Below are 54,969 nucleotides of genomic sequence, written 5' to 3' on the forward strand. Positions count from 1 at the left end.
TGCTCGGCGGTCGTCGCGCGTTCCTCCGCACGGCCTCCCGCATGCGCGCGCGCTGGGTCGAGTTCGTCCTGACCGGAGCGGTCGCCGACTGGCCGACCTACGAGCCCGAGCGCCGCCGCACGCTCGTCATCGACGACGTCGACCGGGTCGAGGAGGACCCGCGGGGCGACCGGCGTCGTGCCTGGCAGGAGTTCGTGCCGCACGTCTGAGCGGAGCGGGACGGAGCCGCATGCAGCGAGCGCGGCGTGCTCGTGCCGGTCGCCGCGTGCGTCGTCCTCGGACACCTGCCGTCCACCTCCTCGTTGCGTGCCGTGCACCTCCGAGTTGACCGCCGTTCACCGGGGTGCGAGTGTTGCCCGGTGGATCTCACGCTCATCGTCGTCCTGGTCATCGTCCTGGCCCTCTTCTTCGACTTCACCAACGGGTTCCACGACACGGCCAACGCCATGGCGACCCCGATCGCGACGGGGGCGATGAAGCCCAAGGTCGCGGTGACGGTGGCCGCCGTGCTCAACCTCGTCGGCGCCTTCCTCAGCACCGAGGTGGCCAAGACGGTCTCGGGCGGCATCATCCGCGAGGGTGACGGCGGGGTGCAGATCTCGCCCGAGATGATCTTCGCCGGGCTGATCGGCGCCGTCGTCTGGAACATGTTCACCTGGCTGCGCGGCCTGCCGTCGAGCTCGTCGCACGCGCTCTTCGGCGGCCTGATCGGCGCCGCCGTCGTCGGCGCCGGCCTCAGCTCGGTCGACTTCTCGGTCGTGCTCTCGAAGGTCGTGCTGCCCGCGCTGCTGGCTCCGCTCATCGCCGGGCTCGTCGGCTACACGGCCACCCGGCTCGCCTACCGGATCACGCGTCGCCGCGACGACAAGAGCGAGCGGGGCGGCTTCCGCTACGGCCAGATCTTCACGTCGTCGCTGGTCGCGCTCGCGCACGGCACGAACGACGCCCAGAAGACGATGGGCGTCATCACCCTGACCCTGATCGCGTCGGGCGCCCTCGGAGCAGGCTCGGGCCCGCCCCTCTGGGTCGTCGTGGTGTGCGCCCTCGCGATCGCGCTCGGCACCTACACGGGCGGCTGGCGCATCATCCAGACCATGGGAGGCGGCCTCACCGAGGTCAAGCCGACCCAGGGCTTCTCCGCCGAGGCGTCGACCACGGCCACCGTGCTGGCGTCGAGCCACCTCGGCTTCGCGCTGTCGACGACGCAGGTCGCGAGCGGCTCGATCATCGGCGCCGGGCTCGGCCGCCGCGGCGCCAAGATCCAGTGGAGCACCGCCGGCAAGATCGTCGCCGCCTGGTTCATCACGCTGCCGGCGAGCGCTGCGGTCGGCGCCGTCGCGGCGTTCATCGCCTCGGCGGGCATCGTCGGGCTCGTCGTCGACGCCGTCGTCGGGGTCGCGGTCGTCGCGGGGATCTTCCTGCTCTCGCGTCGTCGCCCGCACGACCAGTCGGCCGCGATGGAGGTCGACGTGGCCGCGACGAGCGTCCTGTCCCGCCGCCGCGCCCGCCGTGCCGAGAAGAAGGGCCGCGTCGACACGCCCGCCGGGGGAGTGGAGGCGCCGTTCGTCCGGCTGGACGACCCGCCCGTCGCGACGACGATCGCCGACCGCGGCGACCGAGCTGACCGCACCGACCGCACCGACCGCACCGACGACGGGACGACCCGATGAGCATCGACTGGACCGCCTTCGTCACCGTCGCCCTGGTGTCGCTGTTCTCCGCCGCCGCGTTGGTGACGGTCTACTCGCTGGGCCTCCGCCTCCTCACGGTCGACGACCGCAGTGCCGTGCGCACGGCTGCGGGCTACGCGTGCTTCGTGCTCTGCGGCCTCGGGGTCCTCTACGGCATCTACCTGATCGTCCCGGCGCTGCACCGCTGACGATCGGCGCCGGTCAGCGCGTGCGCACCGGCCCGGTGGGCAGCGCCGCGTCCGCGTACACGGGCTCACGCCGCGGGATCGCGACGGCGAGCAGCACGCTGAGCAGCGCCACCGCTCCGCCGAGCACGAACGTCAGCCGGAAGCCGGCCTCGGTCGGCACCGATCCGCCGGCGAACGGCATCGAGTTCGCCGTGAGCAGCAGCCCGACCACGGCCGACGCGCTCGTCGTGCCGAGCGAGCGCATCAGGGTGTTGAGGCCGTTGGCCGCGGCGGTCTCGGTCGCGGGCACGGCGTGCATGATCAGCGTCGGCATGGCCGCGTACGCGAGCCCGATCCCGAAGCCGATCAGCACCGACACGAGCACGATCTGCCAGACCTGGTCGAACGCGACCGCGGCGACCGCGTAGCTGACGACGATGATCGACCCGCCGACGACGAGGCAGATGCGCGCGCCGAAGCGGGCGGTGGCCCGTGCGGCGACGGGAGCCATCAGCATCATCACGACGCCCGAGGGCGCCAGGCAGAGCGACGCGACCATGATGCTCTGGCCGAGGCCCACGCCGGTCTCGGCCGGCAGCTCGAGCAGTTGGGGCAGCGACACGTTGCTGCCGAAGAGCGCGAAGCCGAGCGCGACCGACGCGAGGTTCGTCAGCAGCACGGCAGGGCGGACGGCGACCCGCAGGTCCACCAGCGGGCTGCTGACCCGCAGCTGGTAGAAGCCCCACAGCACGAGCACGGCCAGGCCGGTCAGGCCGGAGGCGAGTGTCGAGCCGCTGAGCCAGCCCCAGTCGTTGCCCTTCGAGACCGCGAGCAGCACGCCCGTGAGCCCGATGGCGAGGCCGATCGCCCCGGGCAGGTCGAAGCGACCCTCGGTCCGGAGGGTGCTGGCGGGCACGAGCCAGGCCACGAGGGCGAAGACGACGACGCCGAGCAGGGCGGCGGTCCAGAAGAGCACGTGCCAGTCGAAGGTGACCGAGATCCAGGCGCTGAGCGGCAGGCCGACCGCGCCGCCGAAGCCGAGGGTGGCGCTGACGAGGGCGACGGCTCCGCCGAGGCGCTCGGCGGGCAGCGTGTCGCGGAGGATGCTGATCGCGAGCGGGATGATGCCGAGCGCGGTGCCCTGCAGCGCGCGTCCGACGATCAGGGGCACGAGCTCCGACGTGGAGGCGGCGACGATCGACCCGACGATCATCACGACGACGAGGGCGAGCACGATCCGGCGCTTGCCCATCAGGTCGCCGAGGCGCCCGGCGATCGGGGTGACGACGGCACCGGCGAGCAGGGTCGCGGTGATGATCCAGGTCGTGTCGGCGGGGTCGGCGTCGAGCAGCTCGGGGAACGACGGCACGATGGGGATCACGAGCATCTGCATCAGCGCCGCGACGAGGCCCGAGAAGGCCAGCACGGCGGTGACGACGCGCGGGTCGGGCGTCCGGGTCAGGCGCCGCCGCTCGGCCGGGGTGAGCGACGAGGCGCCTCCGGGAGCAGGGTCGCCCTCGGGGGCGTCGGGGCGGGCGTCGTCATGCGTCGTGGTGGTCATGCGTCTTCTCGGCTGGCGGCCCGGGGGCGGCGGTCGGGTGGGGCGGCACGCGGCGCTGCGGTCCTGCGCGGCGAGGGTGCGTCGCTGCGGTGGTGCCCTGTCGCCGCCGTGCTCGACGAGCGGGCGGCGGCGCATCGGTGCAGAGGCTGCAACTCCGGCGGCGTCGAGAAGCTTCCCACGGTTCGCGACGCTGGTCGACACCTGTCGACGATGTGGGCTCGGCCCGGCCCGCGCCTCCTCGGCTCGGTAGGCTCGGCAGCGGCCGACCGTCACGGCTCACGAGGTCGTGGCGGCGAACGACGACGACGACGGAGGCACGACACCGTGACGACCGACAGCACCCGCACCGACGACCAGCACGGTGCCGGCACCGACGACCTCGACGGGCGTCCCGGCGAGCGACCCGCCGACCAGACCGGCGAGCTGCCGGCCGCACGCGGGCGACGTGCGGCCGGCCCGAGCACGCGCACCGAGACCGACTCCCTCGGCAGCCGCGAGGTCCCCGCCGACGCCTACTGGGGCATCCACACGGCGCGGGCGCTCGAGAACTTCCCGATCAGCCAGCGGCCGATCTCGGTCTACCCCGACCTCGTCATCGCGCTCGCGCTCGTCAAGCAGGCCGCCGCCCGCGCGAACGTCGAGATCGGCGTGCTCGAGAGGCACAAGGCCGACGCCATCGAGCAGGCCTGCGTCGAGATCCGCGGGGGAGCGCTGCACGACGAGTTCGCCGTCGGGGTGATCCAGGGAGGCGCGGGCACGAGCACGAACATGAACAGCAACGAGGTCATCGCGAACCGGGCCCTCGAGCTGATGGGCCACCCCAAGGGCGACTACGCGCACCTGCACCCGATCGACGACGTCAACCGCAGCCAGAGCACGAACGACACGTACCCGACCTCGGTGAAGATCGCGATGGTCCTGACGCTCCGCCGCCTCCTCGACGAGCTCGACCTGCTCGCCACGGCCTTCGCGACCAAGGGGGCCGAGTTCCACGACGTGCTCAAGGTCGGCCGCACCCAGCTGCAGGACGCCGTGCCGATGACGCTGGGCCAGGAGTTCGTCGGCTTCGCCCACACCCTGGGCGAGGACGTGCAGCGCCTCCGCGACGTCATCCCGCTGCTCGGCGAGATCAACCTCGGCGCCACGGCCATCGGCACGGGCATCACGGCCGACCCGCAGTACGCGGACGCCGTGCGCCGCCACCTCAGCGAGCTGTCGGGCATGGAGCTCGTCACGGCCCCCGACCTGATCGAGGCGACGAGCGACACCGGCGTCTTCATGACACTCAGCGGCGCGCTCAAGCGCAGCGCCATCAAGCTCTCGAAGATCTGCAACGACCTGCGCCTGCTGTCGTCGGGCCCGCAGGCCGGCATCGGCGAGATCACGCTGCCGCCGCGCCAGGCCGGCTCGTCGATCATGCCGGGCAAGGTCAACCCGGTGATCCCCGAGGTCGTCAACCAGGTCGCGTTCTCGGTCGCCGGTGCCGACGTGACCGTGACGATGGCGGCGGAGGCGGGCCAGCTGCAGCTGAACGCGTTCGAGCCCGTCATCACGCACTCGGTGATGCAGAGCCTCCAGTGGATGACGTACGCCTGCCGCACGCTGCGGGTCAACTGCGTCGACGGCATCGAGGCGAACCGCGCCCGGCTCACGCAGCAGGTCGAGACGAACGTCGGCAGCGTCACGGCGCTGACGCCGTACATCGGCTACTCGGCCGCCGCCGCCATCGCGCACACCGCCCTGACGACGAACGCGCCCATCGCGCGCCTCGTCGTCGCGGCCGGCCTGATGAGCGAGGAGCAGGTGCAGAAGGTGCTGTCGCCCGCGCGCCTGTCCGGCCTCGAGGCCGTCACGAGCGCCATCCCGATCATCGACGTCGACGATCCGGCGGCGGCCGTGGCCCGCGCCGCGAACGCGACCGGGGTGCGCAACCCGGGCGACGAGACCGCGGGCTGACGAGCGGTCCGCAGGAGGCGCGGTGCCGGTCCGGCCTGCACCGCGCCTCCCCGGCACCGGACGGGGAACCCCTGGGCGCTGTCCGGCGGGCACGATACGGTCTCGGGATGACCGAGCGTTCACGAGACGGCCGCCTGATCGTGCGGATGTTCCCCGACCACGCCGGCACGGTGCTCTGGTCCGGCGGGGCAGTCGATCTGGACGATGCCCGTCTGTCGCCGCGACTCCGGGACGATCTCCGAGCATGGGACGCGTTCCACCGGTCGCGCCTCGATCCGGACGTCCCGTCGCACGCGCCGGAGGACGAGCACGAGTTCGCCGTCACCGGCGGCGCCCTGGCCGGGCGGGTCGCCGACGAGCTCGGGCGCGGCGTCGAGGTGCACCTGATGGTCGAGGGGCGCCGCGTCTTCGGGTCAAAGGAGCCGCCGACCAACCCCAGGGCGGCGAAGGCCCTGCACGTGCGGGCAGAGCGGCAGGCCGAGGAGGCTCGAGGCTTGACGGAGAGACTGGGTGGTGAGCGCTGGTACGCCTACAGCCCTGCCTCGGGCAACCGCTCCACCCCGGACGGCCCCCGTGCGGGCGGGACGTCCGACAGCGTCCGTCCTGAGCGATCGTGACGTGGTCGGCCGAGCACGGCGGATGCTGATGGCGCGGCGGACCGCCTCGACGAGCGCGGGGGCCGGAGGTCACCCCTCGGCAGGCGGCAGCCGGAGCGCCGCGGTGCGGTCGATCCCGTCCTTCCGGGGGGAGGCGAAGAGCCGCAGGTCGGAGTGGTCACCACGGCAGATGGCAGCGGCCATCCGGTGGGCGCGTGCGGCGTTCCGCACCGGGGACCAGGGGTCGGCGTCCGGCTGCACTGCGGTGATGTCGGACGCCAGCCGATCGTGGTGCGAGGCCGCGTCCTCGAGGTCGCCGTCGCAGTCACGGGTGATGATCGCCGCCAGTCTCAGCTGGGCCTCGAGCGTCTCGACCCCCACGTCGGTCGGCTCGTTCGTCCGGAGGATCCGGACGAGCTCGCTCAGCGCGGTGGTCCGAGCCCAGGCTGTGTGGCGAGAGGACTCGTCGAACGGGTACCTCGTCATGAGGTGCTCGATGCGTCGTCCGAGGTGATCCGTCATGCGGTCATCCTCTCAGCGCACGACGGTCACGACCTCCTCGTGCCGACGTCGGCGATCGCGGTCAGGGGGCCGACGGGCCCCCGTGTTCCTGGGCCTCCGTCAGCGGCGTGCGAGGATCGGCCCATGACCGACGTGCTCCTCGATCGCATCACCAGCCTGATCGGGCGCTACCCCGTCGACGAGTCGTCGGTGCTCACGGCGTGGGCTCGCATCCGCGCTCTCAGTCTGCTGGTCGGTGATGTCTACGCAGAGAGCCGCGACGATGAGGCGATCGAGGTGCTGCAGTCGCAGCTCGGCCTCGCTGCGAGCCTCACCTTGTCGTCCGGCGGGAGCCTCGAGGTCGCCGCAGGACATCACGACCGCTTGGCAGCGGACCTCGCGGCGGTCCGCACGGAGAAGGGCCGTCGGTCACCGCTCGTGAGCGCTGCGCGCGCCCACAGGATGGCCGCCGCCGTCTGTCGAGGCGACCATGCTGACCTGCGGCTCTTCGCGTCAGGTCGACCTGACGGACGCGACTACACCGATGCGCTCCGTCTGCCGACCTGAGGAGCAGCCGCTCCGTCTGCCGACCTGACGAGCAGCCGCTCCGTCAGGTGCCTGCGTCCGCTCCCCGCCGGGGATCAGGGGCCGGTCGGTCGGGCTGCCGACAGAGCGCCTGCGCGCCGTGCTCATCCGCCAGCACCCCGAAGACCAGGGTGTCCGTCCACTCGCCCTTGCTCCAGAAGTCCTGCCGGTGGTGCGCCTCCTGCCGCATGCCCACACGGGCGGCGAGGCGCTCGGACGCCGTGTTGCGGGCGTCCAGCTGCGCCGTGACGCGGTGGACGTCGTCCTGTCCGAACGCGATCCGCAGACCGGCTGCGACCGCCTCGGTCGCGTAGCCGCCGCCTCCGTGCGCAGGGTCGAGGGTCCAGCCGATCTCGACGGTGCGCCGCTCCTGCTCCGTGCGCCACAGCGACACCGTGCCGATGAGGAGGCCCTCCCGCTCGACCACGAGGGCGAGCGCCCCGACGGGCTCGGCCAGGTCGGTCCGGGGCAGGCGTCGCCCGAGCTGTGCCTCGCCGTCCTCGACGGTCCAGGGCTCCTGCAGGAGGTACCTCGCGACGTCCGGCCGGGAGTGGATCGCGACGAGCCGGTCCAGATCGCTCGAGCGATGGAGGCGCAGCGTCAGTCGAGGCGTCGTCGCCACCGTGTCCGAGTCCATGGCCTCGATCCTCCTGCATCCGTCGCCGGGACACCTCGGAGTGGACGATGCACCCCGCAACGACGGGGTGCATCGTCCACTGCGGGGTGCGGCGCCGGCCGGGCTCAGGGCGTGGGGGGCTCGGGGGCGCGGGCTGCGTCGACCTCGGGGGCGCGGGCGGCCTCCGGCTCGGGCGAGCGGGCCGCGTCGACCTCGGGCGTCCGCTCCGGCTCGCGGCTGCCGTCGCCGTCCAGGTCGAGCTCGAGCGCGGCCGCGTGGGCGTGGTCGCGGTCGGTGATGTGCAGCCGCTCGCCCCGCACGTGCAGGTGGCGCAGCTCGTCGGCGTCGAGCACGCCGCCGTTCTCGCGCAGGGCCCGCTCGCGGAGCGCCCGGCCGACCCGGACGTCCCACGCTCCGTTGCGGGCGAGGATGTGGTTGCGGGCCGTGTCGCGCATCGGCAGGGGGATGACCTCCTCTGCCTTCACCCCGCGGCGCAGCTGGCGCATCCGCAGCACCTCGCTGTCGAGCTCGCCGCCGATGACGAGCACGAAGTTGCTGATGTACGAGTAGAGCAGCACGACCACGACGCCGCCGAGCCAACCGTAGAAGCGGTCGTAGTTCGAGACGGTCGACACGTAGAGGGCGAAGCCGAGGGTGCAGACCGCCCAGATGACGAGCGCGAACATGGCGCCGTACGACACCCAGCGCAGCCGGGGCGGCCGCACGTTCGGCGTGAAGTAGTAGAGCATCGCGACGGCGAACACGGCGAGGGCGGCGATGACGGGCCACTTGAGCACGTTGTAGAGGGTGAACCACGGCTCGCGGAAGCCCGCGGCCTCGCCGATGCCGACGAAGAGCGTCGGGGTGACCAGCAGCAGGGCCGCGATCACGGCGAACGACACCATCAGCACGAAGGTGACGATCATCATGTGCCCGCGGAACTTCCAGATGCGCCGCCCCTCCTCGACCTCGTAGGCGGTGTTCATCGCCCGGCCGAAGGCGGTCGTGTACGACGACAGCGACCACAGCGTCAGCCACAGGCCGATGCCGAACGCGACGCCCGGGTTCGAGAGGCTGAGCATCTGCTCGAGCGGTCGCCGCAGGGTGTCGATCGCGTCGGCGCTCAGCACGAAGCGGGCGACCTCGAGGATGTCGTTCACGGCCGCCTCGCCGTCCTGGAAGAGCGCGACGCCCGACACGAGGGCCAGCGCGGTCGGCAGGATCGCCAGGGTCGAGAAGAACGTCAGGGAGGCGGCGGCGTCGATCGTGCGGTGCCTCAGGAAGTCGTGCCACACCCGCATGACGACGTACCGGGTCGGCGACGGGTTCTCCGGGAGGGACCGCGTCGCAGACATCCCCCGAGGGTACAGCGGGGGAGGGGCCGGAGCGCGTGCCGTGCGCGCCGCGGCCAGCGCCCGGCCAGTGCCCGGCCGTCGTCGCGGCCGGCGCCTCCTCGGCACCCGGCCACCGCCTCCTGCGGGCCCGTAGGGTCGGGGGCATGACGTGGGACGACTCCGGACAGCAGCACCAGATCGCCGGCCAGCCCGCGCGGGCGCCCGAGCCCGTCTGGTGGCCGGCGCAGCCGGTCTTCGCGCAGCCCGCGCCCCGGCGTCGACCGGTCGCGAGCGGTGTCGCCCTCGCGGTCGGCTTCACGGTGATCGGGGTCTTCGTCCTCGCCCTGGTCGTCTACTTCCTCATCTTCCTGTCGCCGGGCGTGATCCTCGCCGCGAGCCTGCTCGCGTTCGTGCCGCTCGCCATCGTCATGGTCGGCATCTGGCTCGTCGACCGCTGGGAGCCGGAACCCCGCGTCGCCCTGCTGTTCGCGTTCCTCTGGGGCGCGGCCGTCTCGGTCGGCACCGCCCTGATCGTCGACCTCGTCGTCGGCTCGGTCCAGGGCCTCGTCGGCATCGGGGCGCGAGGAGGCGCAGAGGTCTTCGGCGCCGTCGTCCAGGCCCCGATCGTCGAGGAGGTCGCCAAGGGGTTCGGCGTGCTGCTGGTGCTGTGGATCTTCCGGCGGCACTTCGACGGCCCCGTCGACGGCGTGGTCTACGCCGCGACCGTGGCCGCGGGGTTCGCCTTCGTCGAGAACATCCAGTACTTCGCGCTGCAGGTCGTCGACGACCTGACGCTCGGCAGCGACGGCCTGGTGTTCGTCTTCGTCGTCCGGGCGCTGATGTCGCCCTTCGCCCACGTCATGTACACGGCGTGCACCGGCATCGCGCTCGGCTGGGCGGCCCGTCGAACCGGCCGGCTCGGCGCGATCGGCTGGTTCGCCCTCGGCGTCGTGCCCGCCGCCGCCCTGCACGCCCTCTGGAACGGCGCGCTCGTCGTCGTCGGCGACGGCTTCTTCGTCTACTACCTGCTCGTGCAGGTGCCGATCTTCGTCGCGATGGTGCTGCTGGTCGTCTTCCTGCGCCGCAACGAGCGCCGCGTCACGCACGCACGGCTCGCCGAGTACGCCGCGGTGGGCTGGTTCAGCGCCGACGAGGTCGCGATGCTGTCGACGGGCGCCGGCCGCCGTCGAGCACGCCGCTGGGCGGCCGCCAACGGGACGGGGCCCGCCATGCGGCGCTTCGTCTCGGACGCCACGCGCCTCGCCTTCACCCGGCAGCGGCTGGTCAAGGGCAAGAGAGGGCACGACGAGGGCGCCCGCCGCGACGAGGCCGACCTGCTGGCGGCGCTCGCCGCGAGCCGGTCGGCGCTGCAGGCGCCGCCCGCGGCGTTCGTCGGGTGGCCGCAGCAGCCGGCGCTGGCCTGGCCGCATCAGCCGCAGCCGCCGCAGCAGCACGAGCAGGTCTGGCAGCCGCAGCAGCCTGCGCCGCTGCAGGTGCCGCAGCAGCCCGCACAGCAGCAGCAGTACTGGCAGGACGGCCCGCCCACGCACGATCCGTGGGGTCGCCCCCTCCCGCCTCCCGGCTGGTGAGGCCGGCGGCCGTCGCCGCCTCCGTCGCTACGGCGTCGGGTGGAGCGCGTCGTACGTCCTGAACGACGGCGTGAGCCGTGCCACGACGGCGATGAGCACGACGATCAGCGCCCCGCCGAGCAACGGCGGCCACGCCACGCCGGCCGCGGCGACCAGCCCGACGAACAGGTCGCCGACCCGCGGCCCGCCGGTGACGACCACGATGAACACGCCCTGGAGACGCCCTCGCATGTGGTCGGGAGCCGCGGTCTGCAGGATGGTCGAGCGGAAGATCGAGCTGACGTTGTCGGCGGCCCCGGCCCCCGCGAGGGCGAGCGCGGCAGCCCCGAGCGCGACCAGGTCGGCCTGCCCCAGCCCCTCCGTCAGCCCGCCGTCGCCGCGCGGCGCGGTGACCGCCAGCACGAGCCCGAACGCGGCGATGCAGGTCCCGTAGACGGTGATCGCGCGGTCGACCGCGCGGCCCTGGAGGCGCACGTGTCCGAGCCGCCCCGAGAAGACGCTGCTCAGGAGGGCGCCCACCGCGTAGGAGGCGGTGAGGACGCCGACCGTCACCGCGCCTCCTCCGATCACGACGGCCCCGACGACGGGGTAGAGCACCCGCGGCTGCCCGAAGGTCATCGCGATGATGTCGACGACGAAGGTCGTGCGCACCGTCGGCGCCCGCCGCAGGAACCGCATCCCCTCGACCAGCGACGCCAGCCCCGGGCGCTGGGCGTTCCCCTCGGGGCGGATCGGCGGCAGCGTCACGATCCCGAGGAACGCGAACGAGAAGAGCACCACGTCGACCGTGTAGGTGGGCGCGAAGCCGATGCCCGCGACGAGCACCCCCGCGAGCGCCGGCCCGACCGTGAGCATCAGCCCCGTGCCGATGCCGCCGAGCGCGGCCGCGGCGGGCAGCAGCGAGGCCGGCAGGAGGCGCGGCACGATCGAGGCGCGCGACGTCGCGATCATCGTCCCGGCCACCGCGTTGACGCAGGTCAGCACGTACAGCAGCCCCACCTCGTGCAGGCCGAGCCAGGCGTGCAGGGCGATGGCGGCGGTCGACAGCCAGGCGAAGACGGCGGCGACGAGGGCGACCTTGCGCCGGTCGAACGCGTCGGCGAGCATGCCGCCCCAGAGCCCCGCGACGATCATCGGCACGAGCGAGACGACGCCGACCAGCGCGACGGCGAAGGTCGAGCGGGTGATGTCGTAGACCTCGAGCCCGACGGCGACGAGGGTGAGCTGCGTCCCGATGCCGCTCACGGTGTTGCCGACGAAGAGGCGCGCGAAGGCCGGGCTCTGCCGCAGCGGCGTGACGTCGACGAGCACGGGGCGGCGGGACGGAGCAGGGGCGGGAGTCGGAGTGGTCAAGGCTCCATCATGCGCGATGCGCACGGTTCGGGGTCGACGTCCCGCCTCCTCCCGACGACACGAGGAGGCGGTGGTTGGATGGAGCCATGACTCACGACCCCAGCACCAAGCCCGAGATCGACGCCCCCACCGCTCCTGCTCCCGCCGAGCTCGAGATCACCGACATCACGGTCGGCGACGGCGACGAGGCCCAGTCCGGCTCGACCGTCAACGTCCACTACCTCGGTGTCGAGTTCGACAGCGGCGAGGAGTTCGACGCGTCGTGGAGCCGCGGCGAGCCCATCAACTTCCCCCTCGCGGCCCTCGTCCGCGGCTGGCAGGAGGGCATCCCCGGCATGAAGGTCGGCGGCCGCCGCCAGCTCGTCGTCCCGCCGCACCTCGCCTACGGTCCCGTCGGCGGCGGGCACCCGCTCTCCGGCAAGACCCTGATCTTCGTCATCGACCTCCTCGGCGTCAGCTGATGACGGCCCCCTCGATCGGCCTCGCCGACGGCCGGACCATCCCGGCCCTCGGCCTCGGCACGTACGGGATGGACGGCGACGAGGGCGCGGGCCAGGTCGCCACGGCGATCGAGTCCGGCTACCGCCTCCTCGACACGGCCCTCAACTACGGCAACGAGGCGGCGGTCGGCGAGGCCGTCCGCCGTGTCGACGTGCCGCGCGACGAGCTCGTCGTCACGTCGAAGCTGCCGGGCCGGCACCACGGCTACGAGGAGACGCTGGCGAGCTTCGAGGAGACCCGCGCCAACCTGGGCCTCGACTTCGTCGACCTCTACCTGATCCACTGGCCGCTGCCCCGGGTCGACAAGTACGTCGACTCGTTCCGCGCGTTCGTGAAGCTGCAGGAGGACGGCCTCGTCGGCAGCGTCGGCGTCTCGAACTTCACCGAGGAGCACCTGCAGCGCGTCGCCGACGAGACCGGCGTCGTGCCCGTGGTGAACCAGATCGAGCTGCACCCGTACTTCCCCCAGGCGGGGATGCGCGCGGTGCACGAGCGCATGGGCATCGTCACGGAGAGCTGGAGCCCGCTCGCCAAGCAGAGCGAGCTGCTGCAGGAGGCGGTGGTCACCGAGATCGCGCGTGCCCACGGCAAGACGCCCACCCAGGTCGTCCTGCGCTGGCACGTCCAGCTCGGCGCCGTGCCCGTGCCCAAGTCGGCCGACCCCGGTCGCCAGCGCGAGAACCTCGACGTCTTCGACTTCGAGCTGTCCGACGACGAGGTGGCGCGCATCAGCGGCCTCGAGCGCGGCCGGCTCTGGGACGGCGACCCCGAGACGCACGAGGAGTTCTAGCTCCGCCTGCGGTCTCGACCCGCTCGGCTCGACACGCCCGCGTCCTCCCCGGAGGGCGCGGGCGTCGTCGCGGGTGGGGGCGGAGGCGCGCCCGGGCACAGGTAGACTGGCGTGCCGTCTTTTCCCGAGGGGTGGAGCAAACCTGGTGTCATCTGAGCTCGAGCGCGAACGCGCCTACGTGGCCACGCTGTACGCGCGTCTGGACGAGTTGAAGGCCGACGCCCGCGTGCGGCTGGAGAGCACCCGGCGAGAAGCCGTGGGCGGCAACCACCAGAGCCGCAGCGAGCGGGACGCGTTCGCGAAGCTCTACGAGGACACGATCACCCAGCTCGGCGCCGTCGACGAGCGGCTGGCCTTCGGCCGCCTCGAGCTCGAGCGGCCGGACGAGACCGGCAGCGCCCTCCGCTACATCGGCCGGGTCGGCCTGCGCGACCGGCAGCACCACCCGATCCTGCTCGACTGGCGGGTGCCCGGCGCGAGCGCCTTCTACCAGGCGACCGCGGCGACGCCCATGGGCGTCCGAGCCCGCCGCCACCTCACGCTCGCCGGGCGCGCCGTCACCCGCCTCGAGGACGAGGTCTTCGACCCCGACCTGCTCGACCGCGACGACGTGCAGCTGCAGGGCGAGGGCGCGCTGATGGCGGCCCTCACCGCCCAGCGGACCGGCCGGATGACCGACATCGTCGCCACGATCCAGGCCGAGCAGGACAGGATCATCCGCTCCGAGCTCGACGGCGTCCTCGTCGTCCAGGGCGGGCCCGGCACGGGCAAGACCGCCGTCGCCCTGCACCGCGCGGCCTACCTGCTCTACTCGCACCGCGACCGCCTGCGCGGCTCGGGCGTGCTCATCGTCGGTCCGTCGCGGTCGTTCCTGCGGTACATCGAGCAGGTGCTCCCGTCGCTCGGCGAGAGCGGCGTCGTGCTGTCGAGCCTCGGCGGGCTCTACCCCGACCTCGAGACCCAGGTCGACGACGCGCCCGACGTCGCGGCGCTCAAGGGCTCGGCCGAGATGGCCGAGCTGATCAAGCGAGCCGTGCGCTCGCGTCAGGTCCGGCCGACGCAGGCGACGACGATCGACATCAACGGCGAGCGGCTCGTCGTGCAGCCCGAGCTGATCGGCGACGCCATGCGGCGTGCGCAAGAGAGGGGCAAGCAGCACAACCTCGGCCGGGTCACCTTCAACAAGGCGGCGCTCTCGGCGCTGACCCGCCTGCTCGTGTCGCAGATGCGCGAGCACGGCACGACGGTCGACGAGTCGGACGAGGCGGTGCTCCGCGAGGACATCCGCCAGTCGCACGACGTGCGGGTGCTGCTCAACACCGCGTGGATGCCGCTGACGGCCGAGAAGCTCGTCGAGGACCTGTTCGCGCGCCCGAACTGGCTCGCGACCATCACCCAGCGTTGGACGCCGGCGCAGCGGGCCCTGCTCCAGCGTCCCCGCGGCTCGCAGTTCACGATCTCCGACGTGCCGCTGCTCGACGAGGCGGCCGAGCTGCTCGGCGAGTTCCAGGCCGGGGTCGACCCCGACAAGCTGGCGCGCAAGCAGCAGCGCAAGCGCGACATCGAGAACGCCGAGCGCGCCATCGAGAACATGGGCGTCGAGGGCATGGTGTCGGCCGAGCAGATCGCCGGCGGCTTCGCCGAGCGCGCCGCGTCGATGACCACGTCCGAGCGCGCTGCGGGCGACCGCACCTGGGCCTTCGGGCACGTCGTGGTCGACGAGGCGCAGGAACTGTCGCCCATGCAGTGGCGGCTGCTGTCCCGCCGCTGCCCGCTGCGCTCGTTCACCGTCGTCGGCGACATCGCCCAGGCGTCCAGCCCGGCCGCCGCCTCCTCGTGGGACAGGGCGCTCCAGGCCCTGCTCGGCCGTCGTCGCGGCTCGAGCGTCGCCGGCACATCGGCGCCCTGGCGCCTCGAAGAACTCACGGTCAACTACCGCACGCCGAGCCAGATCGTCGAGCACGCCGAACGCCTGGCCGTCGAGAACGGGCTGACCATCACGGCGAGCCGGTCGGTGCGGTCGAGCGAGTGGCCGGTCCGCGAGATCGCGGTGCCTGCCCTCGCCGCCGCGGGCGACAGCCGAGGAGGCGCGGCGCACGACGCCCTCGTCGCCGCGGCCGTCGAGGCGGTCGCCGCCGACCGCGGCATCGACTCCGAGGGGACGCTCGCAGTCATCGCGCCGCAGCACCTCGTGGCGGACCTCGTCTCGGGACTCGACCCGCTGTTCCCCGGGCAGGTGGCGCCGGGCACGGCGTCGCTGACCCGGCCGATCTCGGTGCTCAGCCCCGCCACCTCGAAGGGCCTCGAGTTCGACAGCGTCGTGCTCGTCGACCCCGAGGGCATCCGCACGGGCGCCGCCCGCGGCGCGGCGAGCCTCTACGTCGCGATGACCCGGCCGACGCAGCGCCTCACGGTCGTCGGCTAGCGCCGGCGGCCCGGGCAGCCGCCTCGACCCGGTCGTGGTGGGCGCGCCAGCCCTCGTCGTCCCGGTCCGGGACGTTCGGGTCGGCCGGTCCGTTGCCGAGCTTGCCGTCGACGAGCTCGCGGACGAGGTCGGCGTGGCCGGCGTGACGCGCCGTCTCGACGCACAGGTGCACGAGGATCGAGTGCAGCGTGACGTCCCGTCTGTCGGCAGGCCACCACGGCACCACGCCGGGGGAGTCCAGGTCGAGCGCCGCGACGGTCGCGTCGGCGTGGTCGGCCGAGTGCCGAGCGAACGCGACGATCGCCTCCCGCGTCTCGTCCTCGGTCGCCCAGAGGTCCGCCTCCGGCTCGCTCGTGTCCGTCAGCCACGGCATCTCCTGCGGCGACGGCCGGTCGAAGACCTCGCCGAGGTAGCCGAGCTGCACGCTCGCGACGTGCTTGACGAGGCCGAGCAGGTTCGTGCCGCTCGCCACGAGCGGACGCCGGGCGTCGTACTCGTCGAGCCCGTCGAGCTTCGCCAGCAGGTCGGCGCGCTGCTTCGTGAGGTAGCGCTGCAGGGTCTCTTTCTCGTCCATGCCCCCAGGGTGCCGCCTCCCTGCCCCTCGCCGCCAGCTCTGCCGCGGACGCTCAGCGGTAGTCGGGCGGCCAGGCGAACGCAGGAGGCGCGGTCACGGTCTCGCCCCGGGGCGCGAGCACGAGCGCGACGTCCTCGAAGTCGCTCAGCCGGATGCCGGCCGGGTCGCCCGTCCAGCGGCTCCCGTCCACGAACGTCGTCAGCTCGAGGCCGTCGTCGGGTCCGAGCGAGCCGATGCTCACGGCGTCGAGGTGCACGTCCCACTCGGTGAAGAGCTGGCCCAGCACGAACGACTCCCGTCGGGGCGACTCGACGTGCACGATGCCGGACGTGTCGTGGGTGTGCAGGGGAGCGGCGAGCTTCGTCTCGGCGTCGTGCCCGATGTCGCCGGGGATCGTCACGGCCTCGCCGTCGACCATGATCGAGAGGTGCGTGTGCACGTGCATCGCGAGGTCCTCGCCCCAGACGTTCTGCATGCCCGCGAGCTCGGCACGGTCGAGCCGGTCGCCCACGGCGGGCACGGGCCAGGGCGGGGCGCTCTCGGCGCCGACGACCCGGGACGGCTGCGCCGATCCGACCAGCCCGATCCCGACCGCGCCGCCCACGACGACGAGCGCGGCCACGGACGCGAAGACGGTGTCTCGAGAGGGCACGCGGTCAGCCTTCGTTGCCCGGCGCGGTGGAGTCGTGCGGGGCCCCGCGCTCGCCCGCGCGCTCGGCGTCGCTCACTTCGCGCACCCGGTCGACGAGCTCCCGCCAGGGTCCGGTCACCTGTTGCTCCGGCAGCTTGGCCTTCTTCGCCGGCGACGTCTCCGCCGAGATGACCCACACGAAGCGGTCCGGCTGCACGGGCTGGGTCGGGGCGGGCGCCTCCTGCCAGGGCACGAGGTCGAGCAGCACGAGCCAGGACTCGGTGTCGGGCTCGGCGTCCACGTCGACCTGCCAGGTGCGGGTGAGCCCGGCGAAGCCGCCGGACCTCTGGACGGTCACCATCATGGCCGCGATGCTACTCCGCGGCAGCGAGCTGCCGGGGGAGGGAGGCCCGGTGCTCAGGCCGCCGGGTCGACGCCCACGCCCTGCCAGCCTGCGGCCGTGGCCCGCGCCTCCTCCGAGTCGGCACCGTACCGGGCTGTCGCCGCCGAGACGGTGGCAGCGGCGAACTCGGCGAAGGAGGCGGTCGGCGACACCTGCCCGCCGACGAGCGTGTCGTACCAGACCTGCCCCGCGCGCTCCCACGCGCGGCCGCCCAGCGCGTCGGCGACGAGGAAGAACGCGCGGTTGGGGATGCCCGAGTTGAGGTGCACGCCCCCGTTGTCGTCGGTCGTCTCGACGTAGTCGTCCATGTGGGCCGGCTGGGGGTCCTTGCCGAGGACGTCGTCGTCGTACGCCGTGCCCGGCGCCGACATCGAGCGGAGCGCGCGGCCCTCGACGGCCTCGGTGAAGAGCCCCTCGCCGATCAGCCACGTCGCCTGCCCGGCCGTCTGGTCGAAAAGGTGCTGCTCGACGAGCGCGCCGAAGACGTCGCTGACCGACTCGTTCAGGGCGCCCGACTGCCCCTGGTACTCCAGGTTCGCCGTGTACTGCGTGACGCCGTGGGCCAGCTCGTGGCCGATCACGCTGACCGAGGCGGTGAACCGGCCGAAGACCTCGCCGTCGCCGTCGCCGAAGACCATCCGCTCGCCGTTCCAGAACGCGTTGTCGTAGTCCTGGCCGTAGTGCACGGTCGCGTCGAGGGGCAGGCCGGCGCCGTCGATGCTCGAGCGCCCGTAGACCTCGCGGAACAGCGCGTGCGTCGCGCCGAGGGCGTCGTACGCCTCGGTCACCGCGACGTCGTCGCCCTCGGGCTCGCCCTCGCCCCGGACCCGCACCCCGGGCAGCTGCTCGGTGCCCTGGGCGTCCGAGATGGTGCGCTCGACCTCGGGGCCCCGGGCGACGGCGCCCTGCCGCACGGGCGGCGCCTCGCTGCGGGCGGCGCGCACCTCGTCGATCTGCCGCAGCCCGTGCCGGGCGGCCTCGGGAGCTCGTGTGAAGCGCTCGGTGTCGGCCGCGGCGAGGTGGGCGAGCAGGTACGGGGGCACGATGTAGCGGGTCATGGACAGACTCTGTCACCGGCCCCCGACATCGGGGCCGTCCGTTCACACGATCGTCACGAGCGGCCGGTCGGCCGAGCGACCCCGCGAGCGGGCGGTCCGCCCGCGAGGGGGCGGTCCGCCGGCGAGGGGGCGCGGGCCCCGGAGGTGCGGGGCGACCTCCGAGAGCCGGTAGCGTCGACCGGATGACCGCCTCCGACGCCTCCGCCCTCGTCGACCGCATGATCGCCGTCGTCCCCGACTTCCCCGTCCCCGGGATCCTGTTCCGCGACGTGACGCCGCTCTTCTCCGACGCCGACGCCTTCGCGACCGTGACCGCCGCCCTCTCCGAGCCGTTCGACGGGGCCTTCACGGCCGTCGCCGGCATCGAGGCCCGGGGCTTCGCGCTCGCCGGCGGCATCGCGATCGAGCAGGGCGTCGGCGTCCTCACCGTGCGCAAGGCCGGCAAGCTGCCCGGCGAGGTCCTGAGCGAGAGCTACGCGCTCGAGTACGGCGAGGCGACGCTCGAGCTGCGGCCGAGCCAGCTGCCCGCGGGCACCCGGGTGCTCGTCGTCGACGACGTGCTCGCCACCGGCGGAACGGCCGACGCGACGGTCACCCTGCTCGAGCGCGCGGGCTACGAGGTCGTCGGCATCGCCGTGCTCCTCGAGCTCGAGGGGCTGCCCGGCCGCGAACGCCTCGCGTCGCGCATCCCCGTGCACGCCCTCGGCAGCGCCCCCGCCTAGGGCGCGAGCCGGACCTAGGGCGCGAGCCACCCCGGGAACAGCAGCAGCGACGCCCCGACGAGGCACGCCGCCGCGACCCCGACGAACACGCCGACCCAGAGGACGCCGGGCACGTGGGTCAGCCCGGCGAGCTGGTCGGCGTCCGACTCCGTGCGGGCGCCGTGGCGCGCCGCTCGCCGACGACTCGACTGCAGCTCGACGGAGGCGCGGAGGGCGCCCAGGCCCAGCACGCTCACCAGCACCAGCCCGAACACCTGCTGCCACTCGACCGGCGCGAGCCACGTGACGCCCGCGACGACGGCCGCGCCGACGAGCACGACCTACAGGCCGAACCAGTTGCGGATCTGCACGAGCATCAGCGCGAGCAGCAGCAGCAGCGCCCAGAGCAGCCCGGCGGCGAAGCCCGCGCCGAGCAGCCAGGAGGCGCCGAGCGACGCGAGCGCGGGGGCGGTGTAGCCCGCCAGCAGGGTCAGCACCATGCCCGGCCCCGACCGCGGCCCGCGCGAGACGGTCAGCCCGGACGTGTCCGAGTGCAGCCGGATCCCCGTCAGCCGCCGCCCGGTCAGCACGGCGGCCAGGCCGTGGCCGCCCTCGTGCACGACCGTCACCGCGTGCCGCACCGTGTGCCAGGTCCCCGGCAGCAGCACGAGCGCGGCCCCGGCGGCGACGGCCAGCAGCATCCACGACAGGGGGAGCGGGTCGGCGCGCTGCGCGACCCGGGCCCACAGAGCGGCCAAGGAGGCGGTGGTCTCGTCCATCCCGCCAGCCTAGGAGGCGCCTCCCGGTCCTCCCTCCCCAGGGTCGATCGTCTCCGTCGGGAGGATGGTCCTCGGCTCCGGGCAGCGTCTTCCGAGCGGGAGTGCCGCACCATGGACGGATGCGCCGCGCCGTCCTCCTCCTCTTCAGCCTCGTCTACCTCGCCGGGGTGGCCTGGATGACGCTGCGCCCGTCGGTCTACGGCGACGGCACGTCCGAGCTGCTCTGGCGCGCCCTCGACTTCTTCGGTCGCCACGACGAGACGAGCTGGATCACGTTCGCCCGGGTCGAGGCGGCGGCGAACGTCGCCATGTTCGTGCCCATGGGCATGTTCCCCGCGCTGCTCCTCCCGAAGCGCGCCTGGTGGGTCGGCGTCGTGGTCGGCTTCGCCGCGACCTGCGCCATCGAGTTCTACCAGGCCACCGCGCTCTCGTCGACGCGGTTCTCCGACCCGCAGGACATCCTGATGAACACGATCGGCGCGGCGATCGGCGCCGCGTTCGTCGGTCTCGTGCTGCCGAGCCGCCGCCGCTCGCGAGCCCGCCGCAGCTCACCTCGTCCGGCACCCGTCTGGTAAGCTCGCCAGGTTGCCGTCTGAACGGCCGCGGAACAAGAGAGCTCGCACATCCTGTGACGGGCGCCGCGCAACGAACTGGAAGGGGATCCTGAATGGCACTCGCACCTGACGTCAAGACCCGGATCATCGAAGAATACGCGACCCACCCCGGCGACACCGGATCCCCCGAGGTCCAGATCGCCGTGATGACGCAGCGCATCCTCGACCTGACCGAGCACCTCAAGGAGCACAAGCACGACCACCACTCGCGTCGTGGCCTGCTCCTCCTCGTCGGCCAGCGCCGTCGTCTCCTGGGCTACCTGTCCCGGGTCGACATCGAGCGCTACCGCACGCTGATCGGTCGTCTCGGCCTGCGTCGCTAGTCGACCTCCGAGTCTCGACTCCGGCCCCCGTCCTGCTCTGCAGGGCGGGGGCCGTTCTCGTCCGAGCTGCAGCCCTGACGCGCGACGGCGACCGGAGGGGCCGGCTCAGTACCAGTTGTTCCGCACGAAGAAGCCCCAGGCACCGCACGGCGTGCCGTACCGCCCGGCGATGTAGCTCAGGCCCCAGTCGACCTGGGGTCGGTAGTTCGTCCGCCAGTCCAGCCCTGCCGAGGCCATGAGGCTGCCCGGGTTCGCCTGCGGGATGCCGTAGGTGCCGCTCGTGGGGTTCTGCGCGTTCGTCCGCCAGCCCGACTCCTTGTTCCAGAGCTGCACGAGGCAGGTGTACTCGGACCCCGTGCCGATCTTGGACGCCGCGTACGCCTTCGCCCCGGCCGGGTCGTTGACGACCCCGGCCGGGGGAGCCGGTGCGGGAGCCGGAGCCGGAGCGGGGGCCGGTGCGGGAGCCGGTGCAGGCGCGGGTGCCGGTGTGGGGGCCGGCCTGGGCGCGGCAGGTGCCGGAGCGCCGACAGGCGGTGCCGGCGTCCCTGCCCCGCTGCCGCCGGAGGCAGCTCCGCGGTCAGCCGCCGCCGCGCCGGCCTGCTCGGTGCTGGCGCGGACCGCCGCGTCCCGTCGGGCCGTGCGCTCGGCGTCGGCGGTGCTCTGCCGCAGCGCGGCGAGCTGCGAGTAGAGCTCGTCGGTGCGGCTCGTCGCCGACGCGACCGCGCCGTCGGCCGCGGCCTGTGCGGAGGAGGCGGCCGACGCCTCCTGCGCCGCCTCCGTCGCGAGGCGCTCGCGTTCCGCACGAGCGGCCTCCGACTGGTCGCGGAGCGAGGCGAGCTCGTTGCTGCTCGTGGTGGCGTCCGCCAGCACCACCTGCCAGCGGTCCCCGAGCTGGGTGAGGGTGCCGAGCTGGCGCAGCACCTCGTCCGGGTGGTCCGAGCCGAGCAGCACGCTGGTCGTCGACGCGCCGCTGCCGGCGCGGGCCAGGTGCGCGGCGAGCTGTCCCGCCTGCCGGTGGGCCGCCTCCTCGGTCGACTCGGCCTCGGCGGACCGCGCGTCGAGCTGGTCCGAGAGCGCCGCAGCCGCGGCGAGGGCGTCGGAGGCCCGGGTGCTCGCGCCCTCGGCGACCACGGCGCGCTCGCTCGCGTCGGCGGCGCCGGCCTCCAGCTCGTCGAGCGAGCCGACGACCGCGTCGATCTGCTGCTGCACCGACGCGGCGTCCCCGGTCGGCGCCTCCACGGCGACGGCGGGCAGGCCCGCGCTCAGCACGAGCACGGCCGAGCAGGCGACCGCGGTCGCGATCGCGGAGGCCGCGCTCGACCCCGGGCGGCGGGGGAGGCGCGGTGCGTGCATCCGTCGACCCTAGCCGGGGCTCCGGCCCGGGGCGCCGCCCCGAGCGGGGGTCGCCTCCCTGGTCCCCGAGGGGCCGGGTGCTACCATCGCCCTCGGAGCAGGCCGGTCTGGCTGCTGGTCACCGGTGGTGACAGGCGGAACGCCCCGACACGTGCACGCAGAGAGTCCCGAGCACGGGGTCGCGGGGCGGGTCCGACCGTTTCTTCCGCTGACCAGACGTGCCGCCGCCTCCGTCGCGTTGCTGCACGTGCGTGTCCTCACGCCGTCCTCGCCGCCCGCTCCCGATGCACATCGATGCCCACACGGGGCCTCGATGCAAAACAAAGAGGAGTAGCCCCCACATGGAGGGTCCAGAGATCAAGTTCGGCGAAGCCGTCCTCGACAACGGCAAGTTCGGCAAGCGCACCATCCGATTCGAGACCGGCCGTCTCGCCCAGCAGGCTCAGGGAGCCGTCGCTGCGTACCTCGACGAGGACACGATGCTCCTCTCGGCCACCAGCGCGAGCAAGAAGCCGAAGGACAACTTCGACTTCTTCCCGCTCACCATCGACGTGGAAGAGCGCTCGTACGCCGCGGGCAAGATCCCCGGCTCGTTCTTCCGCCGTGAGGGTCGCCCCTCCACCGAGGCCATCCTCGTCTGCCGTCTCATCGACCGGCCCCTGCGTCCCTCGTTCGTCGAGGGCCTCCGCAACGAGGTGCAGGTCGTCATCACCGTCCTGAGCATCGCGCCCGACGAGTTCTACGACGCCCTGGCCATCAACGCCGCCAGCGCCTCGACCCAGATCTCCGGCCTGCCCTTCTCCGGCCCGATCGCCGGCGTGCGCCTCGCGCTCATCGGCGACCAGTGGGTCGCCTTCCCCAAGGCCTCGCAGCTCGAGGAGGCCGTCTTCGACCTCACCGTCGCCGGCCGTGTCGTCACCGACGCCGCGGGCAACGAGGACGTCGCCATCATGATGGTCGAGGCCGAGGCCACCGAGCACGCCTGGGGCCTCATCCAGGGCGGCGCCACCAAGCCCGACGAGGCCGTCGTGGCCCAGGGCCTCGAGGCGGCCAAGCCGTTCCTCAAGCAGCTCGTCGACGCGCAGTCGGCCATGGCCGCGCAGGCCTTCAAGGAGATCGCCGACTACCCGGTCTTCCTGCCCTACACGGACGAGGTCCTCGCGGCCGTCACCGAGGCCGCCGGCACCGAGCTCGCCGAGGTCTACAAGATCGCCGGCAAGACCGAGCGCCAGGACGCCGACGACGTGCTCAAGGGCAAGGTCAAGGACGCGATCTCGGCCAAGGTCGACGCGGGCGAGCTGCCCGCCGAGGCCACCGGCCAGGTCTCCGCTGCCTACAAGTCGGCGACGAAGAAGGTCGTCCGCGACCGCATCCTCACCGAGCAGGTCCGCATGGACGGTCGCGGCCTCGCCGACATCCGTCCGCTCGACGCCGAGGTGCAGGTCATCCCGCGCGTGCACGGCTCCGCCATCTTCCAGCGCGGCGAGACCCAGATCATGGGCGTCACCACGCTGAACATGCTCAAGATGGAGCAGCAGATCGACTCGCTGAGCCCGGTCACCAAGAAGCGCTACCTGCACCACTACAACTTCCCGCCCTACTCGACCGGCGAGACCGGCCGCGTCGGATCGCCGAAGCGCCGCGAGATCGGGCACGGCTTCCTCGCCGAGCGCGCCCTCGTGCCGGTGCTGCCGTCGCGTGAGGAGTTCCCCTACGCCATCCGTCAGGTGTCCGAGGCCCTCGGCTCCAACGGCTCGACGTCGATGGGCTCCGTCTGCGCCTCGACCCTGTCGCTGCTCAACGCCGGTGTGCCCCTGCGCGCGCCGGTCGCGGGCATCGCGATGGGCCTCGTGTCCGACGAGGTCGACGGCCAGACGCGGTACGCCGCGCTGACCGACATCCTCGGTGCCGAGGACGCCCTCGGCGACATGGACTTCAAGGTCGCCGGCACGTCCGAGTTCGTCACGGCCATCCAGCTCGACACGAAGCTCGACGGTCTGCCGACCGCCGTCCTCGACGCCGCCCTGAAGCAGGCCAAGGAGGCGCGCACCGCCATCCTGAGCGTGCTCAACTCGGCCATCGACGCGCCCGACGAGATGGCCCCGACCGCGCCCCGCGTGATCTCGGTCCAGATCCCGCAGGACAAGATCGGCGAGCTGATCGGCCCGAAGGGCAAGACGATCAACTCGATCCAGGACACCACCGGTGCCGACATCTCGATCGAGGAGGACGGCACGGTCTACATCGGCGCCGTCGACGGTCCCTCGGCCGAGGCCGCTCGCGCCCAGGTGAACGCGATCGCGAACCCGACGAACCCCGAGATCGGCGAGCAGTTCCTCGGAACTGTCGTCAAGATCGCGTCGTTCGGCGCCTTCGTCTCGCTCCTCCCCGGCAAGGACGGCCTGCTGCACATCAGCGAGGTCCGCAAGCTGGCCGGCGGCAAGCGCGTCGAGGCCGTCGAGGACGTCCTCGGGGTCGGACAGAAGATCCTGGTCGAGATCACCAAGATCGACGACCGCGGCAAGCTGTCGCTCGCTCCCGTCGTCGCCGACGAGGCGGACACCGACTCGAGCGGCGCCGCCGAGCAGTCGAACGACGAGTCCGTCGAGGTCTAGTCCCCGAACGGCAGTCAGCCGGAGCGCCCGTCCCGACCACGTCGGGGCGGGCGCTCCGTCGTCGGTGCCGGCCCTCCCGGGGCAGCCCCCGAACTCGGGGTGCCGGATCTCGTAACGATCGGGTGCGGCGGCAGGCGCGCGGCGACCTCAGCACGTACGCTTGCACCAGGAGCGAGCACGGTGCTCCCGGGCCATCTCAGGCGGCACATCGAGGTGGTCGTCCGGCGTACCCACGCGCACGACGCCACGACCACGAAGGGCACGGAGTGACGAACACGTCGGCGGGCATCCCCGGTCCCACCACGCCCTCCGCACCTCCCGTCGACCTGCCGGCACGCCTCCCCGAGACCGTCGGCGACGCGACCGTGCCCGTCGACCTCGGCATCATCCAGCCCCGACGTCGACTCGGGGTCTCCGACCTCCGGGTCTTCCCCGTCGCGCTCGGCGGCAACGTCTTCGGCTGGACCGCCGACCAGACCGACACCATGTCGGTCCTCGACGCCTACTACGACCACGGCGGCAACTTCGTCGACACGGCGGACAGCTACGCGGGCGGCCGCAGCGAGGTCATGATCGGCTCGTGGATGCGCTCGCGCCGATCGCGCGACGACATGGTCGTCTCGACCAAGGTCGGCAAGGGCGCGGACGCTCCCGGGCTCTCGCCGCGCTCGATCGAGCGCGCCGTCGAGGCGTCCCTCGAGCGCCTGGGCACCGACCACATCGACCTGTTGTACCTGCACGTCGACGACACCGAGGTCGCCTTCGAGCGCACCCTGCTCGCCGTCGACCACCTCATCCGCGCGGGCAAGGTCCGCTGGTTCGGCGGGTCGCACCACTCGGGCAACCGGCTCTACGAGGCGCGCATCGCCGCCGGCATGCTCGGCGTGGCCCCGATGGTCGCCCTGCAGAACCAGTACAGCCTCATGCACCGGGCCGAGTACGAGAAGGGCCTGGCACGCGTCGCGGCTCAGCTGCGCCTCGGGGTCATGCCCCGGTTCGCCCTGGCCGGCGGGTTCCTCACGGGCAAGTACCGTTCACGTTCCGACTTCGCCGGCACGAAGCGCGGCCGCGGGGTCTCCGGCTACCTGACGAAGAAGGGGCTGCGCGTGCTGCACGAGCTCGACAGCGTCGCGTCGGCGCACGAGGTCTCGACGGCGGCCGTGGCCCTGGCCTGGCTCCTCGCCAAGCCGCACGTCGTGGCGCCCGTGGCGAGCGCCACGAACGCCAAGCAGGTCGTCGAGCTCGCGCAGGCGGCCACGGTCAAGCTCACGCGCACCCAGGTGCTCGAGCTCGACCGCGTCTCCGCCTAGCGGAACGGTCGGCCCGGTCCGTGCGACGGGCCTGAGCCGCCCGACGGGCCCGACCTGCTCGACCGGGCCGGGAGCGGCGGCGGGCTAGGCCGGCAGGAGGCGTTCGGCCGTCCGGCGGAGCGCTGCGGACGCCGCGATGGCGTCGCCGCAGTACGCGCCCACGAGCGCGCCGTCGAGCGCCAGCAGGAAGTCGTCGGCCGCGTCGCCGGGCATCGGGTGGTCGGCGTCCTTGAAGAGCTCGACGAGAGCGTCGGTGAGCCATTCCTGGTGCTCGGCCACGGCGGTGCGGACCGGGTGGGTCGGGTCGCTGAACTCGGCGGCGGCGTTGGCGAAGGCCGAGCCGCGGAAGCGAGGCGACTGCAGTGACACGACGACCTCGTCGACGACCGCGAGGACGGTCGCGGCGCCGCCGGGGGACGCGGCGACGACGGCCTCGAGCCCGGCGACGGCACGCTCGTGCCTCACGCGCAGGTACTCGAGCACGAGGGTGTCCTTCGCGCCGAAGTGCTTGTAGAACGTGGCCTTCGTCACGGACGCCTCGGCGATGAGGCGGTCGACGCCGACGACGCGGACGCCCTCGTCGTAGAAGAGACGGTCGGCCGTCGTCAGGACGCGGTCCCGGGCGCCGGGCGTCGTCTGGTCGGCACGGGGCCGCCCCGGGAGACGCTGGACGGCCGGAGGGGGGGAATCGACCGTCACAGCGTGGCTCCTCGAGGCATATCGGCTTGGAGCAGCGCGGGGGGACGTCTGCTCCGGACCGCCGGATGACCTCCGACCAGCCGCCGACGGCGAGGCAGGGGGGTGTCTCGCCGGCGGTCCCCCGACTCTAACACCGCGGAGGACAGACTGAACCGTCTGTTTGTCCGCACGACCGTCCCCCAGTTCGGGTGCCAGCTCCGACGGTCGGGCCGTGCCGAGGTGCGGTCCCGTAGGCTCGACGCGATGAACGGCCCGGTCTCCCTCCCACTCGACTCGGTCGAGCTCTCCTTCCGCGCGACGGGCGACGCACTCGTGCGGCGCACCCTCCTCCCGACGGGCGTCCGCGTCCTCACCGAGCAGATGCCCGGGGCCCGCAGCGCGACCGTCGGCTTCTGGGTCGCCGTGGGTTCCCGCGACGAGCAGCCCGGCGAGCGCGGCTCCACCCACTTCCTCGAGCACCTCCTCTTCAAGGGGACGGCGACGCGCTCCGCCCTCGACATCGCGGTCGCCTTCGAGTCGGTCGGCGGCGAGCACAACGCCGCCACGGCCAAGGAGTACACCTGCTACTACGCCCGGGTGCGCGACGTCGACCTGGACGACGCCGTCGACGTCCTCGCCGACATGCTCACCGCCTCCGCCCTCGAGCCCGGCGAGTTCGAGACCGAGCGGGGCGTGATCCTCGAAGAGCTCGCGATGGCCGACGACGACCCCGCGGACGTGGCCGGCGAGCGGCTCTTCGAGTCCGTCTTCGGCGAGCACCCGGTGGGGCGCCCGATCGGGGGATCCCCCGAGAGCATCAAGGAGGCGCGGCGCGACGACGTGCACGCGCACTACCTGGCGAACTACCGGCCCCGCGACCTCGTGGTCACGATCGCCGGGGCCGTCGACCACGACCACGTCGTCGAGCGGCTCGAGCGGGCTCTCGCGAGGTCGCCGTGGTCGACCGAGGCGGCCGCTCCCGTGCCCCGACGCTCGACCGAGCTCGTCGTGCCGACGCCCAGCGAGCCGACCCTCGTCGTGCGCCGGCCCCTCGAGCAGGCGACGGTGCTGCTGGGCATGCCGGGCATCTCCGCCTCCGACGACCGTCGCCCGGCCCTCGCCGTCCTCAACTCGGTCCTGGGAGGCGGCATGTCGTCCCGCTTGTTCCAGGAGATCCGCGAACGGCGCGGCCTGGCCTACTCGGTCTACTCGTTCGCCCCGAGCTACTCCGACGCCGGGCTGTTCGGCCTCTACGCCGGCTGCACGCCGAGCAACGTCGAGATGGTGGGGCAGCTCATGCTCGACGAGCTCGACCGTGTCGCCGACTCGGGCGTCACCGAGCTCGAGCGGGAGCGGGCGCTCGGCCAGCTCGGCGGCGCCGCCGCCCTCGCGCTCGAGGACAGCGACACCCGCATGAACCGCCTCGGCCGGGCCGAGCTGTCGACCGGCGAGTTCGTCGACCTCGACGCCTCCCTCGCCCGGCTCGGGCGCGTCAGTCTCGGCGACGTGCGCGACCTCGCCCGTGAGCTCCGGTCCGGCCCCCTCTCGACCGTGGTCGTGGGCGACGTCGACGGATCCTCCTTCACGCCCCCGACGACGACGTCGGCGGCGGTCACCCCATGAGTCAGGAGACGACGGTGTCCCACTACCTGTACCTGGTCCGGCACGGCGAGCAACAGGACGCCGAGCACGGGCTGCCCGACGGCCCGCTGTCCGAGCGCGGCAAGCGACAGGCGCGCCTCCTCGCCGAGCGGCTCGGGGGAGTCCCGTTCTCCGCCGCCTGGCACTCCCCGCTCGAGCGGGCGGCCGAGACGGCACGCATCATGACCGAGCGGCTCCCGGCCCTCGAGTCGCAGCCGTCGACCCTGCTCTTCGACTGCGTGCCGTCGGGCCCGACGGCCGACATGCCGTCCGCCTACAAGCCCTTCTTCGGCGGCGTCACCGAGGACGAGATCGAGGCAGGCCAGGCACAGATGGCCGACGCGGTGTCCGAGTGGCTGACGCCCTCGCGCGAGGATCGCCACGACCTGCTCATCACGCACAACTTCGTCATCGGGTGGTTCGTGCGCGAGGTCTTCGGGGCTCCCGACTGGCGCTGGATGGGCGTGAACCAGGCCAACGCCGGCCTGACCATCATCCGCGTCCGGTCGGCGAAGCCGCCGGAGCTCGTGACGCACAACGACCTGGGCCACCTCCCCGTCGAGCTGCGCACCGGCCTGCCGGTCGAGCAGCCGATTTAGCCGACGGGCTCGCGGGGCACCACCGGCTTGGCGAACCAGGTCGTCGCGTTCGGGTTGTCGTTGTAGGGCTCGACCTCGCGGTAGCCGGTCGCCCGGTAGAGGGCACCGGCCGCGAGGAGGCTCTCGTTCGTGTCGAGGACGACCAGGTCCGCGCCCAGGCCGGCGGCCACCTCCTCGAGCTCGGCCATCAGCAGGCCACCGAGCCCTCGCCCGCGGGCCTCCGGGCGCACGTAGACGTGCTTGACCTCGTACCGGACCAGCCCCTCCTCGGTCGGGTCGATGCGGCGGACTCCGCCGCACGCCAGGGCGTGCACCGTGCCGGGCTCGGCGGCGGATCCGGCGCCGGCGTCCTCGGCCTCGTCCTCGACGACGAGGAACGACCCGGCCGGGGGAGTGAAGGTCGCGTCCGACGGCGACGGGGTGCGGTAGCTGCCCTTCCCCGACGGGAAGGTCTCCCGGCGCTCGGCGAAGTACGCCTCGAGCAGGTCGGCGGCGGCAGGGGACGACACGGGGACGGCACGGAACCGGGGCATGCGCACCATGCTAGGTCGGGCGGGCCCCCGGGCGCCGCCGGGTAGGTTGGAGCCCATGACCTCCCAGATCGCCGTCGTCGGAGCCACGGGCACGCTCGGCTCGTTCGTCGTCGACCTCGTCCGGCGCACCCCGGGCCTCGAGCTGCACGCCGGCCTCTCCTCCCGTGACGACCTCGACGACGTGCGCGGTGCCGACCTCGTGGTCGACGTGACGCACCCGGCCGTCAGCCCCGGCATCGTCGAGCACGTCGTCCGGGCCGGCCTCCCCGTCCTGGTCGGCACCTCCGGCTGGAACGCCGAGCGGGTGGCGAAGCTCCGCACCGTCGTCGCCGACGTCGGCGGCCCCGGCGTCCTGGTCGTCCCGAACTTCTCGCTCGGCTCCGTCCTCGCGACGCGGTTCGCCACGATGGCGGCGCGCTTCTACGAGAGCGTCGAGATCGTGGAGGCGCACCACCAAGGCAAGGTCGACTCGCCCTCCGGCACGGCCGTCCGCACCGCGGAGCTGATCGCCGAGGCGCGCCGCGAGCTCGGCCCGGTCTCCGCCCCCTTCTCCGACCAGCGCGCCCGCGGCCAGCAGGTCGCCAGCGTCCCCGTGCACAGCATGCGCCTCCGGGGCGTCGTCGCGAAGCAGGAGGTCGTCTTCGGCGGCGAGGGCGAGACGCTCACGCTGACGCACGACACGATCTCGCAGCGCGCCTACGAGCAGGGGCTGCTCGTCGCCATGGCCGAGGCGCCCCGGGTCGAGGGCGTCGTCGTGGGGCTCGACAGCGTGCTGCCGCTCGACTGATGAAGGGCCGCACCGCGGCGCTCGTCATGGCGCTGTTCCTCCTCCTGTACGTCGTCCTCGTCGCGCAGCGCGCGTACCTCTTCGTCATGACCGGCGAGCCCGTGGCCGTCGTGCTCGGCGTCGCGCTGCTGGTGCTGCCCGTGCTCGGCATCTTCGCGCTGGTCGCCGAGCTGCGCTTCGGGGTGCACACGCAGCAGATGGTGCGCGAGCTCGAGGAGGCAGGCGAGCTGCCGGTGGACGAGGTCCCGCGCCGTGCCTCGGGCCGGTACGAACGCTCCGCCGCCGACGCGGCGTTCCCCCGATGGGCACAGGCCGTCGAGGACGCCCCGGACGACTGGCGCGCCTGGTTCCGGCTCGGCCTGGCCTACGACGCGTGCGGCGACCGCAGGCGGGCCCGACAGGCAGTCCGCAAGGCGTCGCGGATGCGGTCCGCGGCCTAGCGGCTGCCGACCAGCGCGTCGACCGCCTGGTCGACCGTGCGGTGACGGAAGGCGAAGCCGTCCGCGAGCAGCGCCTCCGGCACGACCTGCTGGCTGGGCAGCAGCATCTCGCGACCCGCCTCCTGCATCGCCGTGCTGATGACGACCTCGGGCACCGTGAGCGCGTAGGGGCGTCCCAGGTCCTTGGCGAGCCGTCGCGTCAGGGCGTCGCTGGTCGCGGGCGTGGGGCCGGCGAGGTTGACGGGGCCGCTGAGGCCCGAGGTCAGCAGGTGCACGATGGCCGCGGCCTCGTCGTGCAGGCTGATCCACGGCCAGAACTGGTCGCCGGTGCCGAGGCGCGAGCCGAGGCCGAGCTTCGTGAGGGGCAGCAACGGGGCCATGGCGCCGCCGGGGCCCACGACGACGCCGGTGCGCAGGTGGACGACACGGGTGGCGTCGGGCGCCGGGGCGGTCGCGGCCTCCCAGTCGGCGACGACGTCGCTCAGGAAGCCGCTGCCGCGGGGGCTCTGCTCGGTCAGGCGCTCTCCCGGGCGGTCGCCGTAGATGCCCACGGCCGAGCCGCTGAGGAACACGGCGGGCGGCCGCTCGGCGCCGGCCATGCCGTGCGCCAACGTGGCGGTGGCCGTCACGCGGGAGTCACGGATCTCGCGCTTGTAGCCCGTCGTCCACGGCAGTCGGCCGAGGGAGGCGCCGCTCAGGTTCACGACGGCGTCCGCCCGGTCGAGCAGGGTGCGGTCGACGATCCCGGCAGCGGGCACCCACGTCGCCTCGCCCTCGTCGCGGGCCTCGCGCCGGACGAGCGCGACGACCGTGTGGCCCGCGGCCACCAGCTGGCGTCGGAGCTCGGTGCCGACCAGGCCGGAGGCGCCGGAGACGAGGACGGTGAGGGAGTCGGCGGTCATGGGCCCGGTCTTTCTCGAGGAGGTGCGGCGCAGGGGATGTGCGCCTCCCCGGGAGCGTAGCCGCGCCTCCTCCCGGTCGACCGGGCGCCGGCCCCCGGGCCGCGGGGCCGAGCCGGCCGCCGATCGAGCGTCGTCGGTGGTCGGAGGTAGAGTCGTGGCCGTGACTGATGCCGACGCCGTGACCCCTGCCTCCTCGTCTCCCGAGACCGCCGCCGACCCCGTCGAGTTCCGCAGCGACGTCACGGTCGAGCTGGTCCGCTCGAGCGCGCACGACTCCGACGTCCTCTTCGCGGCGCGTGTCTCGACCATGGGCGAGCAGACGCTCGAGGGCGCACAGGCCTCGGCCGACGGGGCCCAGGCGACCAAGGGCGCCGGCCTGATCAACTACCTCATGCGCGACCGCCACGGCTCGCCCTTCGAGCACAACTCGATGACCTTCTACGTACAGGCGCCGATCTTCGTGTTCCGCGAGTTCATGCGTCACCGCATGGCGAGCTACAACGAAGAGAGCGGTCGCTACCGCGAGCTCAACCCCGTCTTCTACGTCCCCGCCGCGACCCGCAACCTGCAGCAGGTGGGCAAGCCCGGCGCCTACGACTTCCTGCCCGGCACGCCCGAGCAGAGCGAGCTCGTCCGGTCCGAGACCGAACGCACCTCCCGCGAGGCCTACGCGGCCTACAAGCGCATGCTCGACGAGGGCATCGCCCGCGAGGTCGCCCGCATCGTCCTGCCGCTGAACATCTACTCGTCGATGTACGTCACCGTGAACGCACGGTCGCTGATGAACTTCCTCAGCCTCCGCACGAAGCGCGAGGGCACGCACTTCCCGTCGTTCCCGCAGCGCGAGATCGAGATGTGCGCCGAGAAGATGGAGGACATCTGGGCCGAGCTCATGCCGCTCACCTACGCCGCCTTCGGCACGAACGGCCGCGTCGCTCCCTGACCGGGTCGACCCTGACCCTCCGAGGGGCGATCCGCGCGGGGCGAGACAGTACGCTGGTCGACGTGTCGAACATCAGCAACCCCTTCGGGCAGGTCCTCGTCGCTCTCGTCACCCCCTTCACCGCCGACGGCGAGGTCGACTGGCCGGCGGTCGAGAAGCACATCGACGACTGCGTCTCGGCGGGTGCCGACGGCATCGTCGTCACGGGCACGACGGGTGAGACCAGCACCCTGACCGACCCCGAGAAGCTCAAGCTCGTCGAGGTCGGCAAGTCGGTCGCCGCGGGGCGCGCGAAGATCATCACGGGCGGCGGCTCGAACGAGACCGCCCACGCCATCCAGCTGTACAAGGCCAGCGAGAAGGCCGGCGCCGACGGAGTCATGATCGTCACGCCCTACTACAACAAGCCCACGCAGGCCGGCGTCCTCACGCACTTCCGCATGATCGCCGACGCGACCGACCTGCCGGTCATCCTGTACGACATCCCCGGCCGTACGGGCATCCCGATCAAGTACGAGACGCTGCTCCGTGCCGCGAAGCACCCGAACATCGTCGCCGTCAAGGACGCGAAGGGCGACTTCGCCGAGGTCAGCCGCGTCATCAACCAGACCGACCTGCTCTACTTCTCGGGCGACGACGCGAACGTGCTCCCGCACCTGGCGATCGGCGCCTCGGGCCTCATCGGCGTGACGGCGAACATCGTCTCCGCGCCGTACCGCACCATGATCGACGCCGTGAACGCAGGCGACCTGCACACGGCCACGGCAGCCCACAAGATGCTCGAGCCGCTGGTGCGCGCCGTCATGACGCACGTGCCCGGCACGGTCGCGGCGAAGTACATCCTGCACGGCCTCGGCCGCATCTCGAGCCCCCGTGTCCGCCTGCCGCTCGTCGGCCCGGAGGACAGCGAGGCGGCGCTCATCGAGGACGAGCTCTCGCACGTCGGCGACATCCCCGGGCTCGACCTCAGCCGCTTCCGCCCCGACCGCAACGCCGCGGCCGGCGGCGCCCTGCCCAAGGTGCACGGCACCACGCGCTGACCACGCGGCACGCCGCCGGCCGTGTCGACGGCGCGGCGCGCGGGCCGACGGAGACCTCGATCCCCGGGGCACGAGCCCCGACCTCGACCCGAAGGACACGATGCCCACGACCATCAAGACCCCGCGCAAGCTCGAGGACGGCACGCTCCGGGTCATCCCGGTCGGCGGCCTCGGCGAGATCGGGCGCAACATGACCGTCTACGAGATCGACGGCAAGCTGCTCGTCGTCGACTGCGGGGTCCTGTTCCCCGAGGAACACCAGCCGGGCGTCGACCTGATCCTCCCCGACTTCTCGCCCCTCCGCGACCGGCTGGACGACGTCCTCGCCGTCGTGCTGACCCACGGTCACGAGGACCACATCGGCGCGGTGCCCTATCTCCTGCGCCTCCGCGCGGACATCCCGCTGATCGGCTCGCAGCTCACGCTCGCCCTCATCGAGGCGAAGCTCAAGGAGCACCGCATCAAGCCCTACACGCTGACGGTGAAGGAGGGCGGGCGCGAGACCCTCGGCCCGTTCGACCTCGAGTTCGTCGCGGTGAACCACTCGATCCCCGACGCCCTCGCCGTCGCGATCCGCACCTCCGCGGGCCTCGTGCTGCACACGGGCGACTTCAAGATGGACCAGCTGCCGCTCGACGACCGCATCACCGACCTGCGGGCCTTCGCCCGCCTCGGCGAGGAGGGGGTCGACCTGTTCCTCCCCGACTCGACCAACGCCGACGTGCCGGGCTTCACCGCCCTCGAGCGCGACATCGGACCGGTCCTCGACGACGTCATCCGCCGGGCACCGCGCCGGGTCGTCGTGGCGAGCTTCTCGAGCCACGTGCACCGCGTGCAGCAGGTGCTCGACGCCGCCCACGCCAACGGGCGCCGGGTCGCGTTCATGGGCCGGTCGATGATCCGCAACATGGGCATCGCCGCCGACCTGGGCTACCTCGTCGTGCCCGAGGGCGTCCTCATCGACGCCAAGAAGGCCAAGGACCTCCCCGACGACCGCATCGTCTACATGAGCACGGGCTCGCAGGGCGAGCCGATGGCCGTCCTCGCCCGGATGGCGAACCTCGAGCACCAGATCGAGATCGGGCAGGACGACACGGTCATCCTCGCCTCGAGCCTCATCCCCGGCAACGAGAACGCCGTCTACCGGGTCATCGACGGGCTCACCAAGCTCGGTGCGAACGTGGTGCACAAGGGCAACGCGAAGGTGCACGTGTCGGGCCACGCCTCGGCCGGCGAGCTCCTCTACTGCTACAACGTCCTCCGTCCGAAGAACGTCATGCCCGTCCACGGCGAGCACCGGCACCTCTACGCGAACGCCGCCCTGGCCGAGCGCACCGGCGTGCCGCGCGAGAACACGATCCTCGGCGAGGACGGCGTCGTCGTCGACCTCCGCGACGGGGTCGCCGAGGTGGTCGGCCAGCTCGACCTCGGCTACGTCTACGTCGACGGCTCGACCGTCGGCGAGATCACCGACGCCGACCTCAAGGACAGGCGGATCCTCAGCGAGGAGGGCTTCATCTCCGTCTTCCTCGCGATCGACGCCACGACGGGGCGTGTCGTCGTCGGCCCCGAGATCCAGTCGCGCGGCTTCGCCGAGGACGAGCGGGTCTTCGACGACGTCATGCCCAAGATCCTCGCCGCGCTGGCCGAGGCGGCCGAGAACGGCACCCGGGACACGCACCAGTTCAGCCAGGTCGTGCGCCGCACGGTGGGCCGCTGGGTGAACACGCAGCACCGTCGTCGTCCCATGATCGTGCCGGTGGTCATCGGCGCCTGACGCGGCTCGGCACGAGGCCTCGGCTCGTTCGGGAAGTCATCCCGGCGGCTGAGGCCTCCGTCGTCCCCCGACTCCTATGGTGAGCACGTTCCGTCCGTTGCTCCGAAGGGGGAGTCGCCCGTGCGCGTCGCCAAGACCTGGATCTTCCCGATCCTCCGCATCCTGATCTTCGTCGCGATCGCCGTGGCCCTCGTCAAGCTCGCGTTCTTCGCGGCGCCCGACGCGGCGACCGGCTCCGTGGCGGTCCCGACCGGCGAGGCCGTCGAGCCCCAGGTCGCCGTGGCCGTCGGCACCGTCACGAACGACGTGACGGTCGACGCCACCGTCGAGGCCGATGCCGCCTCGACCGTGCCCGCCACGCTGGCCGGCTCGGTCGTGACCGTGGTCGTCGAGAAGGGCCAGGCCGTCGCCGCGGGCGACAAGATCGCGACGCTGCGCTCCGAGACCCCGCAGGAGGCGCTGGTCTCGGCCGACGGCACGGTCACCGAGCGCGCCCCGATCGTCAAGACCGCGGTGGTGACGTCGCCCGTCGCGGGCACCGTGACGGAGCTCTCCGTCATCAAGGACCAGGAGGTGGCCGTGGGCGACACGGTCGCGAAGGTGGCGCCTCCGACGTTCCACGTCACGGGGGCGCTGGCCGCCGACCAGCTCTACCGCCTGGTCAGCCGGCCGGCCGAGGGCACCGCGTCCATCCAGGGCGGCCCGGCGCCGTTCGCCTGCACCGGCCTCTCGATCGGCGGCGCCGGCGCCGGCGCGGGCACCACGACCGCCGGCGACACCGGTGACTCGTCGGGCACGGGCGTCTCGGGGCAGTCGGTGACGTGCGCCGTCCCCGGCGACGTCACGGTCTTCGCGGGCCTCGCCACGAAGCTGACGATCCCTGCCGGCGTCGCGACCGACGTCCTCACGGTGCCGCTCACCGCGGTCGAGGGCGCCGCGGGCAAGGGCGTCGTGACCGTGGTCGGCGCCGACGGCACGGAGGAGGAGCGGGAGATCACGCTCGGCATCAACGACGGCACGACCGTCGAGGTGACCGGGGGCCTCGTCGAGGGCGACATGGTCCTCGAGTTCGTGCCCGGCGCCGTCGCCCCGCAGGAGGGATGCGTCGACCCGACGACCGGAGAGGTCTACTGCTGATGTCGTTGATCCGGCTCGAGGGCGTCACGAAGACGGTCCCCCTCGCCGACGACGCGACCCTCGACATCCTGCGCGGCGTCGACCTGGTGGTCGAGGCGGGCGAGCACGTGAGCATCGTCGGCCGCTCCGGCTCGGGCAAGTCGACGCTGCTCAACATCCTGGGGCTCATCGACGCGCCGACGACGGGCACGCACTGGTTCGACGACGTCGACGTCAGCGGCATGCGCTCGGGAGCCCGCGACCGCCTCCGCGGCGAGCAGGTGGGCTTCATCTTCCAGCAGTTCAACCTGCTGCAGGGCCGCACGGCGCTCGAGAACGTCATGACGCCGCTGCTCTACGCCCGCGGTCGGCGCTTCTGGCGCCGGCGGGCCATCGCGGCCGAGATGCTGGAGAAGGTCGGGCTCGGGCACCGCGTCGACTCGATGCCGCACCGCCTCTCGGGCGGCGAGCAGCAGCGGGTGGCGATCGCGCGCTCGCTGGTGCGCGACCCGCGCGTCATCCTGGCCGACGAACCGACGGGCGCGCTCGACATCGAGACGGGGGCGACGGTCATGCGCCTCCTCGACGACATCTCGTCCGACACCGGCGCCGCCCTGGTGACCATCACGCACGACCTGGCCGTGGCGGGCCTCGCCGCCCGGCACTACTCGCTCGACGCGGGCGTGCTCTCGGCCGCGCGACTGGGCAGCGGGCTGGCCGGGGCGTCGGCCCTCGTGCCGGCGGGCGCCACAGCCTCCGGGGCTCCGGTCTCCTCCGCCTCGGGGAGTCCTTCCTCCTCCGCCCCGGCACCTGTCGAGGTCGTGTCGTGAGCGGGCTGCTGTCGGGGGTCGTCGGGGCGTTCGTCGAGGCCTGGTCCGAGCTGAGGGTGAACAAGCTGCGGGTGCTGCTCAGCCTGATCGGGGTCGCGGTGGCCGTCGCCGCGCTGACCGCCGTCGTCGGGCTCGGCAGCCTCGCCGAGCAGTCCACCCGCGAGTCGTCCGAGAAGTCCGGCGGGCGACCCGCCACCTACACGGTGTCGGCCTACAGCCAGGGGGCGACCCCGCTCGACCCCGCCCTCCTCGACGACGAGTTCCGCTCGACGATGTCGCGCTACCAGATCTCGTGGGCGTCCGAGAACCTCTTCACGACGAGGTCCGTCCAGCTGCCCGGCGGCCTCACCGACGTCTCGGCCCAGGTCGTCGACCCCGAGTACGGCGAGATGCACCGGGTGTCCATGGCCGAGGGATCCTGGTTCGTCGACGGCGACGACCAGCGCATGGCCCCGGCGGTCGTCGTGAACGAGGCGCTCTGGGACACGCTCGGCCGCCCTCCGGTGGCCTCGCACCCCACCCTCCTGCTGAGCGGGACGGACTCGGTGACGGGCGTCGTCGTGGGCGTCACGGCGGCGCAGTACGCCGAGGAGGCGCCCGGGCTGTTCCTCCTGCCCTCGGACGAGCACGACCTTGTGCCGCTCTCCCAGGGCGGGTACGCCGAGACGCCGCAGTACGAGATGTGGCTGCCGACGTCCTCCGGCGATCAGCTGAGCACGATGGTGCAGGGCAACCTCGCGGCGGCCCTCGGCGACGACGTGCAGGTCGACGTGAACCGTTCCGACTACGCGGCGTACGCGGGCGACTCCGACCCGTTCCTGCCCATCAAGCTGATCATCACGGGCGTCGGCGTGCTCGTGCTGCTGCTCGGCGGGCTCGGACTCGTCAACATCGCGCTGGTCACCGTGCGGCAGCGCATCCGCGAGATCGGGGTCCGGCGGTCGTTCGGCGCCACGGCGCCCCGGGTGTTCTTCTCGGTGATGCTCGAGAGCGTCGCCGGCACGGTGGTCGCGGGGGCCGTCGGCGTCATGGTCGCCGTGCTCGTCGTGCAGAACCCGACCGTGCAGGGCTTCATCGCTCAGGGATCGGTCGACGACCTGCCGCCCTTCCCGATCACCGCCGCCCTGATCGGCCTGGGGTCCGCGACGCTGATCGGCGCCGTGGCGGGGGTGCTGCCCGCCCTCGTCGCCGTCCGGGTCAAGGTCATCGACGCCATCCGCTACTGAGCCGGGCGGGCCGCCCGGGGCCCGGCGCGCCGACCGCCTCCGGTCGGCGTCGGCGGCGGGCGGTAACCTCGACGGCATGGCCACGCCCACCAAGTCGACCGCGCGCTCGCGCTCGGGGCGCGGCGCGTCCACGGGCGCCTCTGCCGCCCGCGGCGCGACCGCGGCGACCAAGAAGCTCCCCGCCGCGAAGGCGCCGGCACCCGTCGACGAGGGCCCCGGCGTCCTCGCGTCCGCCTGGATGGGCCTGGCCCACCTGACCGGCGGCGCCTTCCGGCTCTTCGGCAGCGAGTCCCTCGACAAGTCCGAGCGTCGTGACGGCGTGCCGTTCCTGCTCGTGCTGCTGGCGATCGCCGGGGCCGTGGTCGAGTGGCTGAACCCCACGAGCCCGATCGCCGTCGGCTTCGACGCCTACACGTTCGGCGGCCTCGTCGGGCGGGTGGCCTACGCCCTGCCGGTCATCATGGTCCTCTTCGCGGGGTGGTTGTTCCGGCACCCTGCCTCCGTGCACGACAACACCCGCATCGGCATCGGCCTCGGGCTGATGATCGTGTCGATCAGCGCGCTCTGCCACATCTACGGCGGCCAGCCCCAGGCCGTCGAGGGCATGCGCGCCCTGGCGACGGGCGGGGGAGTGCTCGGCTGGCTCGTCGCCTCCTGGCTGGTCATGCTCGCGACCGAGTGGGTCGCGGTGCCGGTCGTCGTCGTCCTGCTCGCCCTGTCCCTGCTCATCATGACCAAGACGCCGCCTAACCGCATCGGCCACCGACTCGGCGACCTGTACCGCTGGCTCTTCGGCGAGACCACGGCGGACGCGGGCACAGCCACGGCAGACAGCGCCGCCGACGGCGAGGCGGGCGAGCCCGACACGCTGCCCTGGTGGCGACGCACCAAGAGCGGCCGCGAAGAAGACCCGGCCTACGACACTCCCGTGGTCACCCAGAGCAGCGCCGACGACGCCGCGGACCGCCGAGGACGGGGCTCTCGTCGTCGCGGTGCCGCCGGCCCGGTCTTCGTCGACCACGGCGCGACCATCGGGGGCGACGCTCCGGTCGCAGGGTCCTCGGCAGCGGGGGCCGCGGCAGCCGACGCCCCGACCGACGTCTACCAGGCCGACCTGCTGCACGACCTCGACGCGGCGGAGGACGCCGTGCGGTCGTTCGGCATCGACGTCCCGCTGCACGACGACGAGCCGGCGCCCACGACGTCCGCCGCGGGTGCCGCCGGCGGCGGTCCCTCGGGTGCGACGGCCGCCACGACCGTCCTGCCGTCCGTGCCTGCGACCGGCGTGCCGGCCACCACGTCCGCGGCCGCGCCCGGCGAGAGCGACGTCGCGGCCGACTTCCTCGCCGTCGACGACGACGAGCCCGCCCCGCCGTCGCTCGACGTCGAGGACGACTCGCCCGTGGCGCCCTACCGCCTGCCGGCGGCCTCCACGCTCAGCGTCGGCCCGCCCGCCAAGGCGCGCAGCGAGGCGAACGACGAGATCGTGCGCAGCATCACCGAGGTGCTCCGTCAGTTCTCCGTCGACGCCCGCGTCGTCGGCTTCAGCCGCGGCCCGACCGTCACGCGCTACGAGATCGAGCTGGGCCCGGGCGTGAAGGTCGAGAAGGTCACGGCCCTCAGCAAGAACCTCTCGTACGCCGTCGCCTCGAACGAGGTGCGGATCCTCTCCCCGATCCCGGGCAAGAGCGCCATCGGCGTCGAGATCCCCAACACCGACCGCGAGATCGTGTCGCTCGGCGACGTCCTGCGCTCCGGGGCCGCCGCCAAGAGCGTGCACCCGATGACGATCGGCGTCGGCAAGGACGTCGAGGGCGGCTACGTCGTGGCGAACCTCGCGAAGATGCCGCACCTCCTGGTCGCCGGCGCCACCGGCTCCGGCAAGTCGAGCTTCGTCAACTCGATGATCACGTCCCTGCTCATGCGGGCCAAGCCGACCGACGTGCGCATGGTCCTGATCGACCCGAAGCGGGTCGAGCTCTCCATCTACGCCGGCGTCCCGCACCTGATCACGCCGATCATCACCAACCCGAAGAAGGCGGCCGAGGCGCTGCAGTGGGTGGTGAAGGAGATGGACATGAGGTACGACGACCTCGCCAGCTTCGGCTTCCGCCACATCGACGACTTCAACCGCGCCGTCGTCGCGAACGAGATCGTGCTGCCGGCCGGCAGCGCCCGGTCGCTCAAGCCCTACCCGTACCTGCTCGTGGTCGTCGACGAGCTGGCCGACCTCATGATGGTCGCCCCGCGCGACGTCGAGGACAGCATCGTCCGCATCACCCAGCTGGCGCGCGCCTCGGGCATCCACCTGGTGCTCGCGACGCAGCGTCCGTCGGTCGACGTCGTGACGGGCCTCATCAAGGCCAACGTGCCGTCGAGGTTCGCCTTCGCCGTGTCGAGCGTGACCGACTCGCGGGTCATCCTCGACCAGCCCGGTGCCGACAAGCTGATCGGCCAGGGCGACGGGCTCTTCCTGCCGATGGGCGCCTCCAAGGCCATGCGGGTCCAGGGCGCGTGGGTGCAGGAGGCGGAGATCGCCGAGGTCGTCGCGCACGTCACCCGGCAGGCGCGTCCCGACTACCGACCCGACGTGGCGGCCGTGGTCGAGAAGAAGGAGATCGACGGCGACATCGGCGACGACCTCGAGCTGCTCCTCGCGGCGGCGGAGCTCGTCGTCAGCACGCAGTTCGGGTCGACGTCGATGCTCCAGCGCAAGCTGCGAGTCGGCTTCGCCAAGGCCGGGCGCCTGATGGACCTCATGGAGTCGCGGGACATCGTCGGCCCCTCGGAGGGGTCGAAGGCGCGCGACGTGCTCGTGACCAACGAGCAGCTGCCGGGCGTGCTGGCGAAGCTGCGCGGGCAGGGCGACGACGGGCTCCGGGGGCCGGCCCCCGCCTCCTCAGCTCCCACGGCGGTCGGCGCGGGCGACTACGGCGACGACCCCGTCGCCGAGATGACACGAGGCTACGACGAGGTCGACGGCGACGAGGAGTCGGAAGACGCCTGGGGCCTGACCGGCAGGGACTGACGTGACCGACGAGAGAACCCCCGACGCACCCCGGGCCGCGACGTTCCCCTGGCGGGGACGCTTCGCGAGCCGCGGCGCGGGGCCGGCCAGCACGGCGAACATCGCCAACGTGATCACGGTCGTCCGCATCCTGATGGCGCCGCTGTTCATCGCCTGGCTGCTGATCGACGACGGTGCCGACGGCCCGCTGCGCATCGCGGCCGCCGTGCTGTTCGTCGTCGCCATCCTCACGGACAGCCTCGACGGCATGCTGGCGAGGGGCCTCGACCTCGTCACCGACTTCGGCAAGATTGTCGACCCGATCGCCGACAAGGTCCTGGTCGGCGGCGCGCTGGTCGGGCTCTCGATCCTCGGCGAGCTGCCCTGGTGGGTGACCGCTCTCATCCTCGTGCGCGAGATCGGCATAACCGTGTACCGCTTCGTCGTCATCCGTGACCGCGTCATCCCCGCGTCACGAGGCGGCAAGCTCAAGACGGTGCTGCAGGCCGTCGCGGTGACGCTGGCGCTCTTCCCGCTGTGGGTCCCGTTGGGCGACTGGGTTCACGGCCTCAACACGGTCGTGATGACGGCCGCCGTGGTGGCCACGCTCGTGTCGGGTGCCGACTACGTCCGGGTCGCCCTGAAGCACTCCCGCACGTCGTGACCACCGCGGCCGAGGTCGTGCACGAGCTCGACCGTCAGGGGCTCACCGTCGCGGTCGCCGAGTCGTTGACGGGTGGCCTGCTCGCCGCCGAGCTCATCTCCGTCCCCGGTGCGTCCGCGGTCGTCGTCGGGGGAGTCGTGGCCTATCACACGCCGCTCAAGGCCTCGCTGCTCGGTGTGCCGGCGGCGCTGCTCGCGGCCCGGGGCGCCGTCGATCCGGACGTCGCCGTCGCCATGGCGGCGGGGGCACGTCGAGCGCTGGCCGTCGAGGGTCAGCCCGCCGACGTCGGCATCGCGACGACCGGGGTCGCCGGCCCCGACCCTCAGGACGGCCAGGCGCCGGGCACGGTGTACGTCGCCCTGAGCGCAGGAGGCGAGGCTCGCGTCACGAGGCTCGCCCTCGAGGGAGACCGCGCAGCCATCCGATCGGCGACCGTCTCCGAATCACTCTCGATGCTGCATGACTGGCTCACGGGGCCTCGGGAATAGCCGGGGTTTCGGTCTCGTTACATCTCGCGAGTTCACAAGCGTCACACAGAGCTGGCTGGCTACAGTGGCACCCAGCTCGACAGCAGTGTTCCTCACCCACCCCTGAATCCCGTCACGGTGGGTCCTATGTCGCAAGGAGGGGTCCCATGGTTCTGGTCCGTCAAGAGATCGGCGACGTCCTCCGCGACTTCCGTCTCCAGAAGGGCCGCACGCTGCGACAGGTCGCCTCCAAGGCGAGCGTCGCACTCGGCTACCTGAGCGAGGTCGAGCGTGGGCAGAAAGAGGCCAGCTCCGAGATCCTCGCGTCGGTCGCCGACGCGCTCGAGACGCCGATCTCCGTGATCATGCGCGAGGTGGGCGACCGGATGGCCGTCATCGAGGGTCTCAACCCGATCCCCGACACCCTGCCCGACGACATGGTCGCCGAGTTCGACACCGACCTGGTCGTGCGCTGACGCCCCTGACCTCACGGTCTGTCATGCAGTACGCCTCGAGACGCCCCCGACCCAGGTCGGGGGCGTCTCGGCGTCCGGGTACCCTCGACTGATGCGCAAGAGCGAGTTCCGCAGGGCGGTCGACGACGAGTTCGGCGAGGCGTACGGACGAGTCGTCACCCGCGACCTCGTCCTCACGTCGCTGGGCGACGAGACCGCGGACGAGGCGCTCCGCGGCGGCGTGCCACCGCGCGAGGTGTGGCTGGCCCTCTGTGAGGCCGAGGGCGTGCCGGTCGCGCGCAGACACGGAGCCGGGCTGCCCGAGCCGCGTCGCTGACCGTCGTCACGGACGCGCGCGCCGCGGCCCGTCGGCGATCAGGTGTTCGACACGCCGGGGTCCGAGTTCGAACGTGCGTTCGGCACGGTGGTAGCTTCCTCCACAAGGGCGTCGACGCCCGAGTGCTCCACCTCCTGCCGAGATCGCGTCCGCGATGTCGGTGGCGGGTCGTAGCGTTCACGCATCGACGTTCCACCGCTCCCGCATCCGCGGGGGCACCAGCCTTGTCGTCGAGACCGCCGCCCCCGGGCCGAGCGCGACGCGACAGCCTACAGGCGCACGGACAGCAACCACGAAGGAGTCACCATGCCCTCAGCAGAGAACCGCGAGAAGGCGCTCGAGACGGCGCTCGCGCAGATCGACCGTCAGTTCGGCAAGGGCGCCGTCATGCGCCTGGGCAGTGACGAGCGGGCTCCGGTCGCCGTCATCCCCACCGGCTCCATCGCGCTCGACGTCGCGCTCGGCATCGGCGGGCTCCCTCGGGGCCGCATCGTCGAGATCTACGGCCCTGAGTCCTCGGGAAAGACGACGCTCACCCTGCACGCCATCGCCAACGCCCAGCGCGGCGGCGGCATCGCGGCCTTCATCGACGCCGAGCACGCCCTCGACCCCGAGTACGCGAAGAAGCTGGGCGTCGACATCGACGCGCTGCTCGTCTCGCAGCCCGACACGGGCGAGCAGGCGCTCGAGATCGCCGACATGCTGGTCCGCTCCGGCTCCATCGACCTCGTCGTCATCGACTCCGTGGCGGCGCTCGTGCCGCGTGCCGAGATCGAGGGCGAGATGGGCGACTCCCACGTCGGCCTCCAGGCGCGTCTCATGTCGCAGGCCCTCCGCAAGCTCACGGGTGGGCTCAGCCAGACCGGCACGACGATGATCTTCATCAACCAGCTGCGCGAGAAGATCGGCGTGTTCTTCGGCAGCCCCGAGACCACCGCCGGCGGCAAGGCGCTCAAGTTCTACGCCTCGGTGCGACTCGACATCCGCCGCATCGAGACCCTGAAGGACGGCACGGACGCGGTGGGCAACCGCACCCGCGTCAAGGTCGTCAAGAACAAGATGGCACCGCCCTTCAAGCAGGCCGAGTTCGACATCCTCTACGGCGTCGGCATCTCTCGTGAGGGCAGCCTGATCGACTTCGGCGTCGAGCACGGCATCGTCCGCAAGTCCGGTGCCTGGTACACCTACGAGGGCGACCAGCTCGGTCAGGGCAAGGAGAACTCGCGCAACTTCCTCCTCAAGAACGCCTCCGTCGCGCAGGAGATCGAGCAGAAGATCCTGGCCAAGCTCGGTGTCGGCGGGGCGAAGCCGGTCGAGGCGCCCGTCGAGTCGATCGAGGCCAAGATCGCCGCCCGGAAGGGCGCATGACCTCGCACGACGACGAGTCGGCTGACGACCTGGCTCCCGTGACGCCCCTCTTCGGGGTCCGCGGGGCCAGGTCCGGTCGTACAGGCGCAGACGCAGTCGCGTCGAGCCACCCCTCGAAGGGGCTCGCGTCTGTCGGGGACGACGACGAGCCTGTCGACCCGTCGGGAGACGGCGCGCGGCGGGATCCGGTGCGTGACGCGGCAGCCGCGCTGGCCGCCGTGACCGAGCACTGGTCGGACGGGTCTGCCGTGGCCCCTGCACACGGCGACGAGGCAGAGGCCGAGGAGCCGCCCGAGGACCTGGACGCTCAGAGGGCCCGGGCCGAGAACGTGAGCTTGCACGCGCTCAGTCGACGGGGAGTCTCGTCGGCTGAGATGGCGTCCCTGCTCGAGGCGCGCGACCTCGATCCCGAGGTCGTGGCCGACGAGGTGTCGCGCCTCGAAGGGGTGGGTCTCCTCAACGACCGGGAACTCGCCGAGAACCTCCTCGAGACGAAGCAGGGCCGCAAGGGCCTCGGTCGGGGCGCCGTGACGTCTGAGCTGCGCTCGCGGGGCATCGATGCGTCCGTGATCGAGGAGGTCCTCGCCGAGACCGACGACGCCGACGAGCAAGCCAGGGCCGATGAATGGGCCGAGAAGCGTGCGGGCTCGCTGCGGGGGCTGGACAGGGCCACGGCCGAGCGGCGTCTCAACGGCTACCTCATGCGTCGCGGCTACCGCTCTGACACCATCCGTCGTGCCGTCGAGAAGGCCCTGCCGCGCGGTGGCAGCAGCCGGGGCGGCGTCCGCTTCGAGTGACGCCCCGCCCTACACTGGGGCACCATGTCGACGGTCGGTGAAGCGCTGGGCGACGGCCTGGTCGCCGTCGTCGGCTCGACCGGCACCGGCAAGTCCGCGTTCGCGCTCGAGCTGGCCGAGCGTTTCCGCGATGCGGGGCGGTCTGCCGAGATCGTCAACGCCGACGCGATGCAGCTCTACCGGGGCATGGACATCGGCACGGCCAAGGTGCCCGAGGTCGAGCGCCGAGGCGTGCCGCACCATCTCTTCGACGAGCTCGAGGTCACAGCCGAGGCCAGCGTCGAGTGGTACCAGTCCCGTGCCCGTGCAGTCATCGACGACGTCCTCGCGCGCGGCGCCGTGCCTCTCCTGGTGGGCGGATCCGGGCTCTACGTCTCGAGCGTGCTCTTCGACTTCCGGTTCCCGGGCACCGACGTCGCTGTGCGACAGCGCTTCGAGCGGCTGGCCGAGAGCGGCGGCCCCGGCGCGCTGCACGAGTTGCTCACGCAGACCGATCCGGTCGCCGCCGAGCGGATCGGGCCGCACAACGCCCGGCGGCTCGTCCGGGCCCTCGAGGTGGGCGAGATCACCGGCGAGCCGTTCTCGGCGGCCCTGCCCGACGAGGCACGGCGGTGGCGTCCCTCCTCGATCGTCGGGATCGCCGAGGAGAGACCGGTCCTCGTCGAGCGTCTCGACGCCCGCGTCCGGCGCATGTGGGCCGACGGCCTGCTCGACGAGGTGCGCGGCCTGCTGCCGCTCGGCCTCGCCGACGGGATCACCGCCTCCCGGGCCATCGGCTACGCCCAGGCGGCGGCGCAGCTGCGGGGCGACACCGACGAGGAGGCGGCGATCGCCGAGACGCAGGCGCTCACGCGTCGCTACGCCCGCCGCCAGGTCAGCTGGTTCAAGCGGTACCCGGACGTCGACTGGTCGACCACCGGCGACCCGGCGGCCGTCGAGCGGGCCCTCGCTAGACTCCTCGCGTGACCACGACGCTCCAGTTCACCAAGGGACAGGGCACCGGGAACGACTTCGTGTTGTTCACCGACGCCGACGGCGAGACCGACCTCGACGGGGTGGCCATCCGCGCCCTGACCGACCGTCGCTTCGGCGTGGGGGCCGACGGGGTCATCCGTGCCGTCCGCTCGTCCGCGCTCCCGGCCGGCGCCGCGGCGCTGGCGAGCGATCCCTCGGCCGAGTGGTTCATGGATTACCACAACGCCGACGGCAGCCTCGCCGAGATGTGCGGCAACGGCGTCCGCGTCTTCGCGCGTTACCTGGTCGAGCGCGGCCTGGTCGACCTTCCCGTCGGCGAGGCCCTCACGATCGGCACGCGCGCCGGCGTGCGCACGGTGCGGCGTGACGGCTCGGGCTTCCGGGTCGACCTCGGCGCCTGGGCGCTCGGGGACGACGAGCCGACGGTCCGCGCCCGGGAACTCCACGCGGCGAGGCCGGGCCTCTCGCTCTCTGTCGGCAACCCGCACGTGGTCGTCGCCCTCGCCTCCGACGACGAGCTCGACGGGCTCGACCTCTCCTGGGTGCCGGTGCTCGACCCCGCGCCCGCCGAGGGCGCCAACGTCGAGTTCGTGGTCCCGTCCGACCCGCTCGTGGTCGACGGCATCGGTCGCATCCGCATGCGCGTGCACGAGCGGGGCAGCGGCGAGACGCTCTCGTGCGGCACGGGTGCCGCGGCTGCGGCACTCGCCGTGCGGCACTGGGCCGGTGCGGGCGCGCCCGACGACTGGGCCGTCGAGGTGCCGGGCGGCGTGCTCGGGGTCCACGTCGCGCCCGGGGCCGACGGTGAGCACGTGTCGCTCAGCGGACCGGCCGAGCTCGTCTTCAGCGGGGCGCTGACCCTTTAGCGTCCGTCCGTCCGCCACGCGTGGGCGCCGGGGCCCCGGGCCGCGAGGGCGCACGCCCTGTCGTCGTCGCTCGTCTATGCGAGGGACGAGGAGGCGCGACGGGCCCGCAGCACGCGGTATCCCTTGCTCGTCGAGGCCCGCTCCACCTGCACCACGTCCGCCATGGTCGCGTTCATCCACGCCTGGAGCGAGTCGGCGCCGAGGTTCTTCTGCACGACGAGCCAGGCGTCGGAGCCGGGCTCCAGGCGAGGGAGCCACGTCTCGAGGAGGCCGTGCAGCACTTCCTTGCCGACGCGGATGGGCGGATTCGACCAGATCGATGCGAACACGACGTCGTCGGGAACACCGTCGGGCGTCACGGCGTTGACGTTGACGAGGCCCGCGGCCCGTGCGTTCTCACGGACGAGGTCGAGGACCCTCTCGTTCACGTCGACGGCCCACACCGTCGCGTCGGGTGACGACAACGCGAGGCTCAGTGTGATGGGGCCCCATCCGCACCCGACGTCCAACAGGTCGCCCGTCGCGGGCGGCTGCGGTGCACCGGCCAACAGGACGGCCGTGCCCGGGTCGACCCTTTCGGGGCTGAAGACGCCCGACGCCGTCGTGAGCGTCAGCTCTCGCCCTGCGAGGGTCGCCGTGATCGTCCGCCGACGCAGCTCGCTCTCCGGGTTCGGGGAGAAGTAGTGGTCGTTGGTCACGCACGACAACCTACCGAACATCAGCTGCCTGGCCCGTGACGGCCCAGGCTCGACCCCCTCCGGAGGGCTAGTATCACTTCGATGACAGACACCCCCACGACCCCGCTCGACGACGAGCGCGACGGACAGCACGGCGACGACGTCGTGGCTCGGGTCCTCGAGCGTGCGGCGTCGCGGGCGTCCGCCTACACGATCTTCTCGCCGGCCCAGGCGATCCAGACCCGTTCCCTCGACGCATCGGGCGACGGCGACCAGTACGACCGCGAGGACCGCGCCGCGCTCCGTCGCGTGGCCGGCCTCTCGACCGAGCTCGAGGACGTCACCGAGGTCGAGTACCGACAGCTCCGCCTCGAGAACGTCGTCCTGATCGGCGTCTGGTCGCAGGGCTCGCTCTCGGACGCCGAGAACTCGCTCCGTGAGCTCGCCGCGCTGGCCGAGACCGCGGGCGCCTCGGTGCTCGACGGCCTGCTGCAGCGTCGGCCGAACCCCGACCCCAGCACCTACCTCGGCAAGGGCAAGGCGGAAGAACTGCGGCAGACCGTGGCCGCCCTCGGCGCCGACACGGTCATCGCCGACACCGAGCTCGCACCGAGCCAGCGGCGTGCGCTGGAGGACGTGGTCAAGGTCAAGGTGATCGACCGCACGGCCGTCATCCTCGACATCTTCAGCCAGCACGCGAAGAGCAGGGAGGGCAAGGCGCAGGTCGAGCTCGCCCAGCTCGAGTACCTGCTCCCTCGCCTCCGTGGCTGGGGCGACTCGATGTCGCGTCAGGCCGGTGGCCAGGTCGGCGGTGCCGGCGCGGGCATGGGCAGCAGGGGCCCCGGCGAGACGAAGATCGAGCTCGACCGTCGCCGGATCCACACGCGCATGGCCCGCCTGCGACGCCAGATCAAGGAGATGAAGCCGGCACGTGACGCCAAGCGCGCCAACCGCGACCGCAACGAGGTGCCCTCCGTGGCCATCGCCGGCTACACCAACGCCGGCAAGTCGAGCCTGCTCAACCGGCTGACGAGCGCCGGCGTCCTGGTCGAGAACGCCCTGTTCGCGACCCTCGACGCGACCGTCCGCAAGAGCGCGACCGCCGACGGCCGTCCCTTCACCTACGCCGACACGGTGGGCTTCGTCCGCAACCTGCCGCACCAGCTCGTCGAGGCGTTCCGCTCGACGCTCGAGGAGGTCGCTGGCTCGGACGTCATCGTGCACGTCGTCGACGGGTCGCACCCCGACCCCGCCGCACAGCTGGCGACGGTGCGCGAGGTCATCGGCGAGGTCGACGGCCGGGACATCCCCGAGGTCGTGGTCTTCAACAAGAGCGACCTCGTCGACGACGACCAGCGGCTGGTGCTGCAGGGGCTCGAGCCGACGGCCGTCTTCGTCTCGGCGCGCACGGGCGAGGGCATCGACGAGCTCCTCGCCAAGCTCGCCGGGCTGCTGCCCGAGCCCGAGGTCGAGCTCGACCTGCTCGTGCCCTACGACCGCGGCGACGTGGTCTCGCACCTGCACGACTCCGGCCGGGTCCTGACGACCGACTACGACGAGCAGGGCACCCGGGTCCACGCCCGCGTCTACCCGAGCGACGTCGCGGCGCTCTCGCCGTTCGTGCGCACGGACGCTGCCGACGCCGTCGAGACCGGGGAGCCAGCCGCCTCCTGAGCCGTCCGCTCCCCGCACGACGAAGCGCCTCCCGCCCGGTCAGGGCAGGAGGCGCTTCGTCGTTGTCGGGACGGCGTCAGACCGAGCGGAGCACCGCCACGACCTTGCCGAGGATCTGCGCGTGGTCGCCCACGATCGGCTCGAACGCGCTGTTGCGGGGGAGCAGCCAGGTGTGGCCGTCCCGCTGTCGGAACACCTTGACGGTGGCTTCGTCGTCGAGCATGGCCGCGACGATGTCGCCGTTCTCGGCGTCCTGCTGCTGTCGGACGACCACCCAGTCGCCGTCGCAGATGGCGGCGTCGATCATGGACTCGCCGACGACGCGGAGCATGAACAGCTCGCCCTTCCCCACGAGCTGGCGGGGGAGCGGCATGACGTCCTCGACCTGCTGCTCGGCCGTGATCGGGATGCCGGCCGCGATGCGCCCGACCATCGGCACGTGGGCGGTGTCGCCGTCGTCGCTCGTCGAGAGGATGCTCGTGACCGTGGCGACGGGGGCCGGTTCGCCCAGCACCTCGAGGGCGCGGGGGCGGTTCGGGTCGCGACGGATGCGGCCGGCGAGCTCGAGCTGGTTCAGCTGGTGGGTCACGCTCGACAGCGACTTGAGGCCGACGGCGTCGCCGATCTCGCGCATGCTCGGCGGGTAGCCGCTCTGGGCGATGCTCGCCTGGATGGCGGCGAGGATCGACTCCTGCTTGGCGGTGAGCGCCTTGCGCGGGGGCGTCGCCGGGGCGGTCGCCGTGGCGCTGTGCCGGTCGGTCATGTCTCTCCTGCCGTCGATGTCGGTGGTCGCTGGTGTACTCGTCCCACCGACTGGAACCTATCGGATCACGGCCGCCTGGCGAAACACATGTTCGAGTGTGTCGCGCATTCCTGCACCGGGTGTTCGAAGAAAGTGGTTGCCGTCGGGCTCGATCGAAGATATGTTCGGTACACGTCTTCGTGTCCGGCATTCCCGGCCGAGTGCCGGGCACGAACTCGTACGACCAACTCTCGCGGTGAAAGGAACCACCTCATGAGCAGCATCAGCAGCAGCACCCTCGGCACGACAACCGGCGCCACCGGCCCCAGCGTCCCCCGCACGCGCCTCCGCATCACGCGTCGAGGCCGACGGGTCGTGGGCGCGGCGGTCGCGCTCGGCGCAGCGGGCATCGTCGCCGCGGGCCTCCTGCTCGGCCCGGGTGCCGTGGCGTCCGACCAGGCTGCCGACGTGTCGTTCGCGCAGGTCACCGTCGAGGGCGGCGAGTCGCTGTGGCAGGTCGCGAGCGAGATCGCTCCCACCAAAGACCCGCGCGACGTCGTCAGCGACCTCGTCCGCCTGAACAACCTGCCGAGCGCCGAGGTGGCCGCGGGCCAGACGCTCGCCGTCCCCGAGAAGTACAGCCGCTGATCTGATCTGATCTGATCCGGCCTGCCCGGCCTGACAGGTCACGGTGAGGTCGGCGCTCCGCTCGCCGCCTACCATGGCCTCGTGTCCTTCAGCCTCGCCGACCTGCCCATCCGCGACGACCTCAAGGGGCTGACGCCGTACGGCGCTCCCCAAGAGCGGGTGCCCGTCGCCCTCAACGTCAACGAGAACACCCACCCCGTCCCCGCCGACGTCGCCGCCGACATCCTCGAGGCCGTCGGCGCGGCCCTCGTCGACGTGAACCGCTACCCCGACCGCGAGTTCTCGCTCCTCCGCGACTCGCTCGCGGGCTACCTCGGGCACGGTCTCAGCCGCGAGCACATCTGGGCGGCCAACGGCTCGAACGAGGTCATCCAGCAGATCCTCCAGGCGTTCGGCGGCCCGGGGCGTTCCGTCCTCGGCTTCCCGCCCACGTACTCGATGCACTCGATCATCGCGGCGGGCACCGGCAGCACCTGGCTCGAGGGTGCCCGCGACGAGGGCTTCGCGATCTCGCCCGAGACGGCGGTCGCCGAGATCGAGCGTCTCCGACCCGACGTCGTCTTCTTCTGTGGCCCGAACAACCCCACGGGGACCCCGCTCGACCTCGAGACGGTCCGAGCCGCCTACGACGTGACCGACGGCATGGTGTTCGTCGACGAGGCCTACGCCGAGTTCATGCCGGCCGGTCAGCCTACGGCGCTGACGCTGCTCGAGGGGCGGGAGCGCCTGATCGTCTCGCGCACCATGAGCAAGGCCTTCGCCTTCGCCGGTGCCCGGGTCGGCTACATGGCCGCGCACCACGCCGTGGTCGACGCCCTCCGTCTCGTGCGCCTGCCCTACCACCTCTCCTCCCTCACGCAGGCGGCGGCCGTGGCCGCTCTCGCCCACGCCGACGAGATGCTCGCGATGGTCGACGACATCAAGGCCCAGCGCGACCGCATCGTCCGTGTCCTGACCGAGCTCGGCTACAGCCCGTGGCCGACCTGGTCGAACTTCGTCCTCTTCGGGGGCGTCGACGACCCGGCCGACGTCTTCCGCCGCCTCCTGGCCCGGGGCGTGATCGTCCGCGACCTCGGGATCGAGGGGCACCTCCGGGTGAGCGCCGGCACGGAGGCGGAGACGACCGCGTTCCTCGACGCGCTGCGCGACATTAGGCTCTTCTCGTGACCGATCAGCCCCGCGCCCGCACCGCCTCCTCGTCCCGCGAGACGAGCGAGTCGCGCATCCAGCTGTCCCTCGACCTCGACGGGACGGGGCGCTCGTCGATCGACACGTCCGTGCCGTTCTTCGACCACCTCCTGACGGCCCTGTCGAAGCACTCGCTCATCGACCTCGACGTGTCGGCGGCGGGCGACACCCACATCGACGTCCACCACACGGTGGAAGACGTCGGCATCGTGCTCGGCGGCGCGATCAAGGAGGCGCTGGGCGACAAGGCCGGCATCTCCCGCTACGGCGACGCGCTCGTGCCCCTCGACGAGGCGCTGGTCCAGGCCGTCGTCGACGTGTCGGGCCGCCCGTACCTCGTGCACACCGGCGAGCCCGAGGGCTTCGAGTACCACCTCATCGGCGGGCACTTCACCGGCTCGATGGTGCGCCACGTCTTCGAGGCGATCACGTTCCACGCCGGCATCACGGTGCACGTGCGGGTGCTCGGCGGTCGTGACCCGCACCACATCGCGGAGGCCGAGTTCAAGGCGTTCGCCCGGGCCCTGCGTCAGGCCGTGCAGCCCGACGCCAGGGTGACCGGGGTGCCGTCCACGAAGGGCGCCCTGTGACGGTCCGTCCCACGGTGGCCGTCCTCGACTACGGCAGCGGCAACGTGCACTCGGCGGTCAAGGCCCTCGAGCTCGCGGGCGCCGACGTCGAGCTCACGCGCGACCGCGCCAGGGTGCAGGCGGCCGACGGGCTCTTCGTCCCCGGCGTCGGTGCCTTCGGCGCCGTGATGAGCCAGCTGCAGTCGGTCCGCGGCGGCGAGATGATCGACCGGCGACTCGCGGGCGGCCGTCCCGTGATGGGGATCTGCGTCGGCATGCAGGTCTTCTTCGAGGGCGGGGTCGAGCGCGGAGCGACGACCGGCGGCCTCGGCGAGTGGCCCGGCGTCGTCGACGAGCTGAAGGCCGAGGTCCTGCCGCACATGGGCTGGAACCTCGTCGACGCTCCCGAGGGCAGCGTCCTCTTCGACGGCGTGCGCGACGAGCGCTTTTACTTCGTGCACTCGTTCGCGGCGCAGGCCTGGACCCTCGACGTGATCCGCCCGTTCCCCGAGCCCCACGTCACGTGGGCCGACCACGGCGGGCGCTTCGTCGCGGCCGTCGAGAACGGTCCGCTCTGGGCCACGCAGTTCCACCCCGAGAAGTCGGGGCAGCCGGGCATCAGGCTGCTCTCGAACTGGCTCGGGACACTCTGAACCCCCTCTGATCCGACCGCGATCCCGGCCCCGTCGGCGACAGCACGCGGCACGCCCGCGAGAGAGACACCATGAGCGACTTCTGCACGACCCCCGGCCTCACCCTGTTCCCCGCCGTCGACGTCGCGGGCGGGCAGGCCGTCCGCCTGACGCAGGGCGAGGCCGGCACCGAGACGGGCTACGGCGACCCCGTGGCGGCGGCCGACGACTGGAAGTCGCAGGGCGCCGAGTGGCTGCACCTCGTCGACCTCGACGCGGCGTTCGGTCGGGGCGACAACCGGTCGATCATCAAGAAGGTCATCAAGCAGGTCAAGGGCATCGACGTCGAGCTCAGCGGCGGCATCCGCGACGACCGCTCGCTCGACGACGCGCTGAGCACCGGCGTCAAGCGCATCAACCTGGGCACCGCCGCGCTCGAGAACCCCGAGTGGGCCGCGCACGTCATCGCCGAGTACGGCGAGGCCGTCGCGGTGGGCCTCGACGTGCGGGGCACGACGCTCGCCGCGCGCGGCTGGACGGAGGACGGCGGCGACCTCTGGACGGTCCTCGCTCGCCTCGAGGACGCGGGGTGCGCCCGCTACGTCGTCACCGACGTGACGAAGGACGGCACCCTGACCGGCCCGAACACCGATCTGCTCCGGCAGGTGATGGAGCGCACCGACCGTCCCGTCATCGCCTCGGGCGGCATCTCGAGCCTGGACGACATCGCGGCCCTCCGCGAGCTCGTTCCCCTCGGCCTCGAAGGGGCCATCGTGGGCAAGGCCCTCTACTCGGGTGCCTTCACCCTCGCCGCCGCGCTCGACGTCGCATCGGTGTCGTGAGCCACGGCCACGAGCCCCTGCCCGCGGCCGACAGCGCCGGGCGGCCCTTCGCGGGCCGCACCTTCGAGCACCACGACACGGCCCACGCCGGCGACGACGGCTCGGCCGACCCGCGCCTCCTCGAGGCCCTGGTCCGCTTCGGCGCGGGCGGGCTGCCCGAGCACGAGGTCGTCGACGCCCTGCGCCCGGCGCGCCTGCTCATCCCGCTCGTCGCGGTCGCGGGGGAGGAGGGGCTCGACGACCACGGTCGCCGCGTCGACAAGACGCAGGAGCTGTCCATCGTGACGGTCGCCGGACCGGACGGTCGCGCGGTGCTGCCGGCGTTCACGAGCGTCGAGGCCCTCGGCCGGTGGGACGCCGTGGCGCGTCCTGTCCCCGTCGACGCGCGACGGGTCGCGCTCGCGGCCGTGGCCGAGTCGACCGAGCACCTCGTGCTCGACCCGGGGTCGCCCACCGAGTTCGGCGTCCGGCGACCTGCGCTCTGGGCCGTCGCCCGGGACCTTCCCTGGGTCCCCGCCCACGC

56 protein-coding genes and 1 pseudogene (2 of these 57 only partly in view) are annotated in these 54,969 nt (G+C 72.6%); 41 read left to right on the forward strand and 16 right to left on the reverse strand.

Going from position 1 to position 54,969, the window contains the following annotated elements; all coding sequences use genetic code 11:
• From IFT77_RS09980 to IFT77_RS09990, 3 genes are all read left to right on the forward strand, one after another.
• A protein-coding gene (locus IFT77_RS09980; protein ID WP_192169871.1) for a carboxylesterase family protein crosses the window boundary here: on the forward strand, window positions 1-209 show its end. It extends 1,336 nt beyond the left edge of the window; the window shows 209 of its 1,545 coding nt (coding positions 1,337-1,545); its start codon lies beyond the left edge, outside the window; the stop codon is at window positions 207-209.
• Between the two features lie 150 nt (window positions 210-359).
• Window positions 360-1,670, forward strand: a complete 1,311-nt coding sequence (locus IFT77_RS09985) for an inorganic phosphate transporter (protein ID WP_192041302.1) — start codon at window positions 360-362, stop codon at window positions 1,668-1,670.
• Entirely contained in the window at window positions 1,667-1,879 is a 213-nt protein-coding gene (locus IFT77_RS09990) for a hypothetical protein (protein WP_192169872.1), read from the forward strand. Before IFT77_RS09985 ends, IFT77_RS09990 begins: the two co-directional genes overlap by 4 nt.
• Window positions 1,880-1,892: 13 nt before the next feature.
• Here IFT77_RS09990 and IFT77_RS09995 read toward each other — a convergent pair whose 3' ends face one another.
• Entirely contained in the window at window positions 1,893-3,419 is a 1,527-nt protein-coding gene (locus IFT77_RS09995) for an MFS transporter (protein WP_192041304.1), read from the reverse strand.
• Window positions 3,420-3,842: 423 nt separating this feature from the next.
• On the opposite strand from IFT77_RS09995, the gene IFT77_RS10000 reads away from it, so the two are divergent.
• Together IFT77_RS10000 and IFT77_RS10005 are read left to right on the forward strand one after the other, a co-directional pair.
• Window positions 3,843-5,375 (forward strand): aspartate ammonia-lyase, encoded by a 1,533-nt coding sequence (locus IFT77_RS10000; RefSeq protein ID WP_244638730.1) that lies wholly within the window; start codon window positions 3,843-3,845, stop codon window positions 5,373-5,375.
• Window positions 5,376-5,482: 107 nt separating this feature from the next.
• Entirely contained in the window at window positions 5,483-5,992 is a 510-nt protein-coding gene (locus IFT77_RS10005; protein ID WP_192169873.1) for a hypothetical protein, read from the forward strand.
• 69 nt (window positions 5,993-6,061) lie between these two features.
• Here IFT77_RS10005 and IFT77_RS10010 read toward each other — a convergent pair whose 3' ends face one another.
• Entirely contained in the window at window positions 6,062-6,493 is a 432-nt protein-coding gene (locus tag IFT77_RS10010; protein WP_192041307.1) for a hypothetical protein, read from the reverse strand.
• Window positions 6,494-6,616: 123 nt separating this feature from the next.
• Between IFT77_RS10010 and IFT77_RS10015 the strand changes: the two genes are divergently transcribed.
• Complete coding sequence (locus tag IFT77_RS10015; protein ID WP_192169874.1) at window positions 6,617-7,039, forward strand: hypothetical protein; 423 nt, start codon at window positions 6,617-6,619, stop codon at window positions 7,037-7,039.
• 43 nt (window positions 7,040-7,082) lie between these two features.
• On the opposite strand, the gene IFT77_RS10020 is transcribed toward IFT77_RS10015, so the two are convergent.
• Together IFT77_RS10020 and IFT77_RS10025 are read right to left on the reverse strand one after the other, a co-directional pair.
• Window positions 7,083-7,694 carry a GNAT family N-acetyltransferase gene (locus IFT77_RS10020; protein WP_192169875.1) on the reverse strand — a complete coding sequence of 204 codons (612 nt, stop codon included), beginning with the start codon at window positions 7,692-7,694 and terminating at the stop codon, window positions 7,083-7,085.
• 104 nt (window positions 7,695-7,798) lie between these two features.
• Window positions 7,799-9,028 carry a YihY/virulence factor BrkB family protein gene (locus tag IFT77_RS10025; protein ID WP_192169876.1) on the reverse strand — a complete coding sequence of 410 codons (1,230 nt, stop codon included), beginning with the start codon at window positions 9,026-9,028 and terminating at the stop codon, window positions 7,799-7,801.
• A gap of 143 nt (window positions 9,029-9,171) precedes the next feature.
• Between IFT77_RS10025 and IFT77_RS10030 the strand changes: the two genes are divergently transcribed.
• The gene (locus IFT77_RS10030) at window positions 9,172-10,596 is read left to right on the forward strand and encodes a PrsW family intramembrane metalloprotease (RefSeq protein WP_192169877.1); all 1,425 of its coding nucleotides are present in this window, start codon (window positions 9,172-9,174) and stop codon (window positions 10,594-10,596) included.
• A 27-nt stretch (window positions 10,597-10,623) separates the two neighbouring features.
• Here the strand turns inward: IFT77_RS10030 and IFT77_RS10035 are convergent, their stop codons facing one another.
• A complete protein-coding gene (locus tag IFT77_RS10035) occupies window positions 10,624-11,949 on the reverse strand; it encodes an MFS transporter (RefSeq protein WP_192041312.1) in 1,326 nt (441 codons plus the stop codon).
• Window positions 11,950-12,035: 86 nt separating this feature from the next.
• On the opposite strand from IFT77_RS10035, the gene IFT77_RS10040 reads away from it, so the two are divergent.
• The 3 genes from IFT77_RS10040 to IFT77_RS10050 all read left to right on the forward strand — a co-directional run bounded on the left by IFT77_RS10040 (window position 12,036) and on the right by IFT77_RS10050 (window position 15,665).
• Complete coding sequence (locus tag IFT77_RS10040) at window positions 12,036-12,410, forward strand: FKBP-type peptidyl-prolyl cis-trans isomerase (protein ID WP_123548736.1); 375 nt, start codon at window positions 12,036-12,038, stop codon at window positions 12,408-12,410.
• Complete coding sequence (locus IFT77_RS10045) at window positions 12,410-13,240, forward strand: aldo/keto reductase (protein ID WP_197980652.1); 831 nt, start codon at window positions 12,410-12,412, stop codon at window positions 13,238-13,240. The genes IFT77_RS10040 and IFT77_RS10045 overlap by 1 nt, the downstream gene beginning before the upstream one ends.
• 142 nt (window positions 13,241-13,382) lie before the next feature.
• Window positions 13,383-15,665 carry a UvrD-helicase domain-containing protein gene (locus tag IFT77_RS10050; protein ID WP_192169957.1) on the forward strand — a complete coding sequence of 761 codons (2,283 nt, stop codon included), beginning with the start codon at window positions 13,383-13,385 and terminating at the stop codon, window positions 15,663-15,665.
• Here the strand turns inward: IFT77_RS10050 and IFT77_RS10055 are convergent.
• The 4 genes from IFT77_RS10055 to IFT77_RS10070 are packed head-to-tail and all read right to left on the reverse strand — an operon-like array spanning window position 15,649 to window position 18,331.
• Window positions 15,649-16,239 (reverse strand): DinB family protein, encoded by a 591-nt coding sequence (locus IFT77_RS10055; protein WP_192169878.1) that lies wholly within the window; start codon window positions 16,237-16,239, stop codon window positions 15,649-15,651. The genes IFT77_RS10050 and IFT77_RS10055 overlap by 17 nt on opposite strands.
• Window positions 16,240-16,291: 52 nt before the next feature.
• Window positions 16,292-16,891 (reverse strand): hypothetical protein, encoded by a 600-nt coding sequence (locus tag IFT77_RS10060; RefSeq protein WP_192169879.1) that lies wholly within the window; start codon window positions 16,889-16,891, stop codon window positions 16,292-16,294.
• A 4-nt stretch (window positions 16,892-16,895) separates the two neighbouring features.
• Complete coding sequence (locus tag IFT77_RS10065; protein WP_192169880.1) at window positions 16,896-17,234, reverse strand: protealysin inhibitor emfourin; 339 nt, start codon at window positions 17,232-17,234, stop codon at window positions 16,896-16,898.
• Window positions 17,235-17,287: 53 nt separating this feature from the next.
• Window positions 17,288-18,331, reverse strand: coding sequence for a M4 family metallopeptidase (locus IFT77_RS10070; RefSeq protein WP_192169881.1), 1,044 nt, complete (start codon window positions 18,329-18,331; stop codon window positions 17,288-17,290).
• A gap of 182 nt (window positions 18,332-18,513) precedes the next feature.
• Here IFT77_RS10070 and IFT77_RS10075 point away from each other — a divergent pair, with 182 nt between their 5' ends.
• The gene (locus IFT77_RS10075) at window positions 18,514-19,053 is read left to right on the forward strand and encodes an adenine phosphoribosyltransferase (protein ID WP_146904723.1); all 540 of its coding nucleotides are present in this window, start codon (window positions 18,514-18,516) and stop codon (window positions 19,051-19,053) included.
• 14 nt (window positions 19,054-19,067) lie between these two features.
• Here the strand turns inward: IFT77_RS10075 and IFT77_RS10080 are convergent.
• Window positions 19,068-19,811 (reverse strand): annotated as a pseudogene (locus IFT77_RS10080) (M50 family metallopeptidase).
• Between the two features lie 119 nt (window positions 19,812-19,930).
• On the opposite strand from IFT77_RS10080, the gene IFT77_RS10085 reads away from it, so the two are divergent.
• Together IFT77_RS10085 and rpsO are read left to right on the forward strand one after the other, a co-directional pair.
• Entirely contained in the window at window positions 19,931-20,386 is a 456-nt protein-coding gene (locus IFT77_RS10085) for a VanZ family protein (protein WP_192041318.1), read from the forward strand.
• 92 nt (window positions 20,387-20,478) lie between these two features.
• The gene (gene rpsO, locus IFT77_RS10090) at window positions 20,479-20,748 is read left to right on the forward strand and encodes a 30S ribosomal protein S15 (protein WP_123520309.1); all 270 of its coding nucleotides are present in this window, start codon (window positions 20,479-20,481) and stop codon (window positions 20,746-20,748) included.
• Between the two features lie 105 nt (window positions 20,749-20,853).
• Here the strand turns inward: rpsO and IFT77_RS10095 are convergent, their stop codons facing one another.
• Complete coding sequence (locus IFT77_RS10095) at window positions 20,854-22,101, reverse strand: hypothetical protein (RefSeq protein WP_192169882.1); 1,248 nt, start codon at window positions 22,099-22,101, stop codon at window positions 20,854-20,856.
• Between the two features lie 341 nt (window positions 22,102-22,442).
• Between IFT77_RS10095 and IFT77_RS10100 the strand changes: the two genes are divergently transcribed.
• Both IFT77_RS10100 and IFT77_RS10105 read left to right on the forward strand, forming a co-directional pair.
• Complete coding sequence (locus tag IFT77_RS10100; protein ID WP_192041320.1) at window positions 22,443-24,716, forward strand: polyribonucleotide nucleotidyltransferase; 2,274 nt, start codon at window positions 22,443-22,445, stop codon at window positions 24,714-24,716.
• A gap of 266 nt (window positions 24,717-24,982) precedes the next feature.
• Window positions 24,983-26,026, forward strand: a complete 1,044-nt coding sequence (locus IFT77_RS10105) for an aldo/keto reductase (protein WP_371741007.1) — start codon at window positions 24,983-24,985, stop codon at window positions 26,024-26,026.
• 84 nt (window positions 26,027-26,110) lie between these two features.
• Here the strand turns inward: IFT77_RS10105 and IFT77_RS10110 are convergent, their stop codons facing one another.
• Entirely contained in the window at window positions 26,111-26,725 is a 615-nt protein-coding gene (locus IFT77_RS10110; RefSeq protein WP_192169883.1) for a TetR family transcriptional regulator, read from the reverse strand.
• Window positions 26,726-26,968: 243 nt separating this feature from the next.
• Between IFT77_RS10110 and IFT77_RS10115 the strand changes: the two genes are divergently transcribed.
• Together IFT77_RS10115 and IFT77_RS10120 are read left to right on the forward strand one after the other, a co-directional pair.
• Window positions 26,969-28,327: a pitrilysin family protein gene (locus IFT77_RS10115; protein WP_192169884.1), complete on the forward strand. Its 1,359-nt coding sequence runs from the start codon at window positions 26,969-26,971 to the stop codon at window positions 28,325-28,327.
• A gap of 14 nt (window positions 28,328-28,341) precedes the next feature.
• Window positions 28,342-28,944 carry a histidine phosphatase family protein gene (locus tag IFT77_RS10120; protein WP_123548739.1) on the forward strand — a complete coding sequence of 201 codons (603 nt, stop codon included), beginning with the start codon at window positions 28,342-28,344 and terminating at the stop codon, window positions 28,942-28,944.
• Here the strand turns inward: IFT77_RS10120 and IFT77_RS10125 are convergent.
• Window positions 28,941-29,477 carry a GNAT family N-acetyltransferase gene (locus tag IFT77_RS10125; RefSeq protein ID WP_192169885.1) on the reverse strand — a complete coding sequence of 179 codons (537 nt, stop codon included), beginning with the start codon at window positions 29,475-29,477 and terminating at the stop codon, window positions 28,941-28,943. The genes IFT77_RS10120 and IFT77_RS10125 overlap by 4 nt on opposite strands.
• A gap of 55 nt (window positions 29,478-29,532) precedes the next feature.
• Between IFT77_RS10125 and dapB the strand changes: the two genes are divergently transcribed.
• Together dapB and IFT77_RS10135 are read left to right on the forward strand one after the other, a co-directional pair.
• Entirely contained in the window at window positions 29,533-30,264 is a 732-nt protein-coding gene (gene dapB, locus IFT77_RS10130; protein WP_123548690.1) for a 4-hydroxy-tetrahydrodipicolinate reductase, read from the forward strand.
• On the forward strand, window positions 30,264-30,704 hold the full coding sequence (locus IFT77_RS10135; protein ID WP_192041324.1) for a tetratricopeptide repeat protein: 441 nt from the start codon (window positions 30,264-30,266) through the stop codon (window positions 30,702-30,704). Before dapB ends, IFT77_RS10135 begins: the two co-directional genes overlap by 1 nt.
• Here the strand turns inward: IFT77_RS10135 and IFT77_RS10140 are convergent.
• Entirely contained in the window at window positions 30,701-31,606 is a 906-nt protein-coding gene (locus tag IFT77_RS10140; protein WP_192169886.1) for a TIGR01777 family oxidoreductase, read from the reverse strand. The genes IFT77_RS10135 and IFT77_RS10140 overlap by 4 nt on opposite strands.
• A 160-nt stretch (window positions 31,607-31,766) precedes the next feature.
• Between IFT77_RS10140 and thyX the strand changes: the two genes are divergently transcribed.
• The 15 genes from thyX to dapF all read left to right on the forward strand — a co-directional run bounded on the left by thyX (window position 31,767) and on the right by dapF (window position 47,474).
• Window positions 31,767-32,549 carry an FAD-dependent thymidylate synthase gene (gene thyX, locus IFT77_RS10145; protein ID WP_243833450.1) on the forward strand — a complete coding sequence of 261 codons (783 nt, stop codon included), beginning with the start codon at window positions 31,767-31,769 and terminating at the stop codon, window positions 32,547-32,549.
• Between the two features lie 62 nt (window positions 32,550-32,611).
• Window positions 32,612-33,589 (forward strand): 4-hydroxy-tetrahydrodipicolinate synthase, encoded by a 978-nt coding sequence (dapA, locus tag IFT77_RS10150; protein WP_192169887.1) that lies wholly within the window; start codon window positions 32,612-32,614, stop codon window positions 33,587-33,589.
• 100 nt (window positions 33,590-33,689) lie between these two features.
• The gene (locus tag IFT77_RS10155) at window positions 33,690-35,366 is read left to right on the forward strand and encodes a ribonuclease J (protein ID WP_192169888.1); all 1,677 of its coding nucleotides are present in this window, start codon (window positions 33,690-33,692) and stop codon (window positions 35,364-35,366) included.
• Between the two features lie 120 nt (window positions 35,367-35,486).
• The gene (locus IFT77_RS10160) at window positions 35,487-36,503 is read left to right on the forward strand and encodes a biotin/lipoyl-binding protein (protein WP_192169889.1); all 1,017 of its coding nucleotides are present in this window, start codon (window positions 35,487-35,489) and stop codon (window positions 36,501-36,503) included.
• Window positions 36,503-37,312: an ABC transporter ATP-binding protein gene (locus IFT77_RS10165; protein WP_192169890.1), complete on the forward strand. Its 810-nt coding sequence runs from the start codon at window positions 36,503-36,505 to the stop codon at window positions 37,310-37,312. The genes IFT77_RS10160 and IFT77_RS10165 overlap by 1 nt, the downstream gene beginning before the upstream one ends.
• Window positions 37,309-38,538, forward strand: coding sequence for an ABC transporter permease (locus IFT77_RS10170; protein WP_192041329.1), 1,230 nt, complete (start codon window positions 37,309-37,311; stop codon window positions 38,536-38,538). The genes IFT77_RS10165 and IFT77_RS10170 overlap by 4 nt, the downstream gene beginning before the upstream one ends.
• A 76-nt stretch (window positions 38,539-38,614) precedes the next feature.
• Window positions 38,615-41,566, forward strand: a complete 2,952-nt coding sequence (locus IFT77_RS10175) for a DNA translocase FtsK (protein ID WP_192169891.1) — start codon at window positions 38,615-38,617, stop codon at window positions 41,564-41,566.
• Between the two features lies 1 nt (window position 41,567).
• Window positions 41,568-42,209 (forward strand): CDP-diacylglycerol--glycerol-3-phosphate 3-phosphatidyltransferase, encoded by a 642-nt coding sequence (gene pgsA, locus IFT77_RS10180; RefSeq protein ID WP_192041331.1) that lies wholly within the window; start codon window positions 41,568-41,570, stop codon window positions 42,207-42,209.
• A complete protein-coding gene (locus tag IFT77_RS10185; RefSeq protein ID WP_192041332.1) occupies window positions 42,206-42,697 on the forward strand; it encodes a nicotinamide-nucleotide amidohydrolase family protein in 492 nt (163 codons plus the stop codon). The genes pgsA and IFT77_RS10185 overlap by 4 nt, the downstream gene beginning before the upstream one ends.
• Before the next feature lie 146 nt (window positions 42,698-42,843).
• Window positions 42,844-43,152, forward strand: a complete 309-nt coding sequence (locus tag IFT77_RS10190) for a helix-turn-helix domain-containing protein (protein ID WP_123548700.1) — start codon at window positions 42,844-42,846, stop codon at window positions 43,150-43,152.
• A gap of 91 nt (window positions 43,153-43,243) precedes the next feature.
• Complete coding sequence (locus IFT77_RS10195) at window positions 43,244-43,468, forward strand: DUF3046 domain-containing protein (protein ID WP_192169892.1); 225 nt, start codon at window positions 43,244-43,246, stop codon at window positions 43,466-43,468.
• A 306-nt stretch (window positions 43,469-43,774) separates the two neighbouring features.
• Entirely contained in the window at window positions 43,775-44,836 is a 1,062-nt protein-coding gene (gene recA, locus IFT77_RS10200) for a recombinase RecA (RefSeq protein WP_123548702.1), read from the forward strand.
• Window positions 44,833-45,633, forward strand: coding sequence for a regulatory protein RecX (locus IFT77_RS10205; protein ID WP_192169893.1), 801 nt, complete (start codon window positions 44,833-44,835; stop codon window positions 45,631-45,633). The genes recA and IFT77_RS10205 overlap by 4 nt, the downstream gene beginning before the upstream one ends.
• Window positions 45,634-45,657: 24 nt before the next feature.
• The gene (gene miaA, locus IFT77_RS10210) at window positions 45,658-46,599 is read left to right on the forward strand and encodes a tRNA (adenosine(37)-N6)-dimethylallyltransferase MiaA (protein ID WP_192169894.1); all 942 of its coding nucleotides are present in this window, start codon (window positions 45,658-45,660) and stop codon (window positions 46,597-46,599) included.
• The gene (gene dapF / locus IFT77_RS10215; RefSeq protein WP_192041336.1) at window positions 46,596-47,474 is read left to right on the forward strand and encodes a diaminopimelate epimerase; all 879 of its coding nucleotides are present in this window, start codon (window positions 46,596-46,598) and stop codon (window positions 47,472-47,474) included. Before miaA ends, dapF begins: the two co-directional genes overlap by 4 nt.
• A 74-nt stretch (window positions 47,475-47,548) precedes the next feature.
• On the opposite strand, the gene IFT77_RS10220 is transcribed toward dapF, so the two are convergent.
• Window positions 47,549-48,172 (reverse strand): methyltransferase, encoded by a 624-nt coding sequence (locus IFT77_RS10220; protein ID WP_192041337.1) that lies wholly within the window; start codon window positions 48,170-48,172, stop codon window positions 47,549-47,551.
• A gap of 81 nt (window positions 48,173-48,253) precedes the next feature.
• Here IFT77_RS10220 and hflX point away from each other — a divergent pair, with 81 nt between their 5' ends.
• Complete coding sequence (gene hflX, locus IFT77_RS10225; RefSeq protein ID WP_192169895.1) at window positions 48,254-49,825, forward strand: GTPase HflX; 1,572 nt, start codon at window positions 48,254-48,256, stop codon at window positions 49,823-49,825.
• A 76-nt stretch (window positions 49,826-49,901) separates the two neighbouring features.
• Here the strand turns inward: hflX and lexA are convergent, their stop codons facing one another.
• A complete protein-coding gene (gene lexA / locus IFT77_RS10230; RefSeq protein WP_192041339.1) occupies window positions 49,902-50,588 on the reverse strand; it encodes a transcriptional repressor LexA in 687 nt (228 codons plus the stop codon).
• 252 nt (window positions 50,589-50,840) lie between these two features.
• Between lexA and IFT77_RS10235 the strand changes: the two genes are divergently transcribed.
• The 6 genes from IFT77_RS10235 to IFT77_RS10260 form a co-directional block, all read left to right on the forward strand.
• Entirely contained in the window at window positions 50,841-51,215 is a 375-nt protein-coding gene (locus IFT77_RS10235) for a LysM peptidoglycan-binding domain-containing protein (RefSeq protein ID WP_197980655.1), read from the forward strand.
• Between the two features lie 81 nt (window positions 51,216-51,296).
• Complete coding sequence (locus IFT77_RS10240) at window positions 51,297-52,382, forward strand: histidinol-phosphate transaminase (RefSeq protein ID WP_192169896.1); 1,086 nt, start codon at window positions 51,297-51,299, stop codon at window positions 52,380-52,382.
• Window positions 52,379-52,993: an imidazoleglycerol-phosphate dehydratase HisB gene (hisB, locus tag IFT77_RS10245; RefSeq protein ID WP_192041342.1), complete on the forward strand. Its 615-nt coding sequence runs from the start codon at window positions 52,379-52,381 to the stop codon at window positions 52,991-52,993. Before IFT77_RS10240 ends, hisB begins: the two co-directional genes overlap by 4 nt.
• Window positions 52,990-53,625, forward strand: a complete 636-nt coding sequence (hisH, locus tag IFT77_RS10250) for an imidazole glycerol phosphate synthase subunit HisH (protein ID WP_192169897.1) — start codon at window positions 52,990-52,992, stop codon at window positions 53,623-53,625. The genes hisB and hisH overlap by 4 nt, the downstream gene beginning before the upstream one ends.
• 71 nt (window positions 53,626-53,696) lie before the next feature.
• On the forward strand, window positions 53,697-54,446 hold the full coding sequence (gene priA, locus IFT77_RS10255) for a bifunctional 1-(5-phosphoribosyl)-5-((5-phosphoribosylamino)methylideneamino)imidazole-4-carboxamide isomerase/phosphoribosylanthranilate isomerase PriA (protein ID WP_123548713.1): 750 nt from the start codon (window positions 53,697-53,699) through the stop codon (window positions 54,444-54,446).
• On the forward strand, window positions 54,443-54,969 hold the 5' portion of the coding sequence (locus IFT77_RS10260; RefSeq protein ID WP_192169898.1) for an SseB family protein. It continues 253 nt past the right edge of the window; the window shows 527 of its 780 coding nt (coding positions 1-527); the start codon lies at window positions 54,443-54,445; its stop codon lies off the right edge, out of view. The genes priA and IFT77_RS10260 overlap by 4 nt, the downstream gene beginning before the upstream one ends.

The sequence above is a fragment of the Frigoribacterium sp. CFBP 13729 genome (genome assembly GCF_014841875.1).
Taxonomy (GTDB): domain Bacteria; phylum Actinomycetota; class Actinomycetes; order Actinomycetales; family Microbacteriaceae; genus Frigoribacterium.

What these genes read in the sequence shown, in the direction of transcription:
- lexA (WP_192041339.1), bottom strand. Translation starts at nt 50,588, where the DNA reads ATGACCGACCGGCACAGCGCCACGGCGACCGCCCCGGCGACGCCCCCG.
- IFT77_RS10040 (WP_123548736.1), top strand. Translation starts at nt 12,036, where the DNA reads ATGACTCACGACCCCAGCACCAAGCCCGAGATCGACGCCCCCACCGCT.
- IFT77_RS10125 (WP_192169885.1), bottom strand. Translation starts at nt 29,477, where the DNA reads ATGCCCCGGTTCCGTGCCGTCCCCGTGTCGTCCCCTGCCGCCGCCGAC.
- dapB (WP_123548690.1), top strand. Translation starts at nt 29,533, where the DNA reads ATGACCTCCCAGATCGCCGTCGTCGGAGCCACGGGCACGCTCGGCTCG.
- IFT77_RS09995 (WP_192041304.1), bottom strand. Translation starts at nt 3,419, where the DNA reads ATGACCACCACGACGCATGACGACGCCCGCCCCGACGCCCCCGAGGGC.
- IFT77_RS10165 (WP_192169890.1), top strand. Translation starts at nt 36,503, where the DNA reads ATGTCGTTGATCCGGCTCGAGGGCGTCACGAAGACGGTCCCCCTCGCC.
- IFT77_RS10095 (WP_192169882.1), bottom strand. Translation starts at nt 22,101, where the DNA reads ATGCACGCACCGCGCCTCCCCCGCCGCCCGGGGTCGAGCGCGGCCTCC.
- IFT77_RS10055 (WP_192169878.1), bottom strand. Translation starts at nt 16,239, where the DNA reads ATGGACGAGAAAGAGACCCTGCAGCGCTACCTCACGAAGCAGCGCGCC.
- IFT77_RS10010 (WP_192041307.1), bottom strand. Translation starts at nt 6,493, where the DNA reads ATGACGGATCACCTCGGACGACGCATCGAGCACCTCATGACGAGGTAC.
- IFT77_RS10205 (WP_192169893.1), top strand. Translation starts at nt 44,833, where the DNA reads ATGACCTCGCACGACGACGAGTCGGCTGACGACCTGGCTCCCGTGACG.
- IFT77_RS10140 (WP_192169886.1), bottom strand. Translation starts at nt 31,606, where the DNA reads ATGACCGCCGACTCCCTCACCGTCCTCGTCTCCGGCGCCTCCGGCCTG.
- IFT77_RS10085 (WP_192041318.1), top strand. Translation starts at nt 19,931, where the DNA reads ATGCGCCGCGCCGTCCTCCTCCTCTTCAGCCTCGTCTACCTCGCCGGG.
- IFT77_RS10115 (WP_192169884.1), top strand. Translation starts at nt 26,969, where the DNA reads ATGAACGGCCCGGTCTCCCTCCCACTCGACTCGGTCGAGCTCTCCTTC.
- IFT77_RS10075 (WP_146904723.1), top strand. Translation starts at nt 18,514, where the DNA reads ATGACCGCCTCCGACGCCTCCGCCCTCGTCGACCGCATGATCGCCGTC.
- hflX (WP_192169895.1), top strand. Translation starts at nt 48,254, where the DNA reads ATGACAGACACCCCCACGACCCCGCTCGACGACGAGCGCGACGGACAG.
- IFT77_RS10015 (WP_192169874.1), top strand. Translation starts at nt 6,617, where the DNA reads ATGACCGACGTGCTCCTCGATCGCATCACCAGCCTGATCGGGCGCTAC.
- IFT77_RS10045 (WP_197980652.1), top strand. Translation starts at nt 12,410, where the DNA reads ATGACGGCCCCCTCGATCGGCCTCGCCGACGGCCGGACCATCCCGGCC.
- IFT77_RS10065 (WP_192169880.1), bottom strand. Translation starts at nt 17,234, where the DNA reads ATGATGGTGACCGTCCAGAGGTCCGGCGGCTTCGCCGGGCTCACCCGC.
- IFT77_RS10020 (WP_192169875.1), bottom strand. Translation starts at nt 7,694, where the DNA reads ATGGACTCGGACACGGTGGCGACGACGCCTCGACTGACGCTGCGCCTC.
- IFT77_RS10030 (WP_192169877.1), top strand. Translation starts at nt 9,172, where the DNA reads ATGACGTGGGACGACTCCGGACAGCAGCACCAGATCGCCGGCCAGCCC.
- rpsO (WP_123520309.1), top strand. Translation starts at nt 20,479, where the DNA reads ATGGCACTCGCACCTGACGTCAAGACCCGGATCATCGAAGAATACGCG.
- IFT77_RS10235 (WP_197980655.1), top strand. Translation starts at nt 50,841, where the DNA reads ATGAGCAGCATCAGCAGCAGCACCCTCGGCACGACAACCGGCGCCACC.
- IFT77_RS10195 (WP_192169892.1), top strand. Translation starts at nt 43,244, where the DNA reads ATGCGCAAGAGCGAGTTCCGCAGGGCGGTCGACGACGAGTTCGGCGAG.
- recA (WP_123548702.1), top strand. Translation starts at nt 43,775, where the DNA reads ATGCCCTCAGCAGAGAACCGCGAGAAGGCGCTCGAGACGGCGCTCGCG.
- miaA (WP_192169894.1), top strand. Translation starts at nt 45,658, where the DNA reads ATGTCGACGGTCGGTGAAGCGCTGGGCGACGGCCTGGTCGCCGTCGTC.
- priA (WP_123548713.1), top strand. Translation starts at nt 53,697, where the DNA reads ATGAGCGACTTCTGCACGACCCCCGGCCTCACCCTGTTCCCCGCCGTC.
- IFT77_RS10100 (WP_192041320.1), top strand. Translation starts at nt 22,443, where the DNA reads ATGGAGGGTCCAGAGATCAAGTTCGGCGAAGCCGTCCTCGACAACGGC.
- IFT77_RS10135 (WP_192041324.1), top strand. Translation starts at nt 30,264, where the DNA reads ATGAAGGGCCGCACCGCGGCGCTCGTCATGGCGCTGTTCCTCCTCCTG.
- IFT77_RS10175 (WP_192169891.1), top strand. Translation starts at nt 38,615, where the DNA reads ATGGCCACGCCCACCAAGTCGACCGCGCGCTCGCGCTCGGGGCGCGGC.
- IFT77_RS10155 (WP_192169888.1), top strand. Translation starts at nt 33,690, where the DNA reads ATGCCCACGACCATCAAGACCCCGCGCAAGCTCGAGGACGGCACGCTC.
- IFT77_RS10190 (WP_123548700.1), top strand. Translation starts at nt 42,844, where the DNA reads ATGGTTCTGGTCCGTCAAGAGATCGGCGACGTCCTCCGCGACTTCCGT.
- IFT77_RS10025 (WP_192169876.1), bottom strand. Translation starts at nt 9,028, where the DNA reads ATGTCTGCGACGCGGTCCCTCCCGGAGAACCCGTCGCCGACCCGGTAC.
- IFT77_RS09990 (WP_192169872.1), top strand. Translation starts at nt 1,667, where the DNA reads ATGAGCATCGACTGGACCGCCTTCGTCACCGTCGCCCTGGTGTCGCTG.
- IFT77_RS10070 (WP_192169881.1), bottom strand. Translation starts at nt 18,331, where the DNA reads ATGACCCGCTACATCGTGCCCCCGTACCTGCTCGCCCACCTCGCCGCG.
- IFT77_RS10005 (WP_192169873.1), top strand. Translation starts at nt 5,483, where the DNA reads ATGACCGAGCGTTCACGAGACGGCCGCCTGATCGTGCGGATGTTCCCC.